53 protein-coding genes (2 of these 53 running past the window's edge) are annotated in these 57671 nt (G+C 41.5%); 30 read left to right on the top strand and 23 right to left on the bottom strand.

Features of this window, described 5'->3' with window-relative positions; translation table 11 throughout:
- A protein-coding gene (locus tag CYL31_RS15420) for an N-acetylmuramoyl-L-alanine amidase-like domain-containing protein (protein ID WP_212916067.1) crosses the window boundary here: on the top strand, positions 1-320 show its 3' end. It extends 610 nt beyond the left edge of the window; 320 of the gene's 930 nt are visible here — the last part of the coding sequence; its start codon lies off the left edge, out of view; the stop codon is at positions 318-320.
- A gap of 40 nt (positions 321-360) precedes the next feature.
- Here CYL31_RS15420 and CYL31_RS15415 read toward each other — a convergent pair whose 3' ends face one another.
- Positions 361-768, bottom strand: coding sequence for a DUF2721 domain-containing protein (locus tag CYL31_RS15415; RefSeq protein WP_212916066.1), 408 nt, complete (start codon positions 766-768; stop codon positions 361-363).
- 237 nt (positions 769-1005) lie between these two features.
- Here CYL31_RS15415 and paeA point away from each other — a divergent pair, with 237 nt between their 5' ends.
- From paeA to CYL31_RS15375, 8 genes are all read left to right on the top strand, one after another.
- A complete protein-coding gene (paeA, locus tag CYL31_RS15410; RefSeq protein WP_212916065.1) occupies positions 1006-2283 on the top strand; it encodes a polyamine export protein PaeA in 1278 nt (425 codons plus the stop codon).
- Between the two features lie 43 nt (positions 2284-2326).
- A complete protein-coding gene (locus tag CYL31_RS15405; protein WP_212916064.1) occupies positions 2327-2920 on the top strand; it encodes a glutathione S-transferase in 594 nt (197 codons plus the stop codon).
- Between the two features lie 209 nt (positions 2921-3129).
- Positions 3130-3270 (top strand): hypothetical protein, encoded by a 141-nt coding sequence (locus CYL31_RS15400; protein WP_212916063.1) that lies wholly within the window; start codon positions 3130-3132, stop codon positions 3268-3270.
- A gap of 472 nt (positions 3271-3742) precedes the next feature.
- A complete protein-coding gene (locus CYL31_RS15395) occupies positions 3743-4048 on the top strand; it encodes a DUF883 C-terminal domain-containing protein (protein WP_212916062.1) in 306 nt (101 codons plus the stop codon).
- Positions 4049-4065: 17 nt separating this feature from the next.
- Complete coding sequence (locus tag CYL31_RS15390) at positions 4066-4443, top strand: hypothetical protein (protein ID WP_212916061.1); 378 nt, start codon at positions 4066-4068, stop codon at positions 4441-4443.
- 3 nt (positions 4444-4446) lie between these two features.
- Positions 4447-4845 (top strand): hypothetical protein, encoded by a 399-nt coding sequence (locus tag CYL31_RS15385; RefSeq protein WP_212916060.1) that lies wholly within the window; start codon positions 4447-4449, stop codon positions 4843-4845.
- Between the two features lie 218 nt (positions 4846-5063).
- Positions 5064-6647 carry an ABC-F family ATPase gene (locus tag CYL31_RS15380; protein ID WP_212916059.1) on the top strand — a complete coding sequence of 528 codons (1584 nt, stop codon included), beginning with the start codon at positions 5064-5066 and terminating at the stop codon, positions 6645-6647.
- A gap of 103 nt (positions 6648-6750) precedes the next feature.
- Complete coding sequence (locus tag CYL31_RS15375) at positions 6751-7143, top strand: MmcQ/YjbR family DNA-binding protein (RefSeq protein ID WP_100187149.1); 393 nt, start codon at positions 6751-6753, stop codon at positions 7141-7143.
- 50 nt (positions 7144-7193) lie between these two features.
- On the opposite strand, the gene CYL31_RS15370 is transcribed toward CYL31_RS15375, so the two are convergent.
- Entirely contained in the window at positions 7194-8831 is a 1638-nt protein-coding gene (locus CYL31_RS15370; RefSeq protein ID WP_212916058.1) for a methyl-accepting chemotaxis protein, read from the bottom strand.
- A 289-nt stretch (positions 8832-9120) separates the two neighbouring features.
- Here CYL31_RS15370 and CYL31_RS15365 point away from each other — a divergent pair, with 289 nt between their 5' ends.
- The 3 genes from CYL31_RS15365 to CYL31_RS15355 all read left to right on the top strand — a co-directional run bounded on the left by CYL31_RS15365 (position 9121) and on the right by CYL31_RS15355 (position 15368).
- The gene (locus CYL31_RS15365; protein ID WP_212916057.1) at positions 9121-11022 is read left to right on the top strand and encodes a PhoX family protein; all 1902 of its coding nucleotides are present in this window, start codon (positions 9121-9123) and stop codon (positions 11020-11022) included.
- Between the two features lie 317 nt (positions 11023-11339).
- Positions 11340-13760 (top strand): putative bifunctional diguanylate cyclase/phosphodiesterase, encoded by a 2421-nt coding sequence (locus tag CYL31_RS15360; protein ID WP_212916056.1) that lies wholly within the window; start codon positions 11340-11342, stop codon positions 13758-13760.
- A gap of 45 nt (positions 13761-13805) precedes the next feature.
- Complete coding sequence (locus CYL31_RS15355; protein WP_212916055.1) at positions 13806-15368, top strand: FMN-binding glutamate synthase family protein; 1563 nt, start codon at positions 13806-13808, stop codon at positions 15366-15368.
- 106 nt (positions 15369-15474) lie between these two features.
- On the opposite strand, the gene CYL31_RS15350 is transcribed toward CYL31_RS15355, so the two are convergent.
- The 10 genes from CYL31_RS15350 to CYL31_RS20855 form a co-directional block, all read right to left on the bottom strand.
- Complete coding sequence (locus CYL31_RS15350; RefSeq protein WP_212916054.1) at positions 15475-16515, bottom strand: protein-glutamate methylesterase/protein-glutamine glutaminase; 1041 nt, start codon at positions 16513-16515, stop codon at positions 15475-15477.
- A 17-nt stretch (positions 16516-16532) separates the two neighbouring features.
- The gene (gene cheD / locus CYL31_RS15345) at positions 16533-17153 is read right to left on the bottom strand and encodes a chemoreceptor glutamine deamidase CheD (protein WP_212916053.1); all 621 of its coding nucleotides are present in this window, start codon (positions 17151-17153) and stop codon (positions 16533-16535) included.
- Between the two features lie 9 nt (positions 17154-17162).
- Positions 17163-17960, bottom strand: a complete 798-nt coding sequence (locus tag CYL31_RS15340; RefSeq protein ID WP_212916052.1) for a CheR family methyltransferase — start codon at positions 17958-17960, stop codon at positions 17163-17165.
- A gap of 5 nt (positions 17961-17965) precedes the next feature.
- Positions 17966-19846: a methyl-accepting chemotaxis protein gene (locus CYL31_RS20860; RefSeq protein ID WP_212916051.1), complete on the bottom strand. Its 1881-nt coding sequence runs from the start codon at positions 19844-19846 to the stop codon at positions 17966-17968.
- 70 nt (positions 19847-19916) lie between these two features.
- Positions 19917-20399, bottom strand: coding sequence for a chemotaxis protein CheW (locus tag CYL31_RS15330; RefSeq protein WP_212916050.1), 483 nt, complete (start codon positions 20397-20399; stop codon positions 19917-19919).
- Positions 20400-20412: 13 nt separating this feature from the next.
- A complete protein-coding gene (locus CYL31_RS15325; RefSeq protein ID WP_212916049.1) occupies positions 20413-22431 on the bottom strand; it encodes a chemotaxis protein CheA in 2019 nt (672 codons plus the stop codon).
- Between the two features lie 33 nt (positions 22432-22464).
- Complete coding sequence (locus CYL31_RS15320) at positions 22465-22830, bottom strand: response regulator (RefSeq protein WP_212916048.1); 366 nt, start codon at positions 22828-22830, stop codon at positions 22465-22467.
- Positions 22831-22838: 8 nt separating this feature from the next.
- The gene (locus CYL31_RS15315) at positions 22839-24548 is read right to left on the bottom strand and encodes a SpoIIE family protein phosphatase (RefSeq protein WP_212916047.1); all 1710 of its coding nucleotides are present in this window, start codon (positions 24546-24548) and stop codon (positions 22839-22841) included.
- Positions 24487-24765 (bottom strand): STAS domain-containing protein, encoded by a 279-nt coding sequence (locus tag CYL31_RS15310; protein ID WP_212916046.1) that lies wholly within the window; start codon positions 24763-24765, stop codon positions 24487-24489. The genes CYL31_RS15315 and CYL31_RS15310 overlap by 62 nt, the downstream gene beginning before the upstream one ends.
- 19 nt (positions 24766-24784) lie before the next feature.
- Entirely contained in the window at positions 24785-25939 is a 1155-nt protein-coding gene (locus CYL31_RS20855; protein ID WP_212916045.1) for a methyl-accepting chemotaxis protein, read from the bottom strand.
- Between the two features lie 452 nt (positions 25940-26391).
- Between CYL31_RS20855 and CYL31_RS15300 the strand changes: the two genes are divergently transcribed.
- The 6 genes from CYL31_RS15300 to CYL31_RS15275 all read left to right on the top strand — a co-directional run bounded on the left by CYL31_RS15300 (position 26392) and on the right by CYL31_RS15275 (position 31018).
- Positions 26392-26805 carry a VOC family protein gene (locus CYL31_RS15300; RefSeq protein WP_212916044.1) on the top strand — a complete coding sequence of 138 codons (414 nt, stop codon included), beginning with the start codon at positions 26392-26394 and terminating at the stop codon, positions 26803-26805.
- The gene (locus tag CYL31_RS15295; RefSeq protein WP_212916043.1) at positions 26802-27737 is read left to right on the top strand and encodes a 2-hydroxyacid dehydrogenase; all 936 of its coding nucleotides are present in this window, start codon (positions 26802-26804) and stop codon (positions 27735-27737) included. The genes CYL31_RS15300 and CYL31_RS15295 overlap by 4 nt, the downstream gene beginning before the upstream one ends.
- A gap of 38 nt (positions 27738-27775) precedes the next feature.
- Positions 27776-28126, top strand: coding sequence for a 5-carboxymethyl-2-hydroxymuconate Delta-isomerase (locus CYL31_RS15290; RefSeq protein ID WP_212916042.1), 351 nt, complete (start codon positions 27776-27778; stop codon positions 28124-28126).
- A gap of 38 nt (positions 28127-28164) precedes the next feature.
- Entirely contained in the window at positions 28165-29220 is a 1056-nt protein-coding gene (locus tag CYL31_RS15285) for a phospholipase A (RefSeq protein WP_212916041.1), read from the top strand.
- A 185-nt stretch (positions 29221-29405) separates the two neighbouring features.
- On the top strand, positions 29406-29921 hold the full coding sequence (locus CYL31_RS15280) for a phosphatase PAP2 family protein (RefSeq protein ID WP_212916040.1): 516 nt from the start codon (positions 29406-29408) through the stop codon (positions 29919-29921).
- Complete coding sequence (locus tag CYL31_RS15275; RefSeq protein ID WP_212916039.1) at positions 29918-31018, top strand: MJ1255/VC2487 family glycosyltransferase; 1101 nt, start codon at positions 29918-29920, stop codon at positions 31016-31018. The genes CYL31_RS15280 and CYL31_RS15275 overlap by 4 nt, the downstream gene beginning before the upstream one ends.
- Before the next feature lie 42 nt (positions 31019-31060).
- Here the strand turns inward: CYL31_RS15275 and CYL31_RS15270 are convergent, their stop codons facing one another.
- Complete coding sequence (locus CYL31_RS15270; RefSeq protein WP_212916038.1) at positions 31061-31984, bottom strand: dienelactone hydrolase family protein; 924 nt, start codon at positions 31982-31984, stop codon at positions 31061-31063.
- A gap of 247 nt (positions 31985-32231) precedes the next feature.
- Here CYL31_RS15270 and folM point away from each other — a divergent pair, with 247 nt between their 5' ends.
- From folM to CYL31_RS15250, 4 genes are all read left to right on the top strand, one after another.
- Positions 32232-32954: a dihydromonapterin reductase gene (gene folM / locus CYL31_RS15265; protein WP_212916037.1), complete on the top strand. Its 723-nt coding sequence runs from the start codon at positions 32232-32234 to the stop codon at positions 32952-32954.
- Between the two features lie 73 nt (positions 32955-33027).
- Complete coding sequence (folE, locus tag CYL31_RS15260) at positions 33028-33711, top strand: GTP cyclohydrolase I FolE (protein WP_212916036.1); 684 nt, start codon at positions 33028-33030, stop codon at positions 33709-33711.
- A gap of 194 nt (positions 33712-33905) precedes the next feature.
- Complete coding sequence (locus CYL31_RS15255) at positions 33906-34181, top strand: hypothetical protein (protein WP_212916035.1); 276 nt, start codon at positions 33906-33908, stop codon at positions 34179-34181.
- A gap of 213 nt (positions 34182-34394) precedes the next feature.
- Positions 34395-35570, top strand: a complete 1176-nt coding sequence (locus CYL31_RS15250; protein ID WP_212916034.1) for an MFS transporter — start codon at positions 34395-34397, stop codon at positions 35568-35570.
- Between the two features lie 32 nt (positions 35571-35602).
- Here CYL31_RS15250 and CYL31_RS15245 read toward each other — a convergent pair whose 3' ends face one another.
- The gene (locus CYL31_RS15245) at positions 35603-36814 is read right to left on the bottom strand and encodes an MFS transporter (RefSeq protein WP_212916033.1); all 1212 of its coding nucleotides are present in this window, start codon (positions 36812-36814) and stop codon (positions 35603-35605) included.
- A 380-nt stretch (positions 36815-37194) separates the two neighbouring features.
- Here CYL31_RS15245 and CYL31_RS15240 point away from each other — a divergent pair, with 380 nt between their 5' ends.
- Positions 37195-38412: an MFS transporter gene (locus tag CYL31_RS15240; protein WP_212916032.1), complete on the top strand. Its 1218-nt coding sequence runs from the start codon at positions 37195-37197 to the stop codon at positions 38410-38412.
- A 12-nt stretch (positions 38413-38424) separates the two neighbouring features.
- Here the strand turns inward: CYL31_RS15240 and CYL31_RS15235 are convergent, their stop codons facing one another.
- Positions 38425-39348: an AraC family transcriptional regulator gene (locus CYL31_RS15235; protein ID WP_212916031.1), complete on the bottom strand. Its 924-nt coding sequence runs from the start codon at positions 39346-39348 to the stop codon at positions 38425-38427.
- A gap of 241 nt (positions 39349-39589) precedes the next feature.
- Here CYL31_RS15235 and exaC point away from each other — a divergent pair, with 241 nt between their 5' ends.
- The 6 genes from exaC (at position 39590) to CYL31_RS15205 (ending at position 47108) form a co-directional block, all read left to right on the top strand.
- Positions 39590-41107: an acetaldehyde dehydrogenase ExaC gene (gene exaC, locus CYL31_RS15230; RefSeq protein WP_212916030.1), complete on the top strand. Its 1518-nt coding sequence runs from the start codon at positions 39590-39592 to the stop codon at positions 41105-41107.
- A 287-nt stretch (positions 41108-41394) separates the two neighbouring features.
- A complete protein-coding gene (locus CYL31_RS15225; RefSeq protein WP_212916029.1) occupies positions 41395-42777 on the top strand; it encodes an L-serine ammonia-lyase in 1383 nt (460 codons plus the stop codon).
- Positions 42778-43080: 303 nt separating this feature from the next.
- Positions 43081-44655 carry an inorganic phosphate transporter gene (locus CYL31_RS15220; protein WP_212916028.1) on the top strand — a complete coding sequence of 525 codons (1575 nt, stop codon included), beginning with the start codon at positions 43081-43083 and terminating at the stop codon, positions 44653-44655.
- Between the two features lie 133 nt (positions 44656-44788).
- Positions 44789-45490, top strand: a complete 702-nt coding sequence (locus CYL31_RS15215) for a hypothetical protein (protein WP_212916027.1) — start codon at positions 44789-44791, stop codon at positions 45488-45490.
- A gap of 85 nt (positions 45491-45575) precedes the next feature.
- Positions 45576-46358, top strand: a complete 783-nt coding sequence (locus CYL31_RS15210; protein ID WP_212916026.1) for a hypothetical protein — start codon at positions 45576-45578, stop codon at positions 46356-46358.
- A gap of 129 nt (positions 46359-46487) precedes the next feature.
- The gene (locus CYL31_RS15205; protein ID WP_212916025.1) at positions 46488-47108 is read left to right on the top strand and encodes a LysE family translocator; all 621 of its coding nucleotides are present in this window, start codon (positions 46488-46490) and stop codon (positions 47106-47108) included.
- Positions 47109-47144: 36 nt separating this feature from the next.
- On the opposite strand, the gene CYL31_RS15200 is transcribed toward CYL31_RS15205, so the two are convergent.
- Positions 47145-49157 (bottom strand): DNA topoisomerase III, encoded by a 2013-nt coding sequence (locus CYL31_RS15200; RefSeq protein ID WP_212916024.1) that lies wholly within the window; start codon positions 49155-49157, stop codon positions 47145-47147.
- Positions 49158-49246: 89 nt separating this feature from the next.
- On the bottom strand, positions 49247-49729 hold the full coding sequence (locus tag CYL31_RS15195) for a universal stress protein (RefSeq protein ID WP_212916023.1): 483 nt from the start codon (positions 49727-49729) through the stop codon (positions 49247-49249).
- Positions 49730-50191: 462 nt separating this feature from the next.
- On the opposite strand from CYL31_RS15195, the gene bamJ reads away from it, so the two are divergent.
- Positions 50192-50812, top strand: coding sequence for a BamJ family beta-barrel-assembly machinery protein (bamJ, locus tag CYL31_RS15190; RefSeq protein WP_212916022.1), 621 nt, complete (start codon positions 50192-50194; stop codon positions 50810-50812).
- 121 nt (positions 50813-50933) lie between these two features.
- Here the strand turns inward: bamJ and CYL31_RS15185 are convergent, their stop codons facing one another.
- The 6 genes from CYL31_RS15185 to CYL31_RS15160 all read right to left on the bottom strand — a co-directional run.
- Entirely contained in the window at positions 50934-51350 is a 417-nt protein-coding gene (locus tag CYL31_RS15185; RefSeq protein WP_212916021.1) for a GNAT family N-acetyltransferase, read from the bottom strand.
- A gap of 29 nt (positions 51351-51379) precedes the next feature.
- Positions 51380-52582: a cupin domain-containing protein gene (locus tag CYL31_RS15180; protein WP_212916020.1), complete on the bottom strand. Its 1203-nt coding sequence runs from the start codon at positions 52580-52582 to the stop codon at positions 51380-51382.
- Positions 52583-52695: 113 nt separating this feature from the next.
- A complete protein-coding gene (purB, locus tag CYL31_RS15175; protein ID WP_212916019.1) occupies positions 52696-54069 on the bottom strand; it encodes an adenylosuccinate lyase in 1374 nt (457 codons plus the stop codon).
- 164 nt (positions 54070-54233) lie between these two features.
- The gene (locus CYL31_RS15170) at positions 54234-55019 is read right to left on the bottom strand and encodes a hypothetical protein (RefSeq protein WP_212916018.1); all 786 of its coding nucleotides are present in this window, start codon (positions 55017-55019) and stop codon (positions 54234-54236) included.
- Positions 55016-56206, bottom strand: a complete 1191-nt coding sequence (locus tag CYL31_RS15165; RefSeq protein WP_212916017.1) for a hypothetical protein — start codon at positions 56204-56206, stop codon at positions 55016-55018. The genes CYL31_RS15170 and CYL31_RS15165 overlap by 4 nt, the downstream gene beginning before the upstream one ends.
- Before the next feature lie 253 nt (positions 56207-56459).
- Positions 56460-57671, bottom strand: the 3' portion of a protein-coding gene (locus CYL31_RS15160) for an NADP-dependent isocitrate dehydrogenase (protein ID WP_212916016.1). The gene runs 1011 nt beyond the window's last position; 1212 of the gene's 2223 nt are visible here — the last part of the coding sequence; its start codon lies beyond the right edge, outside the window; it ends in the stop codon at positions 56460-56462.

The raw sequence follows: 57671 nt of genomic DNA, 5'->3' as shown, positions 1-57671 counted from the left end.
CTGCTTATATTCCTTATGTTCCACTCACTGAGTTATTTCTTGATAGCGATAGGCATATTAACCAAGCTTTGTTGGATCGAATCCCTTCCGGCAGCGTAATTACTATGGTTCGTCCTGATTGGCCATTAAAACAGTATATTGGTACGAATATGAATGTCTCGCACCAAGGGCTTGCTATTCGTAAGAATGGCACGCTGTTTCTTCGACATGCCAGTTTAACTCATAAAAAAGTCGTGGATGAAAGCTTCACTGAATACTTTTCGCACTACCCTGAAACCTCGTCTTTAAAAGGTTTTAACGTTCAAATATTGCGCCGCTAGGGCGCTATTTAAAAGGTATTGGTTAGGGATAAGCTATGAGCTATTTTTTTCGGCTGCGCTGTTTGAAGTTTGTGCTGAAATGTTGCAAATGCAGTTCCAGCGCGTCACAAGAAATAGTGATTTCTCGTACGGATAAATACAGAGAATACATTAGGCAGACAAGGCTAGCGCCAAAAATGTAGCTGCCAACTTGTTGATATTCAAGATAGATCGCCATCATAGACAATACGCAAAGAAAAAAACTGATAACACCAGCTTCTTGCATGCGTCGTATCAGATAAATCCGCTTACGTAAGTTGGCGATTTGTTCTGTGATATTTGCGTCTTCTAGTTTTGGATCAAAGTTACGGATAATCGAGGCCAGTGTTACAAATCGATTGGTGTACGCCAGTAGCAATAGTGAAACCGCAGGGAACAGCATGGCAGGTGTGGTTAGGGTGATAATCATGATCGACCTTTTGAAACCTTGTGAGTTAATGGATGTTTTTAAGACCGTTTTATCGCTGTATTCTACGTCTACATAAAGGTTTTTAGTATTGTCTCTTACCCTTCTGAAAGTATAAAAAATAAGCGTTGTATCGTCTCAACTTCCTTCTATAATGCGCTTATATTTATATATTTTGCACTAGGAATAGAATATTCCAGCCCGCGTTTGAGTTAGCCTTTTCGGAAAAGAGAGAAAGAAATGAGTGATATGTTTAGTATTGGCTTATTGATTATTGCCAGTGCATTGTTTGCTATGTCTGAAATAGGTATGGCCGCCGCAAGAAAGATCAAATTACGTGTACTTGCGGATGAGGGCAATGATAAAGCTCAAGCCGTTTTGACGTTGCAGCAAAAGCCTGGTGCTTTTTTTGCCATGATTCAAATTGTTCTCAATGCAATTGCTATTTTAGGTGGTATTGTTGGTGAACAAGCCCTTACTCCTTACATTAAACAAGTGGTGAGCTTGCTCTATTCTGGTCCCTTATTGGATCAAGTCAGCTTTGTCTTTTCTTTTCTTTGCTTAACATCGCTTTTTATATTATTTGCAGACCTATTGCCTAAGCGTTTGGCAATGATTATGCCTGAAGCCGTAGCAATTCGAATGGTTACACCTATGCTTTGGGTGACTTTCTTATTAACCCCCGTGGTTTTTTTGTTTAACGGTTTAACTAATATTGTTTTACGTTTGTTCAATGTGCCTATTGAGCGCCAAGAGGTGGTGACCACAGAAGACATTGTTGCCATGATGGACGCTGGTGCTGAAGATGGCAGTTTACAGAGTCAAGAATATCAGCTCATTGGCAATGTGTTTGAATTAGAAACGCGAAATATCTCTAGCACTATGACGCCTCGTGATCAGATTATCTATTTTGATATTGATGACAGTAGTGAAGAAATTAGCCAGAAGATTATCGATCATCCGCATAATGACTTTTTGGTCTGCAATGGCAGCTTGGATAAAATCGAAGGCATTATTGAATCGAAAGAAATATTACGTTTGGTACTAAAAGGCGAACCTGCTCAAATCAAGCCGGAAAAGGTCGATAAAGAAGTGTTTTATCTACCAGAAACCTTAACACTTTCTGAAGCACTTAATGCTTTTCGTGTAGCGCCACAAGCTTTTGCTGTCATTGTAAATGAATACGCTACTATCGTAGGCATCGTGACAGTGAAAGACTTGTTAGGTGGCTTTATGGGCGGCTTACTAACTCCTCACGATGAAGAGCAAATTGTACAGCGCGATCCGAATTCTTGGTTGATTGAAGGGTTAACGCCGATTAATGACGTGATGCGCAGTTTGAATATAGAAGAGTTTCCTGACCGAACTCAGTATGAAACACTCGGTGGATTTATTACTTACAGCTTAAAACGCTTGCCCAAGCGTACAGATTTTTTTGTCTATGAAGGCTACAAGTTTGAAGTACTGGATTTGGAAGGCGTGAGAGTCGAGCAGTTATTGGTCACGCGGTTGAAATAAGCGTATTTCAAGTTTTTAACGCTTTTAAAAGGACATAATTATCATGCAGTTAGTCGTGGGAACCTTATCAACTTGGTCGCTTCGCGCATTTATGTGCGGACAGATTGCTGGTATTAAATTAGACCTTATTCCTATTAACTTAGAAAAACAGGGCTATAAAGCCGAGGTATTGAAATATTCACCCAGCGGATTGGTGCCAGCGCTGCTGGTAGATGGTTTTATTGTGCATGATTCCTTAGCGATTGCTGAATACTTTAACGAATGCTCTGATGGCGCTTTGTACCCAAAGAATCAATCAGAAAGAGCACAGGCCAGAAGTCTTTGCATGGAGATGCATTCTGGCTTTATGAATTTACGCAGCCAGTGTCCGTTTACTTTTAATCAAGTAGCTCTGCTAGAACATCTAACGGATGCGGTGAAAAAAGAAGTTGAGCGTGTTGAAGCTATTTTTGCGCAGGCAAAAGGGCCTTTTATGTTTGATCAAGCCGGAGCTGTGGATGCTTTTTATGCAGTTCTTGCCTTCCGCTTGAAAGCTTATGGTATTAGCTTCAGTGGTCAGGCTGGTGAATACCAGCAGCACCTGTTGAAATGGTCTTTGTTTGAAAAGGTTATGACACTTTCTCGTTCATGGTCTTGATAAAGAGCAAGCTCCTTTAAATATTCATATTGCGTTATTTTTAGTGCACAAACGTGTTTTTGGCTTCATATAAGAACCATACGTCAAGAAACTAAAGGATAGTTCGAGCAATGGGGAAAGAGACTTTCTTTAGGTGTTGCTGACGTATACTTGCTGTTTTCGGTGCTAGCATGATGTTTCCAAAATCATGAAAGATAAGGAAAACCAAGATGGCTCGTTTAATTAAAAAATTAATGAAGGTACAGGTATTTAATCGTCACGCTGAAGTACTTGCTAATATTGAGACAGGAAGTAATTCAGACATGGATGAATGGAAGGGCTGGGATGCTTGGGTAGATGTTAAAAAGTAGTCTGTATCTTTGTATATTATTTAAACTCGATATAAATTCTGAATAGATAAATCGGAGCTACTATGAGTCGATTTTAAAAAGGGTAGAAAGCGTATGAAATAGTGCTTTTCTACCCTTTTTTTATTTCTATTTTTTGTTCTTTTGCTAATTGTTCTATACGTCTACTGAGTTGCTAATAATACCTTAATCTACCTTAGATTTTTTTTGCATATTTTCTAAAAACTACTACATAAACACCTCGCTCTTTAAAGATCGGCTATAAAAAAAGGAAAGAAGGGACGTTTTTCCTAGTGTATTTGACCATTATAAATTAACCACGTAGTGTAAATAGTGAAGTGTGGATGGCGCTTTCTTGTTTGATCACTTGTGTTTGTTGACTCTTTTTTAATAAAGAGATTCTAAAAAAACAAGAAAACACCTTACCTTCACGAGCATTTTAAAGTTAGTTTTATTTCTGAAAGGAGAATTAAGAATGGCTACCGGAACGAAAAGTACAACTCAATCTAAAGCTCATGAAAAAGTAGATAGCGTTGCTGAAGCGGCTCATAAAGGAGTAGATGGTGCTGCTGAAATGAAAGAGCATAGTCAAGAACGCATCGAAGAAGTGGCTCACCAAATCAGTGAGCAAGCACATAAAATCGCTGATACTGCGAAAAACCAATCTGAAAAAATATCTTCAGCAGTTGGTGAGTATGCTAAAGAACATCCTGTTAAAACCATTGGTATTGCGTTCTTAGCAGGTGCGCTAGCTGCTAGTTTTTTATGTAAACGTAAATAAGCATGGAAACTGTATAGATGGAAACACCGCAGCACTCTGATTCACCGCAAGAGAAATCTGACTTGGATGATGTGATTGATACTCATAAAAGTTGGTTAAAGAGTGTATTGGGGCTTGGAGCATTAGAAGCGAAGTTATGGGTGACGTCTAGTGCCCAGCTCCTTGCCTTAATGTGTGGTGTGATCTTTCTCTTGCTTACTACTTGGTTATTAATTATCGCCAGCAGTGCTGCGATTGCATGGAGCTACGGATTTTCTCTTGCTGGTATTTTGTTAACCGCTACGTTAGTGACCTTTTTAAGCTCTATCGTATTGCTTTATTTTGTGAAACGAACATTGAAAAGCATGGATTTTACCCGTACTTTGGATGCCATTATTCCAACGGATGAGGATTAGGATATGTTTGGTCTTAAACAAATGCACCAAAAGCGAGAGCGCCTTTATTTGCGTACTCAGGTTTTGGAAAAACGTGCCAAACTGTCACGTGATAACGCTGTTGATAATATTCTAGACAAAGCGACTAGCCCGACAGGGTTAATTGCAAGCTTTGTATTAGGTGCAAGCACACAACTTGATATCACAAGGAAGGTTAGAAAAAACTTGCTTAATGGCGCTAGTCGAGATGTCTTAAGCTTTTTGATGACGCAAGTATCTGTTTATATGGCAAACAGCACTGCACAAGCAAGCACTTCATCTGAGAATATGACTTCTGAAAGTGAAGATAGAACGCCTTCTAGCGAAGAAGACACGTCCTCCTCAGCAACACCTTTTGTTGCACCGAAAGATAGCTGTATTTAAAAGATAGTATTAAGAATCATGCACTGTGATTGAGCGCTGTGAGTTTGTTCTATAAATAATCTTTGCTAATACACCGACTTGTTCAAAAAAACGACACTTAACCCTCGACTTTAGTGCCTTAAGTCTCTATATTCGCCCATCTTTGTGTTTGTCATTTGACCCTGCTTTTGTGGTCTGTATGAACGTTTTTCATTTCTCTTTGTTTAGGGCTTTTTCCTTTGATCTCCACGGCTAATATCACCATGCAATTTGGCGCAACGCCATTGTTTGAAAACATCTCTGCAAAATTCGGTAACGGCAATCGCTATGGCTTAATTGGCGCGAACGGATGTGGCAAGTCTACCTTCATGAAAATTCTGAGTGGGGCGCTGACGCCAACGTCTGGTAACGTTTCAATTACGCCAGGTGAAAAAGTCGGTACCTTGAGTCAGGATCAGTTTGCTTTTGAAGAATATACTGTTGTTGACGCCGTTATTATGGGGGATGTGGCGCTTTGGAAAGTCAAACAAGAGCGTGATGCCATTTACTCTAAGCCAGAAATGAGCGAAGAAGATGGCATGCGAGCAGGTGAGCTAGAAGCGGAATTCGCTGAGATGGATGGCTATAGTGCGGAAAGCCGTGCAGGCGATATTCTGTTGGAAGCGGGTATAGCGGAAGAATTTCATTTTGGTTTGATGAGCCAAGTTGCACCGGGTTGGAAACTTCGTGTTTTATTAGCACAAGCCTTGTTTGCTAATCCTGATATTTTGCTATTGGACGAACCAACCAACAACTTGGATATCCATACCATTAACTGGTTGGCTGGTGTATTGAATCAACGTAAATGCACCATGATCATCATTTCCCATGACCGTCATTTTTTAAACTCTGTGTGTACTCACATGGCGGATATCGATTTTGGTGAGTTACGTATTTACCCAGGTAACTACGAATACTTCATGGAAGCATCGTCTTTGATTCGCGAACAATTATTAACAGAGAATGCGAAAAAAAGTGCGGAAATGGATGACCTTCAAGCGTTCGTGAATCGCTTTTCTGCTAACGCATCGAAAGCCAAGCAAGCGAGCTCTCGCGCTAAGAAATTAGAAAAGATTGAGCTATCAGAAGTTAAGCAATCTAGCCGAATGACGCCATCGCTGACCTTTAAGCAAGATAAGAAGCTTCATCGCCATGCTTTGATCTTAGAAGATCTTGGTCACGGCTATGATGAATTGCTGTTTTCTGGCGGCAATATGATTCTAGAAGCAGGCTCCCGTTTGGCTATTATCGGTGAAAACGGTGCTGGTAAAACGACATTCTTACGCTGTTTAATGAGCGAATTAGAAGCCAAGCAAGGTGAGATTAAATGGGCAGAAAATGCCGTGATTGGTTATTGCCCGCAAGACAGTACAGAAGACTTTGATTGCGATTTAACCTTGTTTGATTGGATGTCGAAATGGCGTACTGCGAAGCATGATGATCTTAAAGTTCGTGCTATGTTGGGGCGTTTGCTGTTTACCGCGGATGACTTCAATAAGAAAGTACGAGTGTGTTCTGGTGGTGAAAAAAACCGCTTATTGTTTGGTAAGTTGATGATGATGGACTTAAACGTCTTAGTTATGGATGAGCCAACGAACCACATGGACATGGAAGCCATCGAAGCATTAAACAATGCCTTGTTAGACTTTGACGGCACGCTGATTTTCGTAAGCCACGATAGGGCGTTTGTTTCTTCTTTGGCAAACCGAGTGATCGAAATTAAAGGTCAAAAGGTTATTGATTTCCAAGGTACATATGATGAGTACCTTGCTCACCAAGGTTAGCCTTGTTTAGGTATAGTATTTATTTAAAGCCGCTTACGGGTTGTCAGTAAGCGGCTTTTTTGCTTTATACTCAGGGCTATTTGGAATCTGAAAGGGCGCTATTTTGGACTCAACAGCACTTAAAAAGTATCTGCTTTTGAAACCTGAAGCAGAAGAATATTACCCATTTGATGACCACACTGCTGTGTTTAAAGTACAAGGAAAGATGTTTGCCTTGTTGGTTAAGAAGCAAGGCCAGTTGTTACTTAATTTAAAATGCGCACCTGATCATGCCATTGAACTACGTGATATTTTCCCTGAGGTTATTCCTGCTTATCACATGAACAAACGTCACTGGAACTCCGTCATTTTAGATGGTGATTTACCCATGGGCGAAATAGAAAGGCTGATTGATCATTCCTATGGTTTGGTTGTGAAAGGTTTAAAAAAATCCATCAGAGACGGCTTGGAAGTACGATATGGAAAACCAAGTTTATACGTAGGCTCTTATTCTTAAATGTAAAGCAGCCAATAAGTGATGACTTATCGGCTGTTTCTATTTCAATCTTAAAGTTTAAAAATTGACATTATGTCTTGAGTTTCTTTCGCTGTTTTAGCAAGTGATTCACTGGTTAGATTATTTTGTTGAACCAATTTGCCTGCCTGAGTAGATAGTTCCGATACTTTCTCATTGAGATGGTTAAGTCTTTGAACAGCGTCGCTTTGCATATTAACGCTTTGGATAACGGTGTTGCTTGCGCTATTTATACCATCTACTGATGTAGCGATAGCTTGCAGGTATTGTGTGGTGAGCGTTATTTCTTCAGTGGTTTTTTGTGATTGCTGATGGCTTGCAGTGATACGAGCTTCGGCTTCTTTTGCGCCGCTTTGAAGTTTGCTAATCATGTTTTGAATTTCATCCGTGGAGGCCTGAGTTCGGCTTGCTAGCCCTCTCACTTCGTCTGCTACTACAGCAAAACCTCGACCTTGTTCACCAGCGCGAGCGGCTTCAATGGCGGCATTAAGAGCCAATAGGTTGGTTTGTTCTGCGATGGCGCTGATGACATCGAGTACCGACCCAATAGTTTGCGATTGTTCTGCTAATTGAACAACAGTACTTAGACCTGCTTCTAGTTCATAAGAAAGTTTTTCAAGAGATTCGACGGTTTGATTAATCGCATTTTGTCCTGTTTGAGTTTTTTCTACCGTGATTTGAGCTGACGCAAGAGTTGATTGAGTGCTGTCGATAACCTCATTTTTAAAATCATCCACTTCTTTTATGGTTTCTGCCATTTGCAAAAACATGCCTTCACGCTGTTGTGTAATGGCTTGTGTTTTTCCAGCAACAGATTTTAGCTCCTGACTCTTATTTTCGACTTCTTGGTTAAGCAGAACAGCTTTACTAAGAGTGAGTGAAAGGCGCTCTACAAACGTATTGTAGTAAATGGCAATTTGGGTCAATTGATCTTTACCGGATTCAGGTAGGCGGGCTCTTAAGTCACCTTCACCATCTGCAATGTTATGCAAGGCGGATTGTATTTGCCCAATAGGTACAAGAATAGATCGTACTATCAAAAAGGAAATGAAGAGGGCGATTAGTATAATGACTGCACTAATTGAACCTAGTTTAGTGACCTCTTTATTATATTGTGTGTCCACATCATCTAAGTAAATACCTGAGCCAATGATCCATCCCCACGGTTTAAAGCCTTGGACATAAGATATTTTCTCTACAGGTGTGTTATTTCCAGGTTTTGGCCAAAGGTAATCCACAAAACCAGCTTCTTGTGCTTTAACCACTTTGACAAACTCTGAGAAGAGCTTTTTGCCATTGGGGTCTTCTAAGTTGGATAGGTCTTTGCCATCTAGAGAAGGGTTTACCGAGTGCATAACCATGGCTGCGTTGTAGTCATTAATCCAGAAATATTCAGACTTTGCATAGCGGGTATCTTTAACCATGTTCATTGCATAGCGCTGGGCATCAGCTTGGCTTAGCTCTCCAGATTGTTCAAGTTTGTAAAAGTAATTGAATACACCTGTAGCGGTTTCAACAACGTTTTTTGTTTGTGCGTATTTTTCATCTAGCAAGGATTGCTTGTTGACGGTTAGCGATAAATAAACAACAGAGATGAGCCCTAATGAAAAAAAGACTACTAAACCTGTTAGGCGTAAGCGAATTGGAATGTTGCGTAAGGTCTTAACCATAAATTCATCCTTTAATAGATATATTTTTTATTATGATGCTGCTCGTTTTTTTGTCTTTTATATGAGTCTTCCTGACACATGTTTTTTAATCTAAACACAATGTCGTTCTACTGTCATTTCTATGTAATGTTTTATCCGTAAATTCATTGATAGTTTCCTTTTGCAGGGGGAAGCAGCGTATTTGAAAAATAGACACTAAAACCAGTAGCCAGGATCGATTTATAAAGGGTAAGCCCCCGAAGTTCGAGTGCCTAGGCGACAAATTTTTTATAAATAATAGGGCAGTGTTATGAATATCAAGAACAACAGAAAACTAGGGTTTGATGAATTAGATGAGCTGGTACGACCAGCACCTGAAGTGGTAGAGTTCGAAGAAGTCGCTACTAAAATGGTCTCTCGCCGCGGCTTTTTAGGTGGCGGTGTGGCCGTTGGAGCTGGTGCTTTTGTTATGGGCTCGACGACATTGGCTGCGGGTAAAGCGCTAGCTGCTGGAACGGCAGAGTCTCGTCTTGCATTCAGCATGGTAAAAGCCAACTCGTTGGATACCGTGACTGTACCTGAAGGCTACAAATGGGAAGTGGTCGCTTCTTGGGGGGACCCATTGTTCAGCAATGCTCCTGCTTTTGATGCGGCGACAGGTGGCACAGGCGCTTCTCAAGAGTTAGCATTTGGCGATCATAATGACGGCATGGCTTTCTTTTCTAAAGATGGCAAACAGATTATGGCCATCAACAATGAATACACCAATGAGAAAACGCTACACGCTAATCGCGCTGATGGCATGCCTGCAACAGCTGATGATGTCCGTAAGAACAAAGCAGCCCATGGCGTATCCATTATTGAGGTGGCGCAACGTGGTGGTAAATGGGGCATCGTCCAGGACTCTCCTTATAACCGCCGCATTACTGCTGATACTGCCATGGATATTACAGGCCCCGCACGTGGTCATAAATGGATGCAAACGTCAGAAGATCCTAAGGGGTTAGTAGCAAAAGGCACATGGAATAACTGTGGTAATGGACAAACACCATGGGGTACGTATTTGACGTGTGAAGAGAACTTTAATGGCTACTTCACGGCAAATGACAAAGATTACAAAATGCCTGAAGCATTCAAACGCTACGGTATGAGCACCGAAGGTCGCTACAACTGGGCTATGGCGGATGACCGTTTCAACCTAGTTAAAGAACCAAACGAGCCAAACCGCTTTGGTTATATTGTTGAGATCGATCCACTAGATCCAACTTCACGTCCCAAAAAGCGTACGGCACTTGGTCGTTTTAAACACGAAAACGCGGAATTGACTATCGCGGCGAATGGCCATGTTGTGGTTTATCTTGGTGATGATGAGCGTGGCGAATTCTTATACCGCTTCATTTCTAAGCATAAATATTTGGCAGGTGGCAATAATCGTGACTTGCTGGAAGAGGGAACTCTTTATGTTGCCAAATTCCATGACAACAATCGTGGTGAATGGGTCGCATTGACACCTAAAACTACAGGAATGACAGATGCAGAAATTTCGATTCATACTCGTATTGCGGCGTCTAAAGTGGGTGCTACTACGATGGATCGACCTGAATGGGTCGCAGCTCATCCTCACAAAGCGGAAGTGTATTGTTCATTGACTAACAATAAAAACCGTGGAGTTAAACCAAATGCGGGTGGTGATGCAACACCAGCAGGTGGCCCAAATCCTCGCGTGAAAAACAACTTTGGTCAGATCGTACGCTGGATGCCAATGGACTCGGACCATACTCATAATGAGTTCAAATGGGACTTGTTTGTGCTGGCAGGTAACCCAGCTGTGTATGACGATGCGAATGCGGGTTCTAAAAATATTAACCAAGACAATATGTTTAACTCGCCAGATGGTTTGAAGTTCGACTCTAAAGGCCTGTTATGGATTCAAACAGATGGCAATTATTCGAATGAAAAAGGTTTCCAAGGGCAAGGTAATAACCAGATGTTGGTTGCCGATCCTGAAACCGGTGAAATTCGTCGCTTCTTAGTCGGACCTAAAGAATCTGAAATAACAGGATCAGCCTGGAATGCAGAGCGTACGACCATGTTTATTGGTGTTCAGCACCCAGGAGAAGAAGGGAATTCTCATTGGCCAGATGGTGGTCAGTCTGTACCGCGTTCAAGTGTGATCGCAATTTCTCGTGAAGACGGTGCCGTTATAGGTTAAGCAAATTTTGTAGCACCTAGAAGCCAGTATGTTTTCATGCTGGCTTTTTTCTTGCCTGAAGCTGAGGTGCTCTTTATCTTCTGCACCTTCCCTAGATATCATGACTTAAATCATAAAATGTATAATTTTTTTTTATACTTTCTTGTTTAACAAGGAAGAAAATGTCAGTCTTGAGAATGTGCATAATAAATGCAAATAATGAGTTCTTTTTGACCTAGCGGTTAATTTTTTATATTTAGCTTCTTTTGCGACGTTTATTAGTATGGATGCTGTGAAAGCAATGTGGTTGTGAGCTATATGGGTTTAAGTGAGTAAGAATGGGCGTCGTGTTCTCTAAATCATTATTTACTAAACAAGCAATTTTAACATTGGTGCTCGCGGTTGTTTTAAGTTTGGTTAGCAGTGGTATTCAATTCGTTGATGGCGTTCGATCTCAGAAAACGGAAATAAATCAAGACTTCGAAGAATTGCTTGCAGTGGTGGAAAAACCATTATCTGAAGCTGTTTTTCGCTTAGATACTATTTTTGCCCAGCAGCAAATCGATAGTTTACTCTTTAACCCATCTATTGCTCATGTAGAAGTTCGTGATGAATCAGGTGAGCTGTTCGTGGAAGCAACATCCACTAAACATGATTTTTCTGTATCGGAGTCACTAGCTAATTATTTCTTATCTGATCTTCAGAGTTATAATCGCGAACTGCGTTTGGAAATGCCCGTTTTTCAAGCAGGGCGTTTGTCTATATTGCCCGAAAAGCGTTATCTTCTGGATAAAATCTTCAAAGAGCACCTTTCCAGTCTGATCTACAATTTGTTCAAGGATGTGTTGCTAGCATCCTTGATATCCTTAGTTTTTTATTTTCTAGTAACCCACCCTTTAATGCGTCTAACAGAGACTTTATCTACTGTTGGTAATAAAAAAGAATTGCCGTTGCCTAAGTCGTTCTCTCGGCATCATAAGTCTGATGAATTAGGGAATTTGCATTCTACTTTTGCGCAATTATGGAATAAGCTAAATACAGCTCTGAGTGATTTAGAGCGTAGTGATAGTCACACTAAGGCCATGATAGAAAACGCTGCGGATGGTATTTTGTTGCTAGATGAAAGCAATAAAATAATCTTAGTTAATAGCGCTGCACAATATATGTTGAAGATGAAAAGTGACGACCTTCAATCCAAATCACTTGATATGCTGCATGCGCCATCATCGTGGTCTGAATTTTCCAGTGTATTGGATTCGCTCGAAGTAAACTCGCCCTCTACCGTCGAGACTGTCTATCGAATACGAGGTATTGAGTTACCAGTTGAGATACGCTTGGCAAAATACAAAGTATTAGATAGAACGGAAGTGTTACTGTTGATTCGAGATGTTTCTGAGCGTAAAGAAACTGAAGCGCATATACATCATTTAGCCTATTACGACTCAGTAACCAATCTACCTAATCGCCAATATTTGGCTGATAAGCTTAATGAAGTCTTTAAGCGCAAGCAGCAAAAGTCGATTGTGGGCTACTCTGCCGTAGTTTTTATGGACCTTGACCGATTCAAAACCATTAATGATTCACTAGGACACAATGTAGGGGATCAGTTACTTTGTTGTGTTGCATCACAGCTTTCTCCCCTGATTGAAGACAATATGGTTTTTGCGAGAATGGGTGGTGATGAATTCGCTTTTTTATTGACTCATGTAGGAAGCGATAAAGAACTGGTTGAAAAGGCGATTAACGGGTTTGTTGACAGTATTGTGTATGCTTGCCAGCAAGTTAAAAAAGCAGGTCATCACGAAGTTCATATTACTGCGAGTCTAGGTGCTACAATTTTTGATGGTAATGAAGGCTCAGCAGAAGCCATTTTAAAGCAGGCCGATACCGCTTTGTATCGAGCAAAGGAATCTGGGCGTAATACCTTTGCTTTGTATAAACCAGAGATGCAGGCAATTTCAGATGCTCGTCTTGAAATGGAAAAGGCACTTCATCATGCTATGGAATTTAAATTGTTTGAGTTGTATTATCAGCCGCAAACCAACGATAAAAATGAATTGATTGGTGCTGAGGCCTTGATTCGTTGGAAAGATGAGAAAAAAGGTTTTATTTCACCTGCTGAATTTATTCCGGTGGCAGAAGAAATTGGACTTATTGTTGAAATCGGTCATTGGGTTTTAAATGAAGCCTTGTCACAAGTTGCGACTTGGCTGAAAGAGGGAAAGTGGCAACTGTCTTGGCGCATGTCCATTAATGTCAGCCCTATTCAGTTTCAGCAAGCGGGTTTTTTGCCCATGTTGAAAGAACAGTTAGGAAAACATGATGTCCCTGCAAGCTGTGTTGACCTTGAGATTACGGAGAATATGCTACTCAACGATCTTTCATCCTGTTTGGATAAAATGAACGCCATAAAAGCATTAGGTGTTCACCTTTCTATTGATGATTTTGGAACCGGTTATTCCTCTCTTAAATATTTAAAATCTTTACCTATTGATAGATTGAAAATCGACCAGTCTTTTGTACGTGATTTATTGACAGATAAAAGTGATGAGGCGATTGTTCACGCGGTTATTGCCATGGCAAAGGCTCTTAATATCAGCGTTCTCGCTGAAGGTGTAGAAACATTACCTCATTATGATCGGTTGCGAGAGATAGATTGTTTTTATTACCAAGGTTATTATTTTGGGCATCCTTTGCCACCAAATGAATTTATTACTGCATTTGTTCATGATTCAGCCACGCTGAAGCCTTCTTTATAGCGTAGTATTGCTAGTTAAATTTACCTTCTATGTTAAGGGTTCTGTATGGATTTCTTGTCTTCATTGGCAACATTGACCATTCATTGGGGCGCGTTGCTGTTTGTTTTCTTGCTTTTTGTCGCTGCTATTTCCGTTTTCGTGATGTACTGGGTTGATACACATCAAACCACTCATACAATCAGACGAAACTATCCTGTTGTTGGGCGCTTTCGCTACCTCTTTGAACATCTGGGTGAGTTTTTTCGTCAGTATTTTTTTGCAATGGACCGTGAAGAGCGTCCATTTGATCGTGCCGAACGTTCTTGGGCGTATCGAGCAGCTAAAAAAGTTGATACCACGATTGCCTTTGGTTCGACTCGTTCTTTGGAAACACCTGGCGACATTTTCTTTTTAAACTGCGCTTTTCCTACGTTAGATGAAGACGCTGCCCAGCCTAGAGAAGTGTGTATTGGTGAATACACTGCGAAAAAACCATATCGCACACGATCTGTTGTGAATATTTCTGGTATGAGTTTTGGTGCTTTATCTAAACCTGCAGTTCAAGCCTTGTCAAAAGGGGCTCGTAAAGCGGGTGTTTGGATGAATACCGGAGAGGGCGGCTTATCGCCTTATCATCTTGAAGGTGGTTGTGACTTGGTGTTTCAAATCGGTACCGCAAAATACGGTGTGCGTAACTTAGAAGGCCACTTAGACGATAGTAAATTGGCGAGTTTGGCCGAACACCAAAATGTACGCATGTTTGAAATTAAAATGAGTCAAGGTGCCAAGCCTGGTAAAGGCGGCATGTTGCCAGGAGCAAAAGTAACCGAAGAAATCGCACATACTCGCGGTATTCCAGTGGGTGAGGACTCAATCAGTCCAAATGGTCATACCGATATAAAATCCATCGATGATTTATTAAATATGGTTCATCATGTTCGCCAAGTTACCTCTAAACCCGTTGGTTTTAAAATGGTGGTTGGGGATTTGAAGTTTTTCGAAACCCTATGCGAGTTAATCCATAAAAAGGGAATCGATTACTGCCCTGATTTTATTACCATTGATAGTTCGGATGGTGGAACAGGCGCAGCTCCTCAGCCATTAATGGATTATGTTGGCATGCATTTACGTGAAAGCTTGCCAACGGTCGTTAATATTGTGACTTCTTATGGCTTACGCCGTTATATAAAAATCATTGCTTCGGGAAAACTGATTGTTCCTGGAAAAGCGGCTTGGGCCTTGAGTGCGGGTGCTGATTTCGTTGTTACTGCACGTGGCTTTTTATTTTCCCTTGGTTGTATTCAAGCGCTGCAATGTAATAAAAATACCTGCCCTACTGGTATTACGACACATAATCCTGATTTGCAGAAAGGTTTAGTCGCAGCTGAAAAGTCTGAACGAGTTGCCAACTACGCAGCCGAGCTATTACATGGCATTGGCATGATCGCGCATTCTTGTGGCGTGAAAGAACCAAGAGAACTAAATCGCTCTCATGTTCGAATTATCGAAAATCAAAGTCGGTCAGTACTGTTTTCAGAAGTAAATCCAATGCCGAATATACGGCCTGAATACATCAATATGGCTGCAATCCAAGAAAAAGCAGTTCCTATGGAAGATAGGCTGCAGTAAGTTATTTTTTGCTTCGCTTTTAATAAAACTGGGATGAAACTTCTAAAGTGTCATCCCAGTTTTTTATGCGCTTTACATAGTGTTAGAGCGTCTGTTTAGAAGGGCTTTAGCGTAACTTTTCGACGAATGTTTCTTTGATATTGTTTAATGGTGTAATAACGTTGGCAGCATCCAATTCGACAGCGGCTCTCGGCATACCGTATACCACACAGGAAGACTCATCTTGTACGACAGTAAACCCTCCGGCATTTTTAATTCTTTTTAGTCCTCGCGCGCCATCTTTGCCCATCCCTGTTAATAAGGTTGCAAACGCATAGCGGCCAATTTCATCTGCTACCGATTTAAATAACACGTCGACGGAAGGGCGATGACCAGATACCTTTTCCGCCTTATATACGTCTGTGTAGAGTTGATCGTTCGAGCGTATAACTTTCATGTGAAAATCACCGGGTGCCAGGTAAGCAACGCCTGGTCGAATCAATTCTCCTCCTTGCGCTTCTACAACGGTGAATTCTGTTGTTCTATCTAGACGGCTTGCAAAGGTAGAGGTAAAGCCTGCAGGCATATGTTGGACAATCATAAGAGCAAAGTTAGCGCTAGGAAGCCTACTGAGTAAATAGTTAATCGCTTCTGTTCCTCCAGTCGATGCCCCGATTGCCAATACTCTATTAGAGGAAAATGATTCAGCTACAGATGGCTGGGTTGTATTTGGAGGTTGATGATTTATACCGGTTGAAATGTTACATGACGCGGCCATTTGAATTTTTTTGATGACCATTTTTTTATAGCGCTGAAACATTTCCTCTTGGTTTATTTGAGGTTTGGCAATGTAATCGACAGCGCCTAATTCCAATGCTTGTAAAGTAGTATCAGCATTCGCTTTAGTTAGCGTGGATATCATCACAACAGGAGTGGGTTTTACTTTCATTAGTACTTCAAGAAAGCGCAGCCCACTTACTTGAGGCATTTCTACATCGAGAGTGATGACATCAGGGGATAAATCATTCACCATTTGCTTTGCTTCAAAAGCATCTTTGGCTACGCCAACAACTTCTAAACTAGGGTCAGACTCAATGACTTCCTGCAGAACTTTTTGCATAGAAACAGAGTCATCGACAATAAGCACTTTAATTTTTTTAGGCTGCATAGGTTTCCATAAAAGGATTAAAACAAATCAACATCGCCCGAGTCGTTGTCTTTACCGACAGAAGATATCGCTTTTCTATAACGTAATTCACAGTTAATGGCTTCAGTATCATGATGTTGACGTAATTTTTTCATCATCACCCTGCCTGTAGAAGGGAAAAAATTAACACGTCTAGGATAAATATCTAATAAGTCCGAGGACTCAATAGAAATCCCTTCATTCTGTAAATAGGACTGGATGAAATCGACGTTTTTCTTGCCGATGTTTTGAGTTGTCATACCTTTGATAACACTTCCACCACCGAAAACCTTAGCTCTAAAGTGTTCTCTGCGAGCCCCTAGCTTGATAAGGTGGTTAATTAATAACTCCATAGCATAAACGCCATAACGCCCTGCAGAAGACAGCAGGTCGTTTGCATCTCCGCCGTCTGGTAGCAGAAAGTGGTTCATACCACCCACTTTCGCGGTAGCATCATATAGACATACAGAGACGCATGATCCCAATAAAGTGGTAATCATCACGTCGTCTTTGGTTGCGAAGTATTCTCCTGGTAGCACTTTTACCGACATAATATCAAACGTGTTGTCGAAGTGTTTTCGTGTCGAAAAGTGCTCAATTACCGATTCTTTTAATGCCATAGGACAACCTTACAGTTTGATGTACGCTGTTCGACCAATGGGTTTCATAACATTGGAGAAGTGCGAAAAATTCTCAGAGTGCCCCGCAATATAAAGACCCCCGGGTCGAAGCTTAGCCAATAACTTAGTTAATATTTTTGCTTGTGTATCTTTATCAAAATAAATCATCACATTACGACAAAAAATAACGTCTAGATTTGGTTCTATTGGAAGACTTTCATCCAGCAAATTAATGCGGATGAATTCAATCATGTCACGTAGCTGCGGCACCACTTTGGCTAAACCCACATTGCTGCCTTTACCTTTTACAAAAAAGCTTTTTTTATCGGGCAGAGCTTCTACCTTTTCTAAAGGATAAGTTCCTTTATTCGCCGCTTCGAGAACTTTACTGTCGATATCTGAGGCAATAATTTGAACGTCATGATCGAACTTGCCATAAGCCTTCACTAAGCTCATGGCTATCGAGTAGGGCTCTTCCCCCGTACTCGATGCCGCACACCAAATTCTTTTAACCGATTCACCTTGGTTTATGTATTGCGCCAAAATACTGAAATGGTGCGGCTCTCTATAGAAAGAGGTCAGGTTTGTTGTTAAAGCATTGATAAAGTTTTCTTGTTCATCAAGATGGTCTTCCAAATACTTTAAATATTCTTTGGTGCTTTTTAACCCCAGCTTACGGATTCTGGGGGTTAGGCGGCTGTATACTAACGACTCTTTTGAGTCGGCGAGCTTTATCCCTGTCAGTCCGACAAGGATAGTACGCACCTTATTAAAATCGCTTTGAGTGAACCCAAATTCCCTTTCCATACGATTTAGAACTCCTCCCAACCATCGTCTTCATCATCGATTTGAGGCTTTGGTAAAGGCTTCGCTTTTTTAACCGGAGCTGACGCAGAAGGCAGTTTTTTCACAGTAGAAGGTTTTGAGGGTGTCGATTTCGTTGTGTGGGCAATTTGTTTAATATTCTGAGACTGATTGTCATCATTCAATATGAATTTATTGACGTTCATCGTTAATTGATCTGCTTGGCCTAATAGACTTTCAGATGCGGCGGCGGCTTCTTCTACTAGCGCCGCGTTTTGCTGAGTCATTTCATCCATTTGACTTACGGCCTTACCTATCTCATCCAGTCCAGAAGATTGCTCTGCTGATGCGCTGGCAATTTCAGCCATAATGTCATTCACCTGCTTGATGGCAGAAACCACTTCTCGCATGGTATTGCCCGATTTATTAACCAGATCATTACCATTGTTTATTTTTGTCGCTGACTCAGAAATAAGGTCTTTAATGTCTTTTGCTGCATTGGCTGAACGTTGCGCTAAGGTTCTGACTTCAGACGCCACAACCGCAAACCCACGCCCTTGCTCACCAGCTCTGGCCGCTTCAACGGCCGCGTTAAGTGCTAGGATATTTGTTTGGAAAGCAATGCCATCAATCATGCCAATGATATCGGCAATTTTTTGAGATGACTCATTAATCGATGCCATGGTTTTCACAACATCTTCTATTAGGTGGCCACCATCGATTGCGATGGTTACTGCATTGGAAGCTAGGTTATTTGCTTGCTTAGCGCTGTCGGCATTTTGTCGCACCGTACCTGTTAATTCTTCCATACTGGATGCGGTTTCTTCTAAGCTAGAAGCCTGTTGTTCAGTACGATTAGAAAGGTCTGTATTACCGTTTGATATTTCACGAGCACCGGTATACACAGCATCTGATGCATTTTTAATATTGATGATGATTTCAGTCATGGTATCGAGCAGAGAGTTAACGCCTTGTGAGATACTGAGCATCATGTCGGATTTATCTTCAGTCTCTACTCGCTGCGTTAGATCATTATTTACCGCTGCATCGATGGCTGAGTTGACTTGGCTCACGGTAAGTTGAAGTTGCTGTTCGGCTTCTACTTCAGTAGTAATATCCGTTGCGAACTTCACGACTTTATAAGGTGTGCCACTTGGGTCTCGGATAGGGCTGTAGTTGGCCTGTATCCAAATTACTTTACCGCTTTTATGCACTCGTGGATAACGTCCGATGAAATGTTCACCGTTTGCAAGGCTGCGCCAGAAATTACGATATTCTTCGGATTTCTTGTATTCGGAATCAACAAACAAGCTATGATGTTTACCTTCAACTTCGCCTAGCGAGTAGCCGAGAGCATTCAGAAAATTATCATTTGCTGAAAGAATGGTGCCATCGAGTTCAAAAGAGATAACCGCTTGAGATTTAGAAATCGCGTCTAGCTGACTCTCATAATCGGTATTTTGTTTTTTCTTTTCGGTGATATCGGTCGCAAATTTAACAACTTTGTACGGTTTGTTGTTATTGTCAAAAATAGGGTTGTAACTCGCCTCAATCCAAACGGCTTCACCGTCTTTAGAATAGCGACAGAATTCACCGCTCTGGAATTCACCATTACCCAGTTTAGCCCAGAAGTCTTTGTACTCACGGCTATTTCGGTATTTGTTATCAACAAAAATACTATGGTGTTTGCCTTGAACTTCTTCTAAAGAATAACCAAGCGCATTAAGGAAATTGTCATTGGCAATTAAAATATTGCCGTGTAGGTCAAATTCAATAATGGCTTGAGAACGAGTCAATGCATCTAATTGACCTTGAGCATTGACCCAATCGTCTTTGGCGATAATCATTTGATTATCATCTAATCGTTTTGAAAACAGGCTTTTTAACATGGTAATAACCCTTCCTATGAATCGTGTTTACTTTGAAGCCTTGAAGGCCAACTGTGAATAATGTTTATCCTTATGCGCTCTCGAATACGCCTATCTCATCGCTTGATATGAGCTCTTCAATATCGACGATGATGACCATTTGATCTTCCAAAGCGGCAAGTCCATGGAGATAACGGCTATCGAAAGCTACACCAAACTCAGGTGCTGGTTTAATCTCTTCGGCTTCTAGATTCATTACATCTGAAACGCCATCAACTACAATTCCTACCACGCGATCACGCACATTAAGCATAATCACAATAGTCCATTCGTTATAAGTCGCTTCACCTATGTTGAATTTAATTCGTAAATCAACAATCGGGACGATATCGCCACGCAGGTTAATAACGCCTTTAATATAACTAGGTGCATTAGCAATTTTAGTTGCCGGTTCATAACCACGAATTTCTTTAACAGTCATAATATCAAGCGCATAGGTTTCATCGCCCAATACAAATGTTAAGAACTCTTTTGCAGGCATTGAAGACGTATTACCCTGCTTAAGTATTGCCATAATAAATGCCTCCTTATAAGTTCGATTGGATGAATTGTGTCATGGAGTCAACGTCCAAAATTAACGCGACACTTCCATCGCCCATTATGGTCGCACCAGCAATCCCTTCTACTCGACGATAATGTCGTTCTAGGTTTTTAATCACCACTTGTTGTTGACCTAAAAGGGAATCAATCACTAAACCAAATCGTTGTTTTGATGTTTCAACCAGAACAACAATCCCTGTTTCTAAATTCGTTGCTGTGGTATTGCCACCTAATGTTTTTCCAATATCAATAAGAGGCCAGTATTCTTCACGCACCCAAAGTAGTTGCTTTCCTTTTATGCGCTTTATCTGCTCTGCAACAGGCTGAATACTCTCTACAATATTAACTAGAGGAATAATAAATACCTGATCTGAAGCCTCGACAGTCATACCGTCAAGGATGGCTAGTGTCAGTGGTAAGCTAATGGTAAATACTGTGCCAATTCCTGCTGCAGAGGTGATTTCGATACGTCCGCCCAGAGATTCAATGTTGCGGCGTACCACGTCCATTCCAACGCCTCGACCAGATACATCTGTGACTTCTGCAGCGGTGGAAAAACCTGCTTCAAATATGAGCTGCCAAACGTCGCTGTCTGATAACGTTTCTGGTAACGATAGTTCTTTTTCTAGCGCCTTTTCGATGATCCGTTCTCGATTTAAGCCCGCGCCATCGTCGGCTATGGTGATAACAATTTCGCCACCTCTTTGAGCTGCTGAAAGTTTAACGATGCCTGTTTCATCTTTATGAGCTTCCAAACGTTTTGATGGCATTTCAATACCATGATCAACGCTGTTTCTAATTAAATGTAGAAGAGGGTCGGAGATTTTCTCTACTAGATTTTTGTCAATTTCTGTATTTCCGCCTTCAATGACTAGATTTATTTTTTTCTCTAATTTAGTGGATAAATCTCGGACAAGTCTGGGGAAACGGTTAAATACAAATGAAATAGGCAGCATACGTACAGACATAACAGCTTCTTGAATTTCACGGGTGTTTCGCTCAAGTTCAATCAGTGCCGATTGCATTTTATCGGCAATGCTTTCTTGTACTTCGCTGCCGATTAAATTCAGCATGGATTGGGTTATAACAAGCTCGCCGACTAGGTTAACCAGTTTGTCGATTTTATTTGTTTCAACTCGAATGCTGGTGGCTTCCGCTTTTGTGTCGGCTGCTTTTGCCGGTGCTTTTACAGCCGTTTTTTTCTGCGTTGTGGCTTGTTGTGGTGTCGTTGTATTTTCTATAGGTGTGGCTGCTGGTTCAGTCTGAGGATCTTCATTAAAGAACCCATAGCCGATGTTGTCAGTTTCTTCCTTTTGTATCTCATCTCTTTCAACAGGGTTTTGTTGCTCGTCAGCTTCATTTGAGGTATCGATGTTTTCGTCAAAAAAACCAAAGCCAACATTTTCGTCATCGGCTGGCGCTTTTTCGCTATTAAGATCATCATCAAAAAAGCCAAAACCTAGGTCTTCTTGTTCTTCGCTTTTATCATCGTCTTCGTCAAAAAAGCCAAAACCTGGATCTTCTTGTTCTTCGCTTTCATCATCGTCTTCGTCAAAAAAGCCGAACCCTTGATCTTCTTCCTCTTCTAAAAGGGCATCGATTTGTTCACCTGCCCCTGCGATTGCTTGTAATGTGGCTCCTAGCCTTTCTTTACTTGCTTCAATGATTTCCCAGTCGATTTCACTTTCTTCACGATAGCAGCTAAGAATATTTTTAAGCACATCGGTTGTTTCAAGTAGAACTGTGATGAGATCCGTTGTTAATATCAGCTCATTATTTCTCGCAGAGTCCAACATGTTTTCCATAACATGCGTTAACCCTGTCAAAGCTTTGAAACCAAAAATATCGCTACCACCTTTAATGGAGTGGGCGGCACGGAAAACACTATTTAACTCTTCCATATCGGGTGCATCGATATCGTAGGCAAGCAATAGTGTTTCCATTGTTTCGAGGTGTTCTTGTGCCTCCTCGAAAAAAACCTCATTGTATTGACTTAAATTATCCATACTGTCTCTCAATGAATTCGCAAAATGAGGTTCTTAACGAAGCACTTTCGCAACGACTTCGAGTAGCTTTTTAGGGTCAAATGGCTTGACCATCCACCCAGTAGCTCCTGCAGCCTTGCCTTTCTGTTTCATTGTGTCCCCAGCTTCGGTTGTTAGGACAATAAGAGGAACCCGAGCATAACTAGGCATCGCGCGCAGTGATTTGATCAAGGTAAGACCGTCCATATTGGGCATGTTTTGATCCGTGAGTACGAAATCAAACATTTCAGTCTTACAAAGGCCTAATGCAGCTTGGCCATCATTGGCTGTTTTTACAGCATATCCAGCCCCTTTTAGGGTCATTTCTACCATCTGGCGAACAGAAGGGGAGTCATCTACGACAAGTAGTTTTTTGCTCATAATTCATCCTAGTATCGTAAGGTTGCGAGTGTTGTGTTGGTGTTTTGGTCATAGACAAGGCTATTGCATAAGGTATTTACAATACTTAAGCCTCGACCATGCGCTTGAGTGTCTGGTTGGATCGTTTCAGTTTTTATCTGATAACCATTACCAGAATCAGAGACAGTCAAGAGCAATGATTTCTCAAATTGATTCCAGCTAAGTGCTACGGTAATTCTTTGGCTATCATTAAGCTTTTTAATGGCCGCATTCCTATCATCAAGATAAGAAATAAAATCGGATTTTTTCAAATTGGATTGGATGTTTAAAATTCCGTGATCGACTGAATTAACAATTAATTCAGTCGATACGGTAAATACACGTTGGCAAAACGACGGAGAAAAGCCATAGCTCTCGAGTAGCTCTATCATTTTTAAGGTAAAACTGTCGTTTAGTAGTGCATCTCCAAATAGTTCAAAATTGAATGCAAAGTTGCCTTTGGGGAATGGTTTTTCGACAGGGCTGCTAGATAGCTCATTCCTTAAAATACCTAAATCTAGGCAGCATAAAGTCATATCATCGTGGTTACTCATTGGACTTACATCCATAGCCCGCATGCGAGTAATTGTATATTCTGTTTCGGTGGGGCATTCAGCAATAAGAGCATAAGCGTCTTCAAAACAAAGTGTTTTATTATTATTGCATTTGTTTTCAATTAGTCCGTCGCTAAAAAATGAAATAAATCCAATATTTTCAATGGGGTATGTATCGAATTTAGTACTGATGTCGTTAGTTGGTAAAATACCTATCGCCATGTTTTTTGCTGGAACTTTATCTATCAATTGTTTGTTGTTATCGAAGATAAGTACATTAGGCATTCCGCCATTCCAGATACTGATGGTATTTTTTGACAGACATATTTCTATTAAAATACAGGCAAAAAAACGGTTACTTGGGACTGTTTGTGAGTGTTTATCGCTTAATTCTCGCAATATAGCACCTGGTGATAATCCCTTTGCTACCATGGCGTTAAAAGTCACGACCATAGGGTAAATAGTAATAGCTGCGGCCATACCATGCCCCGTTGCATCCCCCAACATGATAATCAAATTGCCATTTGGGGATTGTGCTGATATCAGAATATCTCCACAGAATCTTCCGCTAGAAAGCGTTGCGACATTTACCCCTTCGATAGAATGAGAGTGCGTGTGTAAAATATGATCGTAGACAAAAAAAGCCAGCGCTTCTTCTTGCTCTTTTTCTTGCATAATACTTAAGTAGTTTTCGTTTGCTCTAAAAAGAGCGAGCTCTACTTCTGACCAATCAAGAAAGCTTTGTACTTTATTCGATAACAGCAGTGGAAGAATGGGTTTTTGAATAAAGTCTTTTACACCAGCGTCAAACAATCGTGCCATGTGAGCACTATCGTATTCTGCTGTTATCATCAGAATCGGCGCCATTGGATAGAGTTGACGAATTTGTGGAATTAATTCATCTGACATTCCATCTGGTAGATGAACATCTAGTAAGAAAAGTTTTATAGAGTCATCAGCAAAACACTGACGAACTTCTTCAAGTGTCGATGCTAATACCACCTCAATCCCTTTATTTTGAAGTGCCTTAGACACAATTAAGCGTGTTGAAGCGTTATCTTCTAATAAAAGAACTTTACTTATCTTATTCATAGCTAAATAACTTCTCAAAATTAGCCATGTCAAGAATATCTTTTGCTGTTCCATTTACATTTCGAATGGTGCCTTGACCTGAAGTGGCACTTATCTGACGGTGCAGAAGAACCATCATTCCTAGGGCGGAAGAATCCACATAGGCGACACGAGAAAAATCTAATACGATTTTTTTTGTTTTGGTTAATGCTTCTTCATAGGCTTTGGTGAACCACCCATGGGTACTAAAATCAAATCTTTCAGGCATATTAATCACTATGAATTCTGACATGCGAACCTCTCGTCCTTATTTAAAATAAATCAATGTCGCCGCTTTCAATATTTTGTTGTGAAACAGGGTTATGTTTTTGTTGGCTACGTTGTTTTATTATTTCTAATTTATCCCTTAATACGTGCTCTATATTGTCCGAAGATTCATCGTTCACAGAGCTCAACTGTTCGCCCATAAAGCCCAACACTTCAATGGTATACGTGATGTTTTGTCCGTTGATATCGTCAAACTGTAGCGCTCTGGTGGCATCGAATATGGCTGATTCTAAAGCCTTGGCAAGATTCTCCAGTTCTAATGTAATGCCTGCATCGTCTTCCGCTTTTTTAACAATGTGCTGCAAGGCGCTGTTCATGGTTTTTTTAGATTCCATTATGTAAGTCACATCATGGGCGGCTAATCGCTCCATTGATTTTGTTAAGCTAGAGACTTGGTCTTGGATCTTTTTGAGACGGGATTGGATGGCAATACTAAAACCAGAAGATCGATTGGATAGTGAGCGAACCTCATCTGCAACAACAGCAAAGCCACGTCCTGCTTCACCCGCTCTGGCGGCTTCAATAGCTGCATTGAGTGCTAGAAGGTTGGTTTGATCGGCAATGTCATCAATATCTTTTAAGGCTTTTGCAATTTCAGGCATTTCATCATGGATTTCATTGACCTTTGAGAGTAGCTCCATAGATGAGGCTGACATTTCAATTGTACTTTCGATGAACTTGTCTAAGGTGGTTGCAGTCTGTGCTGCAAAGTCACGCATGACTTCGCTGTAATATTTATTGTCATCACTATCTGTTTCAACTAAGTGATTAATACAGCCGGCTTGTTGCTCAATCAATGAATTTGTTTCTATAAAGGCATTATTAAGTAGCTCTACTGCACTTTTTTGTGTGGCAAGTACATTGTTAAGGTCTTCACCACATACATTTAATAAAGGCACTAGGTCTCTGCTAAACAATGCTTCAGGAATCGATACATGATCCGCTTGAGAAGAATGAATAGCGGCAGCTACCTTGGCTTCTTCTGGGGTATCAGCTTTATTTTTTGGTGACTTAGATAAAAGAATTGGGATAAAACCAAATACTGCAAGAACCGCAATCGCCTCCCACATTAAAGATTCATATACCAGAATTCCAGCTACTACTAATGCAAAACAATGACAAAGAAGAAATCGCAACATGTTTATCCTTAAGCTGTTTGTACCATTCAACAAAATAAGTGTAGTCAATAAAATAAAATATTTTCAAAAATGACGAATAAATTTTATAAGTCATTTTAAGCAGTATATTAATAATGATTTTCTTGTATATGTCCCTTTGCAAATAGATACAAAACACCATGAAACGTGACAAAGCATTGATACAAAAATACATTTTAGGAATGTCGTTAAAGGATTTAAAAATGGCGATATTGATGAAATTAATGAAAATATGAAGTGATAGAGACATTAATTTATGAGGCTTATAAAGGTGGGATGAAAGAGGCGATAACTGTGGTGCACTGTAGGTTTTTTGGGACATAAGACATTTCTTTTTTAAATGCTTACTATATGCTGGGGACAGCGGATTGATGTTTACTTTTGCTCTGTGTGCTGTATTTTTCTAACCTAATTCATTGTTGTTAGGAATGCTTATGTCCGCTTTATTTCATTACGCCTTTCACGTTACTTCTTTAGACGAAACGCGCCTTTTTTATACGCAAGTTTTAGGTTGCATTGAAGGCCGCAGCACTGAGACTTGGGTGGATTTTGATTTCTACGGGCATCAACTGTCTCTTCATTTAGGTGTGCCAAGTCCAACGACAAATACGGGTAGAGTCGGTGATCATCTTGTTCCTATGCCACACTTTGGGTTGATTTTACCGTTAGAGGAATGGCAGAAGTTGGCAAAGCGTCTAACTGAAGCGAATGTGGCGTTTGATCTTGCTCCAAGTGTTCGCTTTGAAGGCTTGCCTGGGGAGCAATGGACAATGTTTTTTAAAGATCCAAGTGGAAATGCTATTGAGTTAAAAGGCTTTAAAGACTTGGCTCAGGTGTATGAAAAATGATCCCTTTTATTAGTCGCGCTGATTTGTCAGAACAAAATATTTGGATTAAGCATTTATCGGCGGCAATGCCAAATGAAATGATCGTACTTTTTGCCGATTTAACTCCAGAGCAAAAGCTGCAATGTGAGATTGCTATTGTCGCCAATCCAGACCCTGATCATTTATTAGAGCTACCTTCATTAAAGTGGGTTCATAGTGTATGGGCAGGTGTTGAACGTATGATCAATGAACTGTCGTCACCACCTTTTTCAATTGTGCGTTTAGTTGATTCCAATTTGGCCCAGACTATGTCTGAAGCAGTCTTAGCTTGGACGCTTTACCTTCATCGAGATATGCCAACATATGCCAAGCAGCAGTCAAAAAAATCTTGGATTCAACAACCCATGGTGCGTGCTCAAGATCGCCGAATCGGTGTACTTGGATTAGGGGAGCTAGGTGCCGTTAGTGCGCAGCGTTTAGTCGCTAACGGTTTTTCCGTTGCGGGATGGAGTCGAAACCCCAAGCAGGTTGCAGGAGTTGAGTGTTTTTATGGCGAGGAAGGGCTCATCCCATTGTTGCGACAAAGTGATATACTCGTTTGTCTTTTGCCCTTGACGATAGAAACTAAGGGCTTGCTCAATGATCAAAATCTGTCATGTTTACCAATAGGAGCAAGCTTAATTAATTTTGCTCGTGGTCTCATTATTGATGATGAAGCTTTGTTAACGAAACTTGAACAAGGGGCTTTGTCCCACGCTGTGTTGGATGTCTTTATGCAAGAGCCGTTGCCTATAAATCACTCATTTTGGCAGCATGATTCTATCACTGTATTGCCACATATCTCTGCGCCAACACACCCTGTAAGTGCCAGCGAAATTGTCGCTGAAAATATTAAACAGTATCGACTGACGGGTAATATTCCGCCAGCTGTTGATCCGGTTCGTGGTTATTAGTGGAATAATATCTAATAAGTCTAAAAATGGAGTCTTAAATGCCGCATTGTATCGTTGAATATAGCCAAAATTTAGAACAAGAAGTGCCCCCAGTAGACTTACTTGAGGCGGTTAAGGGTGCCTGTATTGCATCGACACTGTTTACTGAAGAAGACATCAAATTACGTAGTTTCCCCTATAAGAGCTTTTTAACCGCTGGAAAAGAAGATGCTTTCGTTCATGTCATTCTAAGAATGCTTTCTGGTCGAACAATGGAGCAGAGAAAGCAACTTTCTCATTTAGTTCTAGAAGCTTTAACACAGTTTTCATTAAAGGATGTTAGTTTCTCGGTGGAAGTCTGTGAAATGGAACGCGATACCTACGCTAAAAAGGTTGTTCTATCCCAATAATAATGGTGATTTTGATCGCCCAAAAAGGTCTTTAAATAATGAAAGCCATTATGTGCTCAATGATATTTCTTCCGAGTTTGCTTTGGGCTCAGGCAGATCTACCCGAACTGGATAAGGCGTTAACGACCGAGTCGGATAGTGCGATAGTTTCTGAAAATACCGAACTAAACGGTTCAGAACGGGAAAACTTAGAGTCTAACAGCGAGGCATCTGCGGATGATGGTTTAGACGAGCCTTACGCTCCTGAGGAGCCAGAAGTTCCTGAATCTATCTCTAAGCGGGCAAGAGATGCGAATGGTTTGTTTCAACAAAGGGAGAATAGAGAAACCAATACCGCAAATAATCCGTTTGTTTTAACGCCTCATAAGCCAAATTATTTCTTACCTTTTTCCTATACCTCTAATCCGAATGACCGTGCTTTTTTAGGTGATCAAGCGGCAGATTCGGATGAGTTGGAAAGCGTAGAATTTAAGTTTCAACTGAGCGTGAAGTTTCCTGTTGCCTACGATGTGGTAGGACGAGATAGTAGTTTATGGTTTGCCTATACTCAGCAAGCTTACTGGCAGGCTTACAACAGCACAATTTCCTCACCTTTTCGTGATACCAATCATGAGCCTGAAGTCTTTGTCGTGACCAAACCTAAAAAAGGCCTTTTAGGGATTAAGCCGAACTACGTGACGTATGGCTTCAATCATCAATCTAATGGTCAATCAGGGGATTTATCTCGTTCTTGGAACCGTTTTTATGTGGATTTCATGTTTGAACATGGCGACACAGCTTTTTCTATTAAGCCGTGGTATCGAATTCCTGAAAGCTCAAAAGTGGATGATAACCCGAATATAGAGAACTATTACGGCTATGGTGAGTTTAATGTGATACATGTCATTGATGACTACACCATTGATGTGATGCTGAGAAATAACTTTAAGTCGTCTGATAACAGGGGCGCGATTCAAGTTGGTTTTACTTTTCCTTTATGGGGGAAAACGCGCGGCTATGTTCAATACTTTAATGGTTATGGGCAATCTTTGTTGGACTACAATCATCAAACTCAATCTCTTGGTGTGGGGATAATGCTGACTAACTGGCTATAGTTAGCTTAGCAATAGACTTTGAATAAGCTGAGATGACATGTTTCTAAATGCCTCGTTATGTCGAGGTATTTTTTTGCCTGAAAGTTGTGGTTTAGGTATGTCACTAAGTTGTCATACTAATGCCACAGAACGGACATTTTACTGGTCTATGTTGGTAGTAAGACAAAACCAGTGAGGTGATAAGGATGAACATACTTCAGAATATCCACGCAGTTGATGTACAAACTTTTTCTTGGTGTATGGCGCGCAAGCACAGAGCGACATTAACTCGTATCGGGCGAGCCGTTTCATTTTCAGCGGATGGCCCGCTTTACGCGTTATTAGCATTGTTATTTTGGTTCGCTGGTGAGGCAACACTAACGTTGGTATTGATATTGGGTTTTTTAGTCGAGCGTGTTGTGTACTTTGCATTGAAGCGCGGTTTTAAACGCAATCGTCCAGCCGATGCGTTGGATGATTTTAATAGTTTTATTATTCCTTCAGATCAATTCTCTTTTCCGTCAGGTCACACATCAGGGGCTTTTTTTGTGGCCTTTTGTCTATCTGAGTGGTTTCCCAGCTTGAATGTCATGTTGTATTTCTGGGCGGCAAATGTCGGCTTATCACGTATTTTTCTAGGTGTGCATTTTCCAACAGATACCGTGATTGGAGCTTTATTAGGTACTGCTTGCGCAGCGATGGCAATAGGTATTTTGGTATGAAAATATTGTACGGTGTTCAAGGGACGGGGAATGGTCATATTACTCGAGCGCGAGCCATGGCGGCAGAAATGCATGCCGCTGGCGTAGAAGTAGATTTTGTTTTTTCTGGTCGTAAGCCAGAGGACTACTTTGATATGGCGGTATTTGGCAATTACCGAACTTTTCAAGGTTTGAGTTTTGTCGCTCGAAATGGTCAGCTAGACTTATATGCCACTTGTAAGAGCGCCAATTTTTTTAAGTTGTATCGAGATATTCGTTCGATAGATACCCGTGGCTATGATTTGGTCATCACTGATTTTGAGCCTATCGTTGCTTGGGCTGCTAAACGTCAAGGCGTGCCTTGTGTTGGGTTTGGCCATCAATATGCGTTCAAATATGATATTCCACGCTACAAGAAAAACTTTATTGCGCAGTGGGTAATGTCAAATTTTGCGCCTGCAGCAATCCAATTAGGAGCTCATTGGCATCATTTTGGTTATCCCATTTTGCCGCCACTTATTCATGCGCAGCAAATGAAAAACATGCCCGATCCTGAGCACGTTTTAGTCTATTTACCTTTTGAGAACAGTGAAGCTGTTTTGGATTGGCTAGATGGCGTGCCGGATTATCGCTTCCGTCTTCATTGCAAAGACATTGAACCTGGTGTCTACGGCAATGTAGAAGTTTTTGCTTTTGGTCGGGAAGTGTTTCAAAAGAACTTAAGTGAATGTGAATCTGTACTTTGTAATGCTGGATTTGAACTAAATTCCGAAGCCTTACAGCTTGGTCGTCGTATTCTGGCAAAGCCGCTTAAAGGACAAATAGAGCAACATTCTAACGCCATCGCCCTAGACTTTTTAGACGTTGCGAAAACAACAGATGTATTAAATTCGCAAGTTATTCAAGAGTGGCTAGAAACCAGTAGAGTAGTGCAGATATCGTATCCTAATGTCGCTCGTTCTGTTGTTGCTTGGTTGCAATCTAGTAATGATATTAGCGTGTCTGATTTGTGTGAGTCTTTATGGCGACAAACACCGAATGTTCGCGGTATTGATTTTAAATACAATAACCAAACGCTAATTCATAATACCAAGAGAGTAAAAAGCGTTACGGCCTAAACTAGTAGGCCGTAACTTAGTGTAAATGTCTCTTGTTAATTGTTAAGCGCTCAAGGTTTTTTGGAAAAAGCTGATAGTGCGTTCCCATGCAAGTTCAGCATTTTTCTCTTGGTAGCGAGCCGTCGAATCATTGTGGAAGCCATGGTTCGCTTGAGGATACACGTAGGCTGTGTAATCGACTTTATTTGCCTTAAGTGCTGCCTCATAATCTGGCCAAGTATCGTTTACTCGTTTATCTAGTTCAGCAAAATGCAGCTGCAACGGTGCTTTGATTTTGTCTATGTTGGACTTGGCTGGAGTGCCATAGTAAGGTGCACCAGCATGGATTGTATCTGGCATGGCGGCGGCTAAGGCATTGGTCAAATAACCGCCGTAGCAAAAACCTACCATACCGACTTTTCCTGTACTCAATTCATGCTTCTTCAGCAGAGTTGCCGCATCCATGAAATCACCTTCGATTTTATTTCCGTCTAAGGTCTTTTGCATTTCTCGTCCCTTGTCATCATTGCCAGGGTAGCCACCTAAAGGGAAAAGAGCATCAGGAGCAAAGGCGATGAATCCAACTTTTGCTAAACGTCGTGCAACATCTTCTATGTACGGGTTGAGACCACGGTTTTCGTGAGCAACCAGCACCGCTGGCGCTTTATTGTCGGCATTGACATTTTTAGGAATAACTAGGTAGCCGCGAGCCTTGCCATGGCCATTTGGTGAATCGTATTCCACATAGCTAGCAGTAATATCAGGGTCATTAAAAGATACTTGCTCAGCTAACGCGTAGTTGGGGGTGAGTGCTCCTGCGACGACGGAAAGGGTCAGTCCCGTTACGCTAAGCGTACCAAGGCGAGATAAAAATGTACGGCGGTCTATGTCACCATGAGCATATTCGTCATACCAATCGAAAGCTTCCTGAGGAATGCTACCGCTTGGTAAGGATTTATTGGTCGGTCTTTCTGTTGGTAAAGTCATCGCAATTCCTTCTTTATTTTGAGAGTGAAATTCAGCAACGCATTTTTTAGAACTTTGGAATGAAAAGTGGTTCAATAGATACGCATAAAAAAATATTTTAGATGATCTCGATTGATCTTTTTTTTAATAGCCAACGTATTTAAGGTTAGCCGAAGAATTTAACATTGGCAGAAACAAAGTATAGATGCTGAATCGATAGTATTTTTTCATGTGGTTAATGATGATAACTCAGTAGGAACGGATACTAATGACGCGTAAAATGCCAATTATTATTACCGGCGGAGGGCAGCGCTTAGGCCTTGCCTGTGCTAAAGCATTAGTTGCTCAAGGATATGAAGTAATTATTACTTATCGCAGAGCTCGAGCAGATATTGCCATTTTAGAAGAGCAAGGAATTTCTTGTATTCAAGCAGACTTTTCATCCAGCTCTGGAGTAGATGAATTTATTGCTAAAATACAAAGTCGATATTCTGCACTTGGGGGTATCATTCATAATGCCTCTGAATGGGAAGCAGAAGAGAGCTGTTTGGATACGGCGTTATTAATGGAAAAAATGTGGCAAGTCCACGTATTTGCGCCTTATCGTATAAATCTGGCCTTCGAAGCATTATTATATGCAGGTTCTGAGCAAGAGGGGCAAGCAGACATTATCCATATGACGGATTATGTAGCAGAAAAAGGCAGTGACAAACACATTGCTTATGCGGCAAGTAAAGCAGGTTTAGCAAATCTAACTTGCTCGTTTGCCAAACGATTTGCACCTCGAATTAAAGTGAATGCGATAGCGCCATCACTTTTGATGTTTAACAGTGGCGATGACTCAGAATATCGTAACAAAGCATTGAATAAATCCTTGCTGCGCAAGGAGCCAGGGGAGCAAGAAGGTGTGCTAGCGATACAGTACATATTAGACAGTCGCTACATGACAGGTCGAACCTTGTCACTTGATGGAGGCCGGCATTTGGTTTAACTCGCCAAATGGGACTTCTTTTTTTGAACGCCTCCATGTCATGAGACAGGGTTAAGTAACTTAGGACAAACATATGAAAGCTAACACTGCTGAACAAACCAATTTAAATAGCCTTGCGTTATCGGATTCGGCGATAAAAGTACGCGATGCTCTTATCAACAGTGGTCTTGAAACCCCAATGATTGATAACGGTTTGACGAGTGAAGAAAAATACCAGCGTATTAAAAATGCATTTGAAGATGTGGTAACAACACTTGGCTTAGATTTGACCGATGATAGTTTGGCAGAAACACCACATCGTATTGCCAAAATGTATGTGAAAGAAATTTTCTCTGGTTTAGATTACGCACAATTTCCTAAAATCACCGTTATTGAAAACAAGATGAAAGTGGATGAAATGGTGAAGGTAAGTGACATCAGCTTTACCAGTACTTGTGAACATCATTTTGTGACCATTGATGGTTTGGCGAAAGTTGCATATTTGCCTAAAAACAAGATTATCGGTTTGTCTAAAATCAACCGTATCGTTCGTTTCTTTGCACAACGTCCGCAGGTGCAGGAGCGTCTAACTCAGCAGATTCTAGTCACCTTGCAAACCTTGCTTGAAACCGACAACGTAGCAGTGAGCATTAGTGCCGTGCATTATTGCGTAAAAGCTCGAGGTGTTATGGACGCGAGTTCGTCAACTCAGACTACAGCACTAGGTGGGTTGTTTAAACGCAGCGACAAAACGCGTAGTGAATTCCTTGCTAGATAAGAGCCTTGCTAGATAAGAGCAGCCTAGATAAAGGCCTGAAAGATAAGGGCTGACTAAACAAGTGCTGGTAAGCTAAAAATACAGTTCGAATGATTTCAATAAAAAGAGTCTATCCACATAGGCTCTTTTTTTATGGATTGAATTAAGGCAAAGTGTCTCAGCATATAGCATTATTTGGCTTTAGGATTTTTGATATGACGAATAAAAAGAAGGCAGTGTGGTTTCCGGCGAAAAAGAATGGCTGGGGTTGGGGTAGGCCAAATACATGGCAAGGATGGACTGTTTTAGCCTTGTACCTGCTGACAGTTGTCATCATTAGTATCGTAAATGATCCCAAAGCTGAGCTGCTTAAATGGGCTGTGTCTGTCGTTATTAGTACGCTTATTTTGATTGCTTGTTATTACTGGAAAGGTGAAGCGCCAAACTGGAAATGGAAGACTATTGAAAAAGATAAGCGTAAGTGGCGTTAAGAGACCTTTCCACGATTACTGCGCTTGCCAATACTTTGTTAAAAATAGACTCAAAATGCTCATTTATAACCCATAAACTCCGCTTTTTCGTCTATTTTTGCCTCATCTTGGCTTCGCTCGTGACTTCGTGCAAAGGTTTCATTAAGTTATTTTAAAGATTTAATTTGCCCAGTGAATGAGTTCAAATAATCTTTATTTGAACAAGGATATTTCATGCGCACATCTGGCGTGTTGTTGTTTATTGCTTATTTAGGCTTCATTAGTTTGGGCTTACCTGACGCCGCACATGGAATTAATTGGCCATTTGTTCGGACTGAATTTGGCGTTCCTACCGGTTGGCTGGGTTTGATTATTGCCGCTGGTGGTGTGGGCTATCTAATGTCGAGCTTTTCAGTCGGCTATTTAATGACTCGTTTTGGCGTAGGTTGGTTGCTAATCGTCAGTAGCTTGCTGGTGAGTTGTGGTCTATTCGGTTTCTATTTTAGCGCCTCTTTCATTATTTTCGCCTTGTTCTCGATTGTCATAGGTATGGGGTCAGGCGCTATTGATGCTGGCCTTAATGCCTACGCGGCAGAGCATTTTTCTACTCGACATATGAACTGGTTGCACGCGGCATTCGGTGTAGGCGCAACCGCAGGTCCTATTATTGTTACAACGGTTTTGGTAAGTTTTTCTCAAAATTGGCGGTTGGGTTATGCCGCTCTCGCAAGTATATTATTTATAATGGCGATGGTGTTTGTATTTAGTCGACATCTTTGGGAAAGCGATAAACATGCGCCTAAAAAAGCCGACGTTCAAGTTGATGAAACTCCAGCGATTACCCAACTGCAGGCGTTGAAACACCCGGTTATTCGTTTTCAAATTGTATTTTTCTTCTTATACGCGGGTGTTGAAGTTGGTGTTGGGCAATGGGCTTTTACAGTGATGACGGAATCCCGTGGCATTTCCTTAGCCAGCGCAGGAATGTGGGTGGCGATCTATTGGGGAGCCTTGGCATTTGGTCGTGCTATTTTCGGATTCTTGGTGGAGCGCTTTTCTGTTGATCAATTGTTGCGCCTTTGCTTGGCAGGGATCGCGTTAGGTGCATTCTCGTTTACCATCAGTGTGACGCCTTATGCGAGTTATTTTGGGCTGGCACTAATGGGCTTTTGCGCGGCACCGATTTTCCCATGTATGATTTCGCAAACAGCGGCGCGGGTCGGCAAAAGGTATTCTGTGCATGCAATTGGTTTCCAAATGAGTGCAGCAGTATGTGGTGCTATGACCTTGCCATTTGTAAGTGGTTTGATCGGCGGACACTTTGGACTGACCTTATTAACGATCAGCTTCCTGTTTTATGCGGCGCTACTTTTGGGTTTATTTCATATTATTTTAAGGCGTGCAGCCTGATCTAATATTAGGTTCTAACAGAGCAAACTAAGCTAATCATTTTCTTTATCTAATGTGTGACGCTTTAACAAGCTTGGGAACAAATACATCCAAAGACCCACTACTGCAATGGTTCCAACTCCGCCGATAACAATAGCTGGGACCACGCCGAACCAAGCGGCTGTTACTCCAGATTCAAATTCCCCTAATTGGTTTGAACTGCCAATAAAAACCGAATTGGCAGCACTGACTCTGCCACGCATTTCATCTGGTGTTTCTAACTGTACAAGGGTAGAGCGAATAACCACGCTGATCATGTCAGACGAGCCTAATAAAACCAAGGCTAGCATCGACAGAATAAGGTTTTCAGATAAACCAAACAGAATGGTCGCAACACCAAAAATAGCCACGGCGGCAAACATGATTTTGCCAACGCTGTGGGTTAGCGGGCGACGAGCTAAATACACAGACATGAGTAAGGCGCCAAGTGCAGGAGCGCAGCGTAATAAGCCTAATCCCCATGGACCTGTATGAAGAATATCTTTGGCAACAATCGGTAAAAGAGCCGTAGCGCCACCTAATAAAACCGCGAACATATCCAATGATACCGAGCCTAAGATGACTTTGTTTCCGCGGATAAAAGAGAGTCCACCAAAGAGGTGTTCAATGCTGATTGGCGATTTAGTTTTGACCGTAAAGTTGTAGTGTAAAAAGAACATAATAACGCACGAAATTAAGAAACAACTCATGCTCGATAAGTAGAGTGTTGTTGGTCCTAAAAGATAAATTAAGCCACCAAGGGCAGGGCCTGCGATAACGGATATTTCTCGTGCCGAGGCAATCGCACTGACAGCTCTAGATAACAATTCGCTAGGAATAAGATTGGGTAAAATTGCCTGATTTGCTGGCATTTCGAAGGCTCTTGCTGTGCCTAGAAGTGCTGCGCAGACATAAATCATTTCAGCTGAAATAGTTGATGACATATTTCCATAGGCAAGAATGCCGACTGTCATGGCCATGGTAAATCGGGTGCAAACACAAATTAGCCGGCGGTTGTAGCGATCTGCGACGTGACCTACCACCAAGGTTAATAACAATTGCGGGAGAAACTGGCAAAGTCCCACTAAACCTAGTGCCATTGGACTGTTGGTGAGATCGTACATTTGCCAGCCAATACCAACGCTGAGCATTTGAAAAGCAAAAGAAGAGGCTATTTGCCCAATCCAATAATGGACAAAATTAGGGTGTTTAAAAAGAGGTTGCATGATTTCCTTTCTTTTTCATTGCTGAAACAGTCATTAGCGCATTTATTGGTGCGTTAATTTTTGGAATTCAGCCATTTTTAACGAGAGTTAGTGAGAAGGCACATTGATTATGAAAAAGATTTTACGCGCTTTTTTATTCTAGGTGCAAAAGGAAAACCTAGTCTTTTCTGATTATTTTTAGATAGTCGTTATTTTCATCTTAAATACTTGGTTTTGTTCATAATGCCCAGAAAACAACATCAAAATATGATAATTTATTGCTCAGTTTATCAGGATGATAAATAGCCCCTTTATGAACGCAAGCTTGCTTCGGCAAATTTGTTTAAGTAAATCTGCTTTATCGGCAGCTTGAGCTGCTGGTTTATTTCTAAGGACATGCATTGATTAATTCTGAACTCTATTCTTCCCTTCATGAGCGTTTGTCCCGTTGGTTACTGTTATCTTGTTTGATGACGGTTGGAATTGGACAATCTTTTATTTTTACCTCTTTGCCACCAATTGGTCGTGAAATTGGTTTAGCTGATGTTCGAATCAGTACGCTTATTACCGTAGGCGCAGCTACGTTTGTTGTCGCTGCTTTTTTATGGGGAGGTATTATTAACCGGATTGGCCGCGTACGTTCGGTGATTATTGGCATGAGTAGTTATGCCATGACTATTGGGCTGACAGGCTTTGTGCTGCAAGAAGCCTTGGCGAAGCATTTATCAGCAGAGCAAACTTATTATTTAGTATTTACTTTGCGCATTGTTTTTTCGCTTGGGATTGCTGGCGTTTTACCTTCTGTGCAGACCTATTTAATCGCTCACACCGACGTGAAACATCGTAGTTCTACCATTGCTATGATTGGTGCGTCTTTTAGTATTGGCATGATTCTGGGGCCGGCGTTTGCGTCTTTATTGAGTAGTTTAGGACTGACAGCGCCTTTCTACATCATTGCTTTTTTAGCGGGTAGCATTGCTTTGCTTGTGGTGTTTTTTGTAAAAGATAGCAAGCATGTGCGTCAATTTGTGAAACCACCAGCGATAAATTGGTTTACTCAACCGGTGATGCCATTTTTGTTTATGTCTTCTTTGTCTATCTTGTCGATGACTGGCGTGCAGCAAATTATGAGCTTTTTGATTCAAGATAGGTTTCAACTTGATGTGGCTCAAACGACACATCAGTTAGGATTTGCCATGATGACCATGTCTTGTTTTAGCATTCTTGTGCAGATGATATTGGTGCCACGCTTCCAGCTTGGTGTCGTGACTTTGATTTTCTCTGGCGTTGGTGTTGGCGTGCTGGCTCAACTGGCGTTTATTTTTTTGGATTCCTACGCTGGTGTTTTGTTTGCTATGGCATTGTTTGGTGCAGGTTTTGGTTTTATATTTCCGGGGATTGTGACGGCGCAAACTTTACTTGTAAAAGACGATCAACAAAGTCGATTGGCGAGTATGAATGCTTCTATGCAAGGGCTTGGAGCCGCATTGGGCCCTGTGATTCTGGCTTCTTTATATCAGCTAGGTCAATTGGTGCCTTTTTTGGGGCTGATGTTTAGTCTGATATTTATGTTGGGGGTCTTCATGTACTGTAAATCCAAATTGAGACATATTTTTTAATCTTATCTCCTGTTATGAATTGAGCTTAGTTTGAGTGACTTGACGAGGCGATATACCGAAATGTTGATGGAAACGTCGACTAAAGTGACTCAGGCTTAAATACCCTAATTCATAACTCACTTCTGTTACTGAACATTTTTCTTGTAAGCGCTGATAGGCGCGGCTCATACGACGTTGATGTTGATATTCTAGCGGAGTGCAACCGAGTTGGCGTTTAAAGCTTTCGTAGAAACGGCTGCGGCTCATGCAGGCCATCTTGGCCAGTTGATTGATATCTAACGGCTGGGCGATATTTTGTTCTATCCATTGAATGACACTGGTTAGGCCACTGGCATCGGGTGAATGTTGGGTGAATCGTAGTAGTGCGTCTCGACCATGATGTCGGATTATTCGAGTGACCAATTCACTAACACCAAAGTCGACGAGCAAGTCTCTGTCTGGGTCATTGCGAAGAAAATCGCTGGTCAGCCTATCGATGACCTGTTGGGTTGCTTGGGTGTGCAAGGTATGCAAATGTTGGTTCGGATCCAGCGTGACGCCAGAAGGCAATGACTCCACCATAATGTCATTCATTCGATCACAAATTTGCGCGACCCGTTCTTGTGAAATAGCGATGGTGAGGCAGGTGGTTGGGTTATGAAATTGAGCTTCGGGGAAATCAATAAAGACTTCTTCTTGTGGCGCTAAGATAAAAGACTCATGAGGAAGAAAAGGGATGTTGTCATGCTTTTTGGTATGCATGACCTTTGCGCCTGTTACCATTCCACAATAAAGCAATGAGTCGGCTTTTAAGCTGACTTTTTGTGCTTGTTCATAGGTATCATAAATGCTGAGCTCGGAGTGTGGCCCAGCAAAACACACACGGTTTTCGACCAACTGAATTGGCGCGCGTTTATGTTGCTGTAATGTTTTTTCTGTCGAGATAGAACGACTCATTAACACACCTCTTTTGTCTTAATATTTTTATTTTAATAGCGTGGCGTGGTGAATTTTCTTTCACTCATCATCGCTCTTGCTTACTCATGGGTCAATACAAAAGCAGAACAGAAATGGATAGCTAGACAAGTTTCATGGACTCACAGGCAAGTTTTCTTCTCGCTTTCTTCCTACTCTTATTGCCATGGTTAAAACAAAGATTAAAAACCTGATATAAAAACAACAAAAATGGAGACATTGTATGATATACGCACAACCTGGTACTAACGGTAGTCTTATTACATTTGAAGCCCAGTACGGTAATTTTATCGGCGGTGAATGGGTCGCTCCGGTAAAAGGTCAATACTTCGATAATATTAGCCCTGTAAACGGCGAAGTATTTTGTCGAATTCCTCGCTCTACCGAAGAAGATATCAACCTTGCCCTAGATGCGGCGCACGCTGCACGCGTGGCTTGGGGTAAAACATCAGTTACTAATCGTTCCAACATACTATTGAAAATTGCGGATCGTATCGAGCAAAATCTAGAAGCACTGGCTGTTGCCGAAACATGGGACAATGGTAAAGCAGTTCGTGAAACCTTAAATGCCGATATTCCTTTAGCCGCCGATCACTTTCGTTACTTTGCTGGCTGTTTACGCGCACAAGAAGGCAGTACGGCTGAACTTGATGAGCATACTGTGGCGTATCATTTTCACGAGCCACTAGGTGTTGTCGGTCAAATCATTCCTTGGAACTTCCCAATCTTGATGGCAGCCTGGAAACTCGCTCCAGCGATTGCGGCGGGTAACTGTGTGGTTCTAAAACCAGCAGAGCAAACACCAGCGTCTATTCTTGAGCTGGTTAAAGTGATTCAAGATTTGTTGCCACCTGGCGTACTGAATATCGTCAATGGCTACGGTAAAGAAGCGGGCGAAGCGCTGGCAACCAGCAAGCGTATTGCTAAAATTGCCTTTACAGGATCGACGCCAGTTGGCTCGCATATTTTGAAATGCGCCGCTGAAAATATCATCCCTTCTACGGTTGAGTTAGGCGGTAAATCGCCTAATATCTACTTTGCTGATGTCATGCAGCAGGAAGAAGCCTTTATCAGTAAATGTGTTGAAGGTTTGGTGTTGGCTTTCTTTAACCAAGGTGAGGTTTGTACCTGTCCATCTCGCGCACTGATTCATGAATCTATTTATGACGAATTTATGGAATTGGTTATTGAACGTACTAAAACCATTAAGCGTGGTAATCCATTGGATACCGATGTGCAAGTGGGCGCTCAGGCATCCAAACAGCAATTTGATAAAATAATGAGCTACATGGACATTGGTAAAGCTGAGGGCGCTGAGCTACTAATTGGCGGCGGGATTGAATCGGTAGATGGCTTAGAGAAAGGCTTTTATGTTCAGCCAACCTTGTTCAAAGGATCTAATGAAATGCGTATCTTCCAAGAAGAGATTTTTGGCCCAGTGGTCAGCGTGACAACCTTTAAAGATGAAGCTGAAGCTTTGTCGATAGCCAACGACAGTGAGTTTGGTTTAGGTGCTGGAGTTTGGACAAGAGATACCAATCTTGCTTATCGTATGGGACGTAACTTAGAAGCTGGTCGTGTGTGGATGAACTGCTATCACCAGTATCCAGCCCACTCCGCTTTTGGTGGTTATAAGAAGTCCGGTGTTGGCCGTGAAACGCATAAGATTGCTTTAGAGCATTATCAACAAACTAAAAATATGTTGGTTAGCTATGATGTGAACCCACTTGGTTTTTTCTAATTGAGCTAAAAGAGCTTATCAATTCATCTCGTTAATAAGGAAAACCAAAAGGGTACAGCCTTTTGGTTTTTGCTCTCTTCGTTGATCTTCGGTTTCTTTAGTACTCGTGTAATTGTCTTTAAACGCCAATAAATTGACTCTTTGTTGAGCTTGTAATTTATATGTTCAAAAAACGCTGTTTCCAATTGGAAACTTTATCTCATAAGTGATAATTTCTTTTGCCATTGATCTCGTGTTTTGTATTTTAATCGTCGTACAGAAATTATCTGTCGGTAGAGGGAAAGGCTATGGCAATCAGTTTATTTGACCTTTTTAAAGTGGGGATTGGTCCTTCAAGTTCTCATACAGTTGGTCCTATGGTGGCGGCAAATCAATTCGCTCACCAGTTACAAGATCGAGAGCTACTATCAAAAGTCGGTCGTTTAAAAATTGATTTGTATGGTTCGCTTGGTGCCACCGGAAAAGGTCATGGCACGGGGACGGCCGTTCTAATGGGACTTGAGGGCGAATTGCCGGATGTTATTGATCCTAGTCGTGTTAATGAACGAGTTGATCAAATCACGGCTTCTTCGCAGCTGAATTTACTGTCAAAACAGCTTATTACTATCAACGTTGCAACAGACTTAATTTATCACCGTGTTGATCGTTTAGATTTTCATGCTAACGGCATGGTGCTGGTTGCTTTTGATGCAGTAGGTCAAGTTATTCATCAGGCGACCTTTTACTCGGTCGGTGGTGGTTTTATTGTGCAGGAAGATGAACACGGTAATGTGGCATTGGTTGAAGATGCGACTGAACTTCCTCATGTTTTCCATAGTGCAGAAGATTTGATTCGACTTTGTCACGAGCAAGACAAAAGCATTGCCCAGATTATGATGGAAAATGAGACACATTGGCGAACTGAAGAAGAAGTTAGGCAAGGAATTCTGTCTATTTGGTCTGTCATGAAAAACTGTGTTCAACAAGGTATTCGTAACGAAGGTATTCTACCTGGTGGCTTAAAAGTTAAACGAAGAGCCGCTAGTTTATACAGAGATCTAACCAGTAAAACGCGAATGGACATGATTACACCTTCTTTGGGCGCTATGGACTGGGTCAATCTTTATGCTCTGGCAGTAAATGAAGAAAATGCGGGAGGAGGGCGTGTTGTGACAGCACCAACCAATGGAGCCGCTGGCATCATCCCTGCGGTATTGCATTATTACTGGGAATTTTGTCCTCGTTCTAGTGAAGAAGGGGTAATTACCTTTTTCCTAACCGCGGCAGCTATTGGCTTTTTGTTTAAAGAAAATGCGTCTATCTCTGGAGCTGAGGTGGGTTGTCAGGGGGAAGTCGGATCAGCTTGTGCAATGGCTGCTGCTGGTTTAGCTGCTGCGACAGGCGGCTCTCCTGAGCAAATAGAAAATGCAGCAGAAATTGGCATGGAGCATAATTTAGGCCTTACGTGTGATCCAATTGGCGGTCTGGTTCAAGTGCCTTGTATCGAGCGAAATGCCATGGCGTCAATGAAAGCCATTAACTCTGCGAGTATGGCACTTCGAGGGGATGGAACACATTATGTTTCTCTAGATAAAGTTATTCGTACCATGCGAGATACAGGAAGAGACATGAATGATAAGTACAAAGAAACCTCACGCGGTGGGCTCGCTGTTAATGTGATTGAGTGTTAGCCGATTAGTAATATTACATTTGTAACAAAACAGTCATATTTCTGTAGTATCTTTTCATCTAGTGCCTTTTAAGGCACTTTTTTTTATCCTTTTTCGAGTTGTTGCTAACAATATTTTTAGGGGTTTTTATCTGAAGACTCCCAGTGTAGAATGACGCCGAATTTGCATTTTACATAAATGTGACGGGATGAATTGAGAGCCAAATTTATTTTTGATGCTAGGATAAGCATGTCGTTGATGGTTTTGGTTTAGTCTGAATTATTAGCGGTTTGGCATAGATTAATTATAGAAAGAAGAGCCCGTATGGATCTTACAAATAACCCGAAAGAAGAATCCACCTTACTGAGTGGTCATGAGTTTGTTCGTGTATTGATTGCCTTGGCGTTTGTTTTGGCGTCCGGTTTTTATGCTTCAGCTAATGGCGTTGGGGTTTCTAATTTATCTATTTTAGCCATCGCAGCAGCAATTGGTGCTTATATGGCCGTAAACATTGGTGCTAACGATGTGGCCAATAACGTTGGCCCAGCGGTAGGATCTAAAGCTTTATCTATGACTGGGGCTATTTTGATCGCCGCCGTTTTTGAAGCTGCAGGTGCTTTGATTGCTGGTGGTACAGTTGTTGGCACTATTAAAAATGGCATTATCAACCCTAATTCAATTGGCGACGCTGAAACTTTCATTTGGGTGATGATGGCTGCTTTATTGGCGGGCGCAATTTGGCTAAATTTGGCGACGTACCTTGGTGCTCCAGTATCGACAACCCACTCTATTGTTGGTGGCGTGCTTGGTGCTGGTATCGCTGCTGGTGGTTGGGACATCGCGAATTGGGATAAATTGATTGCGATTGTCGCTAGCTGGGTAATTTCCCCTGTAATGGGTGGTGTGATCGCAGCGTTATTCTTAATGTACATCAAGCGTTCTATCACCTATAAAAATGATATGATCGATGCGGCTAAAAAAGTTGTGCCTTTATTGGTTGGCTTGATGGTTTGGGCGTTTTCGACCTATCTTATTCTTAAAGGGCTCAAGCACCTTTGGAAACTGGATTTCATTACGGCTGCGATGATTGCTTTTGCAATTGCGCTAACGGTTTACTTTCTTGTACGTCCGATGGTCGATAAAGCCGCATTAGCATTGAAAAATGATAAAGATGCTGTGAATAGCTTATTTACACTTCCTCTTATTGTATCTGCAGCATTGTTAAGTTTTGCTCATGGTGCGAACGATGTTGCCAATGCAATTGGGCCACTTGCAGCAATCAACGATGCTTTATTGACGGGGGCGGTTTCTAGCAAAGCATCAATTCCTATTTGGATCATGATGGTTGGTGGTATTGGTATCGCTGTTGGTCTTGCTTTGTTTGGTCCTAAGCTTATTAAAACGGTTGGGTCTGAAATCACTGAGTTAGATAAAACGCGAGCTTTTTGTGTTGCCATGGCTGCTGCAATTACGGTAATTGTCGCTTCTCAGCTTGGTTTACCAGTTAGTTCGACGCACATTGCGGTAGGTGGTATCTTCGGTGTTGGTTTCTTACGTGAGTATTTGAAGCAATCTTATGAGAAAAAGCTAGCGTCTATTATTTCTCATTCAGAATCTGCAGGTCATAACGGTCAACAAACGCAAGAGTTTGTTAAGCGTTTCAAGTTGGCGGATGTTGAAGAAAAACGAGCAATTCTAAAAGAATTGAAACTTGCAAAAGCGTCATCACCTATTTCTTCCGAAGAGCGTAAGAGCTTGAAGAAGGCAACTAAGAAAGAGTTAGTGAAACGCTCCGCTCTATTACGTATTGCTGCAGCTTGGGTCATTACTGTTCCTGCGTCTGCATTGCTGTCGGCGATTATTTTTTACATGTTGCTTGGCTTTTCAGTCTCTCGATAAGATATTCCAAGATAAAACAAAAAAGATCAGGTTCTCTGGTCTTTTTTTGTTTTCATCCCATCGTCTGTGTTATATAAAAGTAAGCTATTGGCTAGTTTTTAAATAATGTCGTAATTCAGGTAACTATTAATAAATGAAATCAAGTATCTTGATCTTAGTTGCCATTAGTTCTTTGGTTTTATTGTGCTTGCTTCCTTCTTTTTTAAAGTGGAGAAAACAGCAAAAAGAATTAAAAGCAAAACTACTTTCTCGATTATCTAATCGAAGTGAGCGCTTGCTCTATTCTTTAGAAATGATTTCTGATCGCTACTTAGCGAGAGACAGCAAAGTCTTTATTATAGAATACTTGATCTCTGTTATAGCTCAGCTCATCAGGGCGAACCATCAGTCAAATTTTGTTTCAAAGCAGGCTGATTTAGTTAGAATGTTGACAGAATTAAAGTTAGGACAGCAAGTTGCCGTTAAAGACCGTGTTGCAACTCAAGAGCAGTTAGACCAAACACACAATGCACTTCAGTATTTGCTTCAGGGAATTAGAAATATGCCTGAAAGTTATGGTGCGGGTCGAGTTACAATAAGGCATCATATTGTACTAATAAGATATGCGCACGCATTAGCGCATCGGGACTTGTTGGTGCGGCAAGCGAGACAGGATTTAGATAATGACAAAAAGAACCGAGCGCTAGAAAAATATCGTCTTGCGTTATCGGTTATGGAAAAAAATGGATCAGTGAGTAGCTCGAAAAGAGAGGTGGTACGCCTACAGAATATGATACAGGATGTTGAAAACGTTTTATTTTCAAAGAAAAGTAAAGCGGAGCTTAAATTGAAGTAAGTTGACGAATTTCCGTGTACTAATCTTTAGAAGATTAATATGTGCTATACGTTGATAAACATTACTAAGGTAAACTACGTATCATATGACAGCCGTTACCATTACTGTACTTTTGCTAGTTATCGGTGGATTTATTGCCTTTGCAATTTTTCTACAGCTAAAAGAGCAGGCTCGATTGGAAAAGTTGCGTAAAGTGGCAACACTTAATAACCAAGTGCGCCAGGTACGTCGTTATCTTGATGAAATGCCTCCCCAGTATCAGCCTAAAGATATGAAAATGTGGTTATTTTCTAGGATGATTGCTATATACGATCAACTTATAGAATTACAGCCTGATCCAACCTTGACTCGTCGTCGCGGCCACTTGGCAGAAGAAATGGCCGAGTTTCAAACTAATAAGCAGAAAAGGCGCGCTAAGCCGATGAACGATGAGCTTCTTATCATAGAGATAAAGCGCCTGTTTGAATCCTTTAAATCATTTTTGATTTTATCTCAGAAAGAAAAAACCATCGATCCAGATGTTGTCCATCGATACAGTAAGTTATTAAATTTTTATCACTACAAAGTTAATTCTGATTATCACGCGTACCTTGCCCGTAAGGCATTCTTGAGTGGTCAAATGGACACTGCCGTAGAGATGTATAAAGAGGCTTTGTCACAATTAACGCCTATCAAAGAGTCTGTTGAAGCTCAACCAACCATTCTTAAACTCAAAGACCTGCTAAAAGAAATTGAAGATGATCTTGCCTTGCAGAAAGCAGAAGAAGAGATAACTAAAAATATTAATAACGAAGAGGAAGGTGAGCTGGATGACGAGTGGAGTAAATTTATTGAGGACTCTTCTTTTAAAGAGAAAAAACGCTTTTAGTTTTCCCGTCATTTATAACTTAAGATCACATTAAATTTTATAATTCATCTGCATTTTAATGCTTGCTACTTGTGTTAAGTCATGAGAGTTTTGTCTCGTAAGTTAATACATGTTAGATAAGGATCTCTTGTGAATTTAGCACTGCTCTCTGCCTTTATACCGACCTTCTTTTTTGTCTCTATTACGCCAGGCATGTGTATGACATTAGCCATGACATTGGGGATGACTATTGGTGTTAGACGCGCTCTTTGGATGATGTTGGGTGAGTTAGTTGGTGTTGCAACCGTGGCGATTTTATCGGCTATTGGGGTTGCCGCGTTACTATTGAATTATCCTAGTGTATTCATGGTGTTGAAATACATAGGCGGTGCTTATCTTGCCTTCGTTGGTGTTCAGATGTGGCTGTCTAAAGGTAAGATGGCAATTAAAGCGGATGCTGCAGACGCCAAGCCAGCATCGCGTTTGGATTTAATCTCACAAGGTTTTGTAACAGCAATTGCTAACCCTAAAGGTTGGGCATTTTTTGTTGCTTTATTACCTCCTTTTTTAGATGCAAGCCGTCCATTGACGAGTCAATTGACTGTATTGATAGCAATTATTTTAACACTTGAACTTACTTGCTTGCTTATTTATGCCGCAGGAGGAAGAACGCTGAAATCTATCTTGATGCAAAGTGGCAATGTACGCATTATGAATCGTATTGCTGGCTCTCTAATGATTGGTGTTGGCGCTTGGCTTGCTATTGGCTGATTGTTAATTACATGTTGGATGGCAATATTGAATGCATTAAGAAGGCGCTTTCGAGCGTCTTTTTGTATTTGAGCTTGCTGTTTTTGAATTAGCCGATTTTGCACTGGTTGTTTTTCTTGTGCCGGCCGTTCTTTTGCCTGCCGAGCTTTTTCGTTTAGCGAAAGGATTTTTTGTTGGCGGTGGCAGGTTCTGTAATGCGGATGTCGGCATATCTCGGGAAGCACTTAGTAACTGATTTAGGTTGCTTTCTAAATTGGTCATGAACTCTTGATAACTGGCCTCACCAAGGCTAATACTGTTGAGCGCCGACTCCCATTTAGCCGTCATATCAGGTGTGACAAGCTGCTTAGGAAGACAATCAATAAAAGCACGACCTGTTTGGCTGGCGTGAATTTGCTTGCCTTGTCTCATCAAAAAGCCGCGTTTAAAAAGCAATTCTATAATGCTAGCGCGAGTGGCTTCTGTGCCCAAACCATCGGTTTCTTTCAAGATGGCGCGGATGTCTTTATCGGTGACAAAGCGACTGATACCAGTCATGGCGGCGAGCAAAGTGGCATCAGTGAATGCGGATGGCGGCGTGGTGACCTTTTCTTGAACTTGTCCTTGTGTACACCAGAGTTCTTCATTTTTACTTAACTTTGGTAGCTCATTTTGGTTTTCATCTTCGGGGTCTTTGCTTTTGTTTTTATTGGGTAAAAGTGTTTTCCAGCCAAGTGAAATAGGCGTGTTACCTTTTGCTTCAAAGAGTCCTCCTTCAATTTCTAACTTAATGTAAGACGCCAAATAATCGTATTCAGGGTAAAACTGCATGAGATATTGGCGAGCAATCAGGTTAAATACCAGCGCTTCTGTTTTGGAAAGTGATGTCGCTTTATGGGCTTGAGTGGTTGGAATAATGGCATGGTGAGCCGTGACTTGTTTATCATTCCACGCTTTGCTTTTCCGTGACGCGTCAGCGTTCTCTGCGCCTTGTTGCATGTCTCCTCCTGAACGAGTGAGAGCAGCGAGAATAGCAGGCGCATCTTTGTGTTGCTGAGTCGGCAGATAGCGGCAATCGGACCTTGGGTAGGTGATCATTTGATGGCGTTCATAAAGAGCTTGGCAAGTATCTAATACTTGCTGTGCCGAAAGAGAAAACGCTTTTGCTGCATCAATTTGAAGTGCGGACAAACTATAGGGCAGTGGCGCTGGTTGCTTCTTTTGTTTGTAATTTGCTTCAACAATAATCGCGGGTTTATTGGTAATGCGATTGGCGACGTTTTGTGCCAGTGGCAAACTGAGTACGCGATTCTCTTCATCCATATAAGGTTGGCAGGCTTCACTGGGCAGCCATTTCGCTTGGAATATCCCTCCTTGTGATGTTTGAATGCTTGCCCATACTTGATAAAAATCTTTTGGGACAAAGGCTTCTCTTTCTTTATCTCTGGCAGCAACAAGTCCTAGTACTGGCGTTTGTACTCGCCCAATTGATAGAACGCCTTGGTAGCCTGCCTGGCGCCCTCTAATGGTGTAGGCGCGAGTTAGGTTCAAACCAAACAGCCAGTCTGCACGAGCGCGACCCAACGCCGAGCGCGACAAGGCCGCGAATTCATTATTTGAGCGTAAGCTACTAAGTGCTTTTTTTACCGCGGAAGGTGTTAAGTCATTCACTAAAAGTCGCTGAGTGTTTTTCAGTTTCTGTGCCGGAACCTTGGTGTAGTGTAGTACTTCATCGACTAATAGCTGTCCTTCGCGATCTGGGTCTCCTGCATGCACTAATACAGTAGCTTTTTTAATGAGTTTTTTTAAAATGCCTAGCTGCTTCTTGGTGTTGGCTTTTTCTTGCCATTGCCAGTCAGTCGGAATGATAGGTAAGTGCTCTAGATTCCAAGCTTTATAAGACGGATTGTATTGATGAGGTTCGGCTTGCTCGAGCAAGTGACCAATGCACCAACTAACGCAGTCGCCATTAGGTAGCCAGATGCAGCCTTCTTCTTTTTTTTGGGGAGAGGGAAGGGCGGCGGCAATAGCTCGGGCAAGGCTTGGTTTTTCGGCAATATAAAGAATCATAAATACACTTACTGTTTATATATACAGTAAGTGTATCGAACGCGAAGAAGTGTGGCTAGAGTTGCGTGTTATTTAGTTAGTTATAACGGCTATTTAATTGGCACTACTAGGACAGGAATTGAGCTGGTATGAATAACTTTGTTTGCTGTTGAGCCAATGATCATTTGGCTTAGTCGGCCATGTGTTCGGCTATTCATTACAATCAAGTCGGCATTTTTTTCTGCTGCTAAGCGTTGGATTGATTCAGATGGAACACCGTTAACAATAACAGTTTCTGGTGGTGTTTCTAGATTTGAAAGTTCTTCTGAATATTTTTCCATGAATTCTGATAGTAATCTTTCCATGCGTGTATTGATGTCTTTGATGGCATCTTTGCGCATAGCATCTCTAACGTCTTCGGTAATGTAGTTGTTGATCATATTGGCTGCTTGGGCGTTTAGTGGTTCTATCGCATGCATCAATATGACTTTTGCTTCATGAGTTTTGGCTAAGCTTAAAACGAGCTCCATAGCGGCCTGTGTTTTACCGTCTAGATCACAAGCATAAACGATAGTGTTTATTTTAGGTAACATGGCAAGATCCTCTTTTTATGTACCTATAGCTTAATCTTTTTAGCTTTTGCTGCTCTGATCTGTGTCAATTATCCTTGTGCTTATTTGATAAGTTGTAAGCGATAGACTGTTAGAAGATTGCCTATCACTATGATTTGCAAATAAAAAGCAACTCATTGAGGATAAGAAGATAAAGCTAATAAATAGCATTCCCCAATAATCAATTGGTTTTTTATCGTTGGTATATCTTTTGGGTGACGGGACAAAGCTCTTAGTTTTCATAACGCACTCCAGAATGAATAACGATCCAATAGATGATAATGAATATCATTTAATAAATCTATGGGGTTGATTAATATATTTTCACTCGTGATTTTTTTGGGCAGGGAGAGGTGTTGAGAGGTCTGAAAAACAAGCTCATGAGATTTGCCTATGTTATGATGTGCGCTCAATTTTTTAGTAAACGAATAAGAGAGTGTAATCATGTCAGAACTGTCGTTCGACTCTAACGAATCAAAAATCGCATACGGCATTGGTCGTCAAATTGGTGATCAACTACGCGGTAGCGATCTTGGTGAATTGTCTCTAACGCATCTTTTTGCTGCAATTGAAGACGCGCTAAACGGTACTGAAATGCGTGTTCCTGGTGCAGAGCTAGAAGCTGCTTTTGCTGAACTACAGCAAAAAATGGAAGAAAAAGGCCGTGCAGCGTCTGAAGAGAACGTGAAAGCGGGTGAAGACTTCCTTGCTGCGAACAAAGCAAAAGAAGGCGTTCAAACGACTGAAAGTGGTTTGCAGTTTGAAGTTCTTGAAGAAGGTACAGGTGCGACTCCAAGCCGTGAAGCGACTGTTCGTGTACATTACGAAGGCCGTTTGATTGACGGGCAAGTATTCGATAGCTCTATTGCTCGTGGCGAGCCAATTGAATTTCCTCTAACTGGTGTTATTTCTGGTTGGACTGAAGGTCTTCAGTTGATGAAAGAAGGCGCGAAATACCGTCTTACTATTCCTGCTGAATTGGCTTACGGTGCTCAAGGCGCTGGCGCAATGATTCAACCTTTCTCTGTTTTACAATTTGATGTTGAGCTAATTGCTGTTGTTTAATAGCAGTCTTCATATTCAAAGTGTCTTGAAATAAAGCATTTAGAACAGAATACAAAAAAGCGAGTCGATCCAAGTAGGATGACTCGCTTTTTTTGTATTAAATAGATCAGCAAAGAGAAAGCTATATATCTCTTTCCATGCGAATATGCATTTTTCCAGCTTCTAAAAAAACCTTACCATCACCACGAAAATTTTGTTTTTCGTAGAAGGTCTGTACGTCAATTTGAGCATGCAAGAATACTTTGCGAATGCCCATTTCTCTGGCTACTTTGACAGCTCTGGTTAATAGCATTTCACCATAACCCTGATGACGATATGCAGGCAAAACAGCTAATCGGCTAATTTGTCCATTGTCTGTTAAACGGCAGGTTCCCGTGGGAACCGCTGTTGTGCCAAAAGAAACAAAGTGCACTGCGTCTTCATCTAGTTCGTCCCATTCGTCTTGTGGGTCAATGCCTTGCTCAATGATAAAGACTTGTTTTCGCACAAAGGTAAGTTGATCTTTGCTGCTGTTCCAGTCTGACGTTAAAACCTTCATGTGAATACCTTACGTAATATTGCGCTCTTTTATTCTTCTGGTGCAACCAATTCGATCAGCCCTTGTTGACGAATAAAAAAGCGTACAAGAGGTTCTAGATCTGTATTTTGTTTCAAATCTAGCCCAGAAAAATCGAACTCAACTTGATGGCAAACGGCTTCAACAAAGCTCGTTAGTTCCTCATCCACAAGTAAGTGTTCACCGTTACAAAATACGTTAATTTTACCGTTGTTTTCAGTGCTCTGTTGAATATAGTAACAAATACGCGCATCACCAGGGCGAATGAAGGTTTGACCTTGTGTCGCGCTGCTAAATGCTTCGTTTACTTCTTCATGATTCAATGGTGCAAGATATTCTGGGTATTTACTCTCGCTCATCGTTTCCCCTAACCATTCTGCAAGCAGGTCAGGTTGATTAATAAGGCGAGCAAGTTGTGTTTGCAGGTATTGAATATCATCTTTGCTGATGTGTGCGCTGTGTTGACGGCTTGCTGTTTCTGGTGCCGCAAAGCGATCTTTAACGTTCTCTGTTTCGCAAAGTTTATCGCGAATACCCGTTAAGACATCTTGCATACTTGGGGCGCGAAAACCGATCGAGTAGGTCATGCACTCGTCGTCTAGCGATCGACCGTTGTGAGCAAAGTTAGGTGGTAAATAGAGGATGTCACCAGCTTCCAGTTCCCAATCCATTTCTGGATTGACGGGAAAGTTGTCTAAAATATGTAGTTTGATATTGGGGATCGCTGAATCTTGGTATTCATCTGGCGATAATACTTGCCAGCGACGCTTACCTGATACTTGAACTAAGAACACATCGTATTGGTCATAATGAGGGCCAACACTACCACCTTCGGTGGCGTAGCTGACCATGACATCATCTAAGCGCCAGCTTGGCAAAAATTCAAATTGTTCTTTAAGTGTTTGAACTTCTGGTACCCAATGATCAACGGCCTGGACTAATAAGGTCCATTCTTTCTCGGGTAGGGTGGCAAATGTGTCTTCGGTAAAAGGTCCTTGGCGCATTTCCCAAGGTCTTAGTCCGTTTTCGATAACAATACGAGATTCAATTTCTTCTTCCATTGCCATGCCTGCAAGCTCATCGGCTTCCAATGGCACAGCGAAATCGACAAGACCACCGCGAATTAATAACGGCTTTTTCTGCCAATATTCGTCGATAAAGGTTTGGGCTGTCATGCCACCAAGAATAGCCAACGGTGTATTTAGGTCTGTCATAAATCGCTCATTAAAAAAGAACAAAGAAAGTAGTGATATTGCTAAAGATTAGTAGCCTTAAAGGCAAAAAGAGCCGATAAATCGGCTCTTTTATTTACTTTAAAAAGTAAAACTTAGTTACGAATCGCTTTCGCTTGTGCCACCGCATTACCGATGTAAGTGCTTGGTGTTAGCGCTTTCAATTCGGCTTTGGCTTGCTCTGGCATTTCTAGCGTATCGACAAAAGCTTCAATCGTTGCTTGGTCGATAGTGCGGCCGCGGGTTAGCTCTTTTAGCTTCTCATATGGAGATTCGATGCCGTAGCGACGCATAACGGTTTGAATTGGCTCAGCCAATACTTCCCAAGCATTGTTAAGATCCGCTTCAAGACGTGCAGCGTTGATTTCCAACTTGCTGATGCCTTTTAGAGTTGCTTGGTAAGCGATTAAGCTGTGAGCCAAACCAACACCAAGGTTACGAAGAACTGTAGAGTCTGTTAGATCACGCTGCCAGCGAGAGATTGGCAATTTAGCGCTCAAGTGACCCATGATAGCGTTCGCAATGCCCAAGTTACCTTCGGAGTTTTCGAAGTCAATTGGGTTAACTTTATGTGGCATGGTAGAAGAGCCGATTTCGCCAGCAATGGTTTTTTGCTTGAAGAAGCCCATAGAAATGTAGCCCCACACATCGCGGTCGAAATCGATCAAGATGGTATTGAAGCGGCAAATGGCATCGTATAGCTCGGCGATGTAATCATGTGGTTCGATTTGAGTCGTGTAAGGGTTCCAAGTCAAACCTAGGGAAGTAACGAACGCTTCAGCGTGTGCTTGCCAATCCACATCAGGGTAAGCCGAAAGGTGAGCATTGTAGTTGCCCACAGCTCCGTTGATTTTGCCTAAAAATTCAACGTTTTCGATTTGCTTAAGTTGACGGCTAAGACGAGCTGCAACGTTAGCCATTTCTTTACCAACTGTGGTTGGTGATGCTGTTTGGCCATGCGTACGAGACAACATAGATTGCTCTGCGTGTTCGATCGCTAGATCTTGAATCGCTTTGATAACGTTTTTAAGCTCTGGAGTAATGCCTTCTTCCAATGCTTCACGCAACATCAATGCATGAGATAAGTTGTTGATGTCTTCTGAAGTACAAGCAAAGTGAACAAATTCAGAAATCGCTGCTAATTCTGCGTTATCAGACATTTTATTCTTGATGAAATATTCTACTGCTTTGACATCGTGGTTTGTCGTTTTCTCAATGTCTTTAATGGCTTGTGCATCGGTTTCACTGAAGTTATCTGCAAGCTGATCCAATAAAGCGCTGGCTTCATTGCTCAATGCTGGAACTTCAATAATTTGTGGGTGTTTGGCAAGAGCCTGTAGCCAGCGAACTTCGACTATGACTCGCATACGCAGCAAACCATACTCGCTCACGGAGTGACGTAGTACGTTTGTTTTCGATCCGTAACGACCGTCGATAGGGGAAATTGCATTTAAGCTAGTTAATTCCATTGAGATAACGCCTCGAACATGGTTTTCAGGGAGCCGCTATTATAGGCAAAAGGGGGGCGTACTTCTATGGCAAGGGGAATCTTTATAAGCAGTTACCATAGAATGGCTTATGAAGTAGGCCATCTACAGAGGGAAGTCCTTGCAGAAAAAATAGCCAATCCCCTTTAATTGAGGAGATTCACTTGTTCTTCAGGGATGTCGGTTAACATTACGGATTCCATAATGCGCCTTTCTGACTCTTCTGCATGCTTGGCCCACTTTTCATATTTATCAGATCTGTCAACTTGGTAGTTAAATTCTATTTCTAGAAAACTGGTAGGGCTAAGTGGTAAGCAATAAAAATTGATATGATACAGGCTATATGGCCTGCTCTCTTGATAAAAAACCCACTGATTATCGTTGAAAGTTAGTATTTTTGCTGATTGGAGGGGGGGGCGTCCCACAGCCTTGATAGCGTCATCTATTTCCTTTTTTAGTTCTTCATCGCTTATATTATTTCGTCTACTCATACGTTCTTCTATTTCTTTTCTTATTTCAGCATTTCTTCCATCAGGCCGATTATGGAAATCTTTATATTCTTGTATTACAAAACGTGATAAAGCCTCTAAGTCTGTTACATCAATTTTGTTGGTTTGTTTAATTCGAGGTTGGCAGCTAAGCATGCCATATTCACTGCTAGTACCAACAGGGACAACTGGTAGATACATCCAGTTCTTGGTGAATATAATCACAAACCTATGCTGATCGTAGTGTTGGGCATGTTCCTGAAACCATATTGTTGAATCGTATGGAAAGTGTTTGTCTATGGCTTTGGGGGCTACGACCATATTGTTATCTGGAACTATCATAGATAGTTGTTTATTGCCTAATAGAACAATGCGTTCAGATGGCAAAGCAAAATTCGGCCCACCGATAAAGCCGCGATGCAAATTTTTAATCAATTTGATCATAGTCTTGGGTCTCCCTTAGGTAGTGTGCGTAAGAAGCGGTTGACTTCTTTGGCTTTATCACGGTAACCAAGCATGCGTAATTGTTCTGCATAGGTTTTGAGGCCTAAAAATGGCAGAGTATGGGGGCTTGCGGCAGGATCATTGCCAAACACTAATGTCTTGAATCTGAGGGATCTTGCCAGACTGCTTTTTGATAAATCGTTTCTTCCTGCTAGATTGGGCACTAAATCATAAGGATTATTGCGAATACTGTTAACATGCAGTCCAGCATAACTTGCGGCTCGTTTTAGTCGCTCAAGGTTGGCACCAGAGCCATGTATCGCCAGCTGTTGGGTGGTTAATGGCTTGCCATATTTGAGTCGATATACCTCCAGTGCTGCACAAAATATAATCGCCCCTTGGCTATGGGCGACCCATTTCACTTGTTTTCTTTGTTGATTGTTTTGCGCAAGAATGGCGGCTAAGTGCTCAGCATTATGAGATTTTCTGCCTTTTTTCTTATCGAAGATACATTCGACAAGGTCAAGTTTTACCTCATCCGTTGGGTTGTGGAATAGTGTGTATGCCTCTATGCCATCGCTACTGTAAGCAGCATCCAAATGGGTTCCCATAAGCCAAGAGGCTTTTGTTAACTCATTTTGCATACCATTCACTGCCGCATGAGCAGTTCTGACATTTGGAACAGGCCTTGGATTATCATCCCAAGCTCTTGTTAAGGTACGGATATCGTCTTCGGTTTTTGCTTTATCATATTTAGCTGGGGATTTTCGTTTGACTTCATAGAGCATGGTTCGCTCTGCGGAAAAAGGAGCCTTGGAGCCGTATAGTTGAGTATCGAAATAAATGTCTTGGATAAGAATATTTCCATTCACTAACTCAAAGTCGATTAGGTAGTGATAGTTACGGAAAGGGTATTTATTGCGCCATAGACGACGTAAAGGGTTACGGCTGTGTTTGGTGACACTTTGGCCATTTGGGTGTGCGTAGATCTGCAGAATTTCTTTTACCACCATATCTGTATCATAGCTATTTAGACTAGAAAGCATCGCCAGTGCTTGACAGGTAAACTGTACTTTATTGAATGGGAAAGTGGGTGGTAGTGTTACCCCATAGTCTCTGCATGTTTGAGCATCTAACGGGATGGTTGAGTTAGCTTGTATTTTTCCATCGAGTTTGTTCCAAGACATTACTGCATCCTTTGATATCTATCCTTAGTGCGCAATATGGTATGTTTTTTACTTTTAGCTGTAAATATATCTATCAGAAATGGAAAGTCGATAAAGTGTAAAATCTTGTATGTATTGGGGAGGTTACTGATTATATGACAGTTTAGATATTAATTATGATCAAAAAAAATCCCAAGCAGCATGGCCGCTTGGGATTTTCTAGTGCCATGTCAGATAAGTTAACCTATCTGACATTTAGCGTCTTTAACGATGATTACAGTGTAGCTAGTGCATTGTTGAAGGTTGTGCTAGGACGCATGATCTTAGCCACTTCGTTAAGATCCATGTGGTAGTAGCCAGATAGACCTGAAGGCTTGCCTTGTACTGCCGCAAGTTCAGCAACAATCTTGTCTTCGTTATCCGCTAACTGTTTTGCAAGAGGAGCGAATTTCGCCGCCAATGTTGCATCTTCAGTCTGTGCTGCAAGCTCTTGAGACCAGTAAAGCGCTAGGTAGAAGTGGCTGCCACGGTTATCAATTTCGCCAACTTTACGAGAAGGAGACTTGTTAGTGTCTAGTAATTTGCCGGTTGCTTTATCTAGGCACTTAGCAAGAATTTTTGCTTTTTCGTTGTTGTGCTTGATGCCAAGCTCTTCGAAAGATACCGCCACTGCAAGGAATTCACCTAGAGAGTCCCAACGAAGGTAGTTTTCTTCCATAAGCTGTTGGACGTGCTTAGGAGCAGAGCCACCCGCACCAGTCTCATACATACCGCCACCGTTTAGCATTGGTACGATAGACAACATTTTCGCAGACGTACCTAATTCCAAGATTGGGAACAAGTCAGTTAGGTAGTCACGTAGGATGTTACCCGTTACTGAAATGGTGTCTAGGCCACGAATAATACGTTCCATAGAGAAACGGATCGCTTCATTGTAAGACATGATGCGAATGTCTAGACCGCTTGTGTCGTGGTCTTTTAGGTAAGTTTCTACTTTTTTACGAAGTTCGTTATCGTGTGGACGAGCGTCTTCTAACCAGAATACTGCTGGCGTATCAGACTGACGAGCACGAGTTACGCCTAGTTTTACCCAATCGCGGATCGCCGCATCTTTGGTTTGGCAAGCGCGCCAGATGTCGCCTTTTTCAACATTGTGTTGCATCAGTACATTACCGTTTGCATCCACAACGCGCATTACACCATCGGTTTTCATTTCGTATGTTTTGTCGTGAGAACCATACTCTTCTGCTTTTTGAGCCATTAGGCCAACGTTTGGCACGGTACCCATGGTGACTGGGTCAAATGCGCCATTAGTTTTACAGAAATTAATAGTTTCTTGGTAGATGCGAGCGTAAGTGCTGTCTGGAATAACGGCTTTAGCGTCGTGTGCTTTGCCGTCACGGCCCCACATTTTACCAGAGTTACGGATCATCGCAGGCATAGAAGCGTCAACGATTACATCACTTGGTACGTGAAGGTTAGTGAT

The organism is Marinomonas sp. A3A, assembly GCF_018336955.1.
Taxonomy (GTDB): Bacteria; Pseudomonadota; Gammaproteobacteria; order Pseudomonadales; family Marinomonadaceae; genus Marinomonas; species Marinomonas lutimaris.
This window is presented reverse-complemented; position numbering and strand designations above follow the sequence as displayed.

What these genes read in the sequence shown, in the direction of transcription:
- folM (WP_212916037.1), top strand. Translation starts at nt 32,232, where the DNA reads ATGACGCGTAAAATGCCAATTATTATTACCGGCGGAGGGCAGCGCTTA.
- bamJ (WP_212916022.1), top strand. Translation starts at nt 50,192, where the DNA reads ATGTCAGAACTGTCGTTCGACTCTAACGAATCAAAAATCGCATACGGC.
- CYL31_RS20860 (WP_212916051.1), bottom strand. Translation starts at nt 19,846, where the DNA reads ATGTTAAAAAGCCTGTTTTCAAAACGATTAGATGATAATCAAATGATT.
- folE (WP_212916036.1), top strand. Translation starts at nt 33,028, where the DNA reads ATGAAAGCTAACACTGCTGAACAAACCAATTTAAATAGCCTTGCGTTA.
- CYL31_RS15310 (WP_212916046.1), bottom strand. Translation starts at nt 24,765, where the DNA reads ATGTCAGAATTCATAGTGATTAATATGCCTGAAAGATTTGATTTTAGT.
- CYL31_RS15165 (WP_212916017.1), bottom strand. Translation starts at nt 56,206, where the DNA reads ATGTCTTGGAACAAACTCGATGGAAAAATACAAGCTAACTCAACCATC.
- CYL31_RS15245 (WP_212916033.1), bottom strand. Translation starts at nt 36,814, where the DNA reads ATGCAACCTCTTTTTAAACACCCTAATTTTGTCCATTATTGGATTGGG.
- CYL31_RS15290 (WP_212916042.1), top strand. Translation starts at nt 27,776, where the DNA reads ATGCCGCATTGTATCGTTGAATATAGCCAAAATTTAGAACAAGAAGTG.
- CYL31_RS15170 (WP_212916018.1), bottom strand. Translation starts at nt 55,019, where the DNA reads ATGATCAAATTGATTAAAAATTTGCATCGCGGCTTTATCGGTGGGCCG.
- CYL31_RS15315 (WP_212916047.1), bottom strand. Translation starts at nt 24,548, where the DNA reads ATGGAACAGCAAAAGATATTCTTGACATGGCTAATTTTGAGAAGTTAT.
- CYL31_RS15400 (WP_212916063.1), top strand. Translation starts at nt 3,130, where the DNA reads ATGGCTCGTTTAATTAAAAAATTAATGAAGGTACAGGTATTTAATCGT.
- CYL31_RS15360 (WP_212916056.1), top strand. Translation starts at nt 11,340, where the DNA reads ATGGGCGTCGTGTTCTCTAAATCATTATTTACTAAACAAGCAATTTTA.
- purB (WP_212916019.1), bottom strand. Translation starts at nt 54,069, where the DNA reads ATGGAATTAACTAGCTTAAATGCAATTTCCCCTATCGACGGTCGTTAC.
- CYL31_RS15405 (WP_212916064.1), top strand. Translation starts at nt 2,327, where the DNA reads ATGCAGTTAGTCGTGGGAACCTTATCAACTTGGTCGCTTCGCGCATTT.
- CYL31_RS15185 (WP_212916021.1), bottom strand. Translation starts at nt 51,350, where the DNA reads ATGAAGGTTTTAACGTCAGACTGGAACAGCAGCAAAGATCAACTTACC.
- CYL31_RS15385 (WP_212916060.1), top strand. Translation starts at nt 4,447, where the DNA reads ATGTTTGGTCTTAAACAAATGCACCAAAAGCGAGAGCGCCTTTATTTG.
- CYL31_RS15215 (WP_212916027.1), top strand. Translation starts at nt 44,789, where the DNA reads ATGAAATCAAGTATCTTGATCTTAGTTGCCATTAGTTCTTTGGTTTTA.
- cheD (WP_212916053.1), bottom strand. Translation starts at nt 17,153, where the DNA reads ATGGCATTAAAAGAATCGGTAATTGAGCACTTTTCGACACGAAAACAC.
- CYL31_RS15325 (WP_212916049.1), bottom strand. Translation starts at nt 22,431, where the DNA reads ATGGATAATTTAAGTCAATACAATGAGGTTTTTTTCGAGGAGGCACAA.
- CYL31_RS15355 (WP_212916055.1), top strand. Translation starts at nt 13,806, where the DNA reads ATGGATTTCTTGTCTTCATTGGCAACATTGACCATTCATTGGGGCGCG.
- CYL31_RS15415 (WP_212916066.1), bottom strand. Translation starts at nt 768, where the DNA reads ATGATTATCACCCTAACCACACCTGCCATGCTGTTCCCTGCGGTTTCA.
- CYL31_RS20855 (WP_212916045.1), bottom strand. Translation starts at nt 25,939, where the DNA reads ATGTTGCGATTTCTTCTTTGTCATTGTTTTGCATTAGTAGTAGCTGGA.
- CYL31_RS15390 (WP_212916061.1), top strand. Translation starts at nt 4,066, where the DNA reads ATGGAAACACCGCAGCACTCTGATTCACCGCAAGAGAAATCTGACTTG.
- CYL31_RS15250 (WP_212916034.1), top strand. Translation starts at nt 34,395, where the DNA reads ATGCGCACATCTGGCGTGTTGTTGTTTATTGCTTATTTAGGCTTCATT.
- CYL31_RS15285 (WP_212916041.1), top strand. Translation starts at nt 28,165, where the DNA reads ATGAAAGCCATTATGTGCTCAATGATATTTCTTCCGAGTTTGCTTTGG.
- CYL31_RS15220 (WP_212916028.1), top strand. Translation starts at nt 43,081, where the DNA reads ATGGATCTTACAAATAACCCGAAAGAAGAATCCACCTTACTGAGTGGT.
- CYL31_RS15255 (WP_212916035.1), top strand. Translation starts at nt 33,906, where the DNA reads ATGACGAATAAAAAGAAGGCAGTGTGGTTTCCGGCGAAAAAGAATGGC.
- CYL31_RS15275 (WP_212916039.1), top strand. Translation starts at nt 29,918, where the DNA reads ATGAAAATATTGTACGGTGTTCAAGGGACGGGGAATGGTCATATTACT.
- CYL31_RS15350 (WP_212916054.1), bottom strand. Translation starts at nt 16,515, where the DNA reads ATGCAGCCTAAAAAAATTAAAGTGCTTATTGTCGATGACTCTGTTTCT.
- CYL31_RS15235 (WP_212916031.1), bottom strand. Translation starts at nt 39,348, where the DNA reads ATGAGTCGTTCTATCTCGACAGAAAAAACATTACAGCAACATAAACGC.
- CYL31_RS15365 (WP_212916057.1), top strand. Translation starts at nt 9,121, where the DNA reads ATGAATATCAAGAACAACAGAAAACTAGGGTTTGATGAATTAGATGAG.
- CYL31_RS15180 (WP_212916020.1), bottom strand. Translation starts at nt 52,582, where the DNA reads ATGACAGACCTAAATACACCGTTGGCTATTCTTGGTGGCATGACAGCC.
- CYL31_RS15320 (WP_212916048.1), bottom strand. Translation starts at nt 22,830, where the DNA reads ATGAGCAAAAAACTACTTGTCGTAGATGACTCCCCTTCTGTTCGCCAG.
- CYL31_RS15280 (WP_212916040.1), top strand. Translation starts at nt 29,406, where the DNA reads ATGAACATACTTCAGAATATCCACGCAGTTGATGTACAAACTTTTTCT.
- paeA (WP_212916065.1), top strand. Translation starts at nt 1,006, where the DNA reads ATGAGTGATATGTTTAGTATTGGCTTATTGATTATTGCCAGTGCATTG.
- exaC (WP_212916030.1), top strand. Translation starts at nt 39,590, where the DNA reads ATGATATACGCACAACCTGGTACTAACGGTAGTCTTATTACATTTGAA.
- CYL31_RS15195 (WP_212916023.1), bottom strand. Translation starts at nt 49,729, where the DNA reads ATGTTACCTAAAATAAACACTATCGTTTATGCTTGTGATCTAGACGGT.
- CYL31_RS15300 (WP_212916044.1), top strand. Translation starts at nt 26,392, where the DNA reads ATGTCCGCTTTATTTCATTACGCCTTTCACGTTACTTCTTTAGACGAA.
- CYL31_RS15295 (WP_212916043.1), top strand. Translation starts at nt 26,802, where the DNA reads ATGATCCCTTTTATTAGTCGCGCTGATTTGTCAGAACAAAATATTTGG.
- CYL31_RS15200 (WP_212916024.1), bottom strand. Translation starts at nt 49,157, where the DNA reads ATGATTCTTTATATTGCCGAAAAACCAAGCCTTGCCCGAGCTATTGCC.
- CYL31_RS15340 (WP_212916052.1), bottom strand. Translation starts at nt 17,960, where the DNA reads ATGGAAAGGGAATTTGGGTTCACTCAAAGCGATTTTAATAAGGTGCGT.
- CYL31_RS15270 (WP_212916038.1), bottom strand. Translation starts at nt 31,984, where the DNA reads ATGACTTTACCAACAGAAAGACCGACCAATAAATCCTTACCAAGCGGT.
- CYL31_RS15330 (WP_212916050.1), bottom strand. Translation starts at nt 20,399, where the DNA reads ATGGCAATACTTAAGCAGGGTAATACGTCTTCAATGCCTGCAAAAGAG.
- CYL31_RS15370 (WP_212916058.1), bottom strand. Translation starts at nt 8,831, where the DNA reads ATGGTTAAGACCTTACGCAACATTCCAATTCGCTTACGCCTAACAGGT.
- CYL31_RS15225 (WP_212916029.1), top strand. Translation starts at nt 41,395, where the DNA reads ATGGCAATCAGTTTATTTGACCTTTTTAAAGTGGGGATTGGTCCTTCA.
- CYL31_RS15395 (WP_212916062.1), top strand. Translation starts at nt 3,743, where the DNA reads ATGGCTACCGGAACGAAAAGTACAACTCAATCTAAAGCTCATGAAAAA.
- CYL31_RS15210 (WP_212916026.1), top strand. Translation starts at nt 45,576, where the DNA reads ATGACAGCCGTTACCATTACTGTACTTTTGCTAGTTATCGGTGGATTT.